The organism is Streptomyces venezuelae, from assembly GCF_008642375.1.
Lineage (GTDB): Bacteria > Actinomycetota > Actinomycetes > Streptomycetales > Streptomycetaceae > Streptomyces > Streptomyces venezuelae_G.
Genome location: NZ_CP029194.1, coordinates 8109100 through 8164551, shown reverse-complemented (window position 1 = coordinate 8164551; position 55452 = coordinate 8109100). Strand labels below are relative to the sequence as shown.

Annotated in this window: 59 protein-coding genes and 4 pseudogenes (2 of these 63 cut by a window edge); 34 read left to right on the top strand and 29 right to left on the bottom strand. The window is 72.4% G+C overall.

The window, feature by feature from the left end; all coding sequences use genetic code 11:
* Positions 1-462: the 3' end of a macrolide-inactivating glycosyltransferase gene (gene mgt, locus DEJ46_RS37140; RefSeq protein ID WP_150273455.1), read on the top strand. The gene continues 750 nt to the left of window position 1, outside the view; 462 of the gene's 1212 nt are visible here — the last part of the coding sequence; its start codon lies off the left edge, out of view; it ends in the stop codon at positions 460-462.
* Positions 463-531: 69 nt separating this feature from the next.
* Here the strand turns inward: mgt and secD are convergent, their stop codons facing one another.
* Together secD and DEJ46_RS37130 are read right to left on the bottom strand one after the other, a co-directional pair.
* Complete coding sequence (gene secD / locus DEJ46_RS37135; RefSeq protein ID WP_150273453.1) at positions 532-2862, bottom strand: protein translocase subunit SecD; 2331 nt, start codon at positions 2860-2862, stop codon at positions 532-534.
* 144 nt (positions 2863-3006) lie between these two features.
* Positions 3007-3477, bottom strand: coding sequence for a hypothetical protein (locus tag DEJ46_RS37130; RefSeq protein WP_150273451.1), 471 nt, complete (start codon positions 3475-3477; stop codon positions 3007-3009).
* Positions 3478-3666: 189 nt separating this feature from the next.
* On the opposite strand from DEJ46_RS37130, the gene DEJ46_RS37125 reads away from it, so the two are divergent.
* Both DEJ46_RS37125 and DEJ46_RS37120 read left to right on the top strand, forming a co-directional pair.
* On the top strand, positions 3667-4467 hold the full coding sequence (locus tag DEJ46_RS37125; protein ID WP_150273449.1) for a maleylpyruvate isomerase family mycothiol-dependent enzyme: 801 nt from the start codon (positions 3667-3669) through the stop codon (positions 4465-4467).
* A gap of 160 nt (positions 4468-4627) precedes the next feature.
* Entirely contained in the window at positions 4628-5371 is a 744-nt protein-coding gene (locus DEJ46_RS37120) for a lysophospholipid acyltransferase family protein (RefSeq protein WP_150273447.1), read from the top strand.
* A gap of 18 nt (positions 5372-5389) precedes the next feature.
* Here the strand turns inward: DEJ46_RS37120 and DEJ46_RS37115 are convergent, their stop codons facing one another.
* A complete protein-coding gene (locus tag DEJ46_RS37115) occupies positions 5390-5806 on the bottom strand; it encodes a DUF4345 domain-containing protein (protein ID WP_150273445.1) in 417 nt (138 codons plus the stop codon).
* Between the two features lie 93 nt (positions 5807-5899).
* Between DEJ46_RS37115 and DEJ46_RS37110 the strand changes: the two genes are divergently transcribed.
* Positions 5900-6508, top strand: coding sequence for a TetR/AcrR family transcriptional regulator (locus DEJ46_RS37110; RefSeq protein WP_150273443.1), 609 nt, complete (start codon positions 5900-5902; stop codon positions 6506-6508).
* 35 nt (positions 6509-6543) lie between these two features.
* Here the strand turns inward: DEJ46_RS37110 and DEJ46_RS37105 are convergent, their stop codons facing one another.
* From DEJ46_RS37105 to DEJ46_RS37085, 5 genes are all read right to left on the bottom strand, one after another.
* Positions 6544-7605 (bottom strand): enoyl-CoA hydratase/isomerase family protein, encoded by a 1062-nt coding sequence (locus tag DEJ46_RS37105; protein WP_411757847.1) that lies wholly within the window; start codon positions 7603-7605, stop codon positions 6544-6546.
* Between the two features lie 334 nt (positions 7606-7939).
* The gene (locus tag DEJ46_RS37100) at positions 7940-8623 is read right to left on the bottom strand and encodes a GNAT family N-acetyltransferase (RefSeq protein WP_150273440.1); all 684 of its coding nucleotides are present in this window, start codon (positions 8621-8623) and stop codon (positions 7940-7942) included.
* A 287-nt stretch (positions 8624-8910) separates the two neighbouring features.
* Positions 8911-9612 carry a ribonuclease H gene (locus DEJ46_RS37095; RefSeq protein WP_150273438.1) on the bottom strand — a complete coding sequence of 234 codons (702 nt, stop codon included), beginning with the start codon at positions 9610-9612 and terminating at the stop codon, positions 8911-8913.
* A gap of 69 nt (positions 9613-9681) precedes the next feature.
* Positions 9682-10599: an AAA family ATPase gene (locus DEJ46_RS37090; RefSeq protein ID WP_223835370.1), complete on the bottom strand. Its 918-nt coding sequence runs from the start codon at positions 10597-10599 to the stop codon at positions 9682-9684.
* A 2-nt stretch (positions 10600-10601) separates the two neighbouring features.
* On the bottom strand, positions 10602-11810 hold the full coding sequence (locus tag DEJ46_RS37085) for an RNA ligase (protein ID WP_150273436.1): 1209 nt from the start codon (positions 11808-11810) through the stop codon (positions 10602-10604).
* 193 nt (positions 11811-12003) lie between these two features.
* Here DEJ46_RS37085 and DEJ46_RS37080 point away from each other — a divergent pair, with 193 nt between their 5' ends.
* The 4 genes from DEJ46_RS37080 to DEJ46_RS37065 all read left to right on the top strand — a co-directional run bounded on the left by DEJ46_RS37080 (position 12004) and on the right by DEJ46_RS37065 (position 15859).
* A complete protein-coding gene (locus DEJ46_RS37080; RefSeq protein WP_150273434.1) occupies positions 12004-12336 on the top strand; it encodes a hypothetical protein in 333 nt (110 codons plus the stop codon).
* Between the two features lie 121 nt (positions 12337-12457).
* Positions 12458-13039 carry a dienelactone hydrolase family protein gene (locus DEJ46_RS37075; protein ID WP_150273432.1) on the top strand — a complete coding sequence of 194 codons (582 nt, stop codon included), beginning with the start codon at positions 12458-12460 and terminating at the stop codon, positions 13037-13039.
* Between the two features lie 166 nt (positions 13040-13205).
* Positions 13206-14381 (top strand): YncE family protein, encoded by a 1176-nt coding sequence (locus DEJ46_RS37070; protein WP_150273430.1) that lies wholly within the window; start codon positions 13206-13208, stop codon positions 14379-14381.
* A gap of 101 nt (positions 14382-14482) precedes the next feature.
* On the top strand, positions 14483-15859 hold the full coding sequence (locus DEJ46_RS37065) for an NAD(P)/FAD-dependent oxidoreductase (protein ID WP_150273428.1): 1377 nt from the start codon (positions 14483-14485) through the stop codon (positions 15857-15859).
* Between the two features lie 91 nt (positions 15860-15950).
* Here the strand turns inward: DEJ46_RS37065 and DEJ46_RS37060 are convergent, their stop codons facing one another.
* Entirely contained in the window at positions 15951-16712 is a 762-nt protein-coding gene (locus DEJ46_RS37060) for a hypothetical protein (protein WP_150273427.1), read from the bottom strand.
* A gap of 155 nt (positions 16713-16867) precedes the next feature.
* Here DEJ46_RS37060 and DEJ46_RS37055 point away from each other — a divergent pair, with 155 nt between their 5' ends.
* The 3 genes from DEJ46_RS37055 (at position 16868) to DEJ46_RS37045 (ending at position 18952) form a co-directional block, all read left to right on the top strand.
* Complete coding sequence (locus DEJ46_RS37055) at positions 16868-17308, top strand: GNAT family N-acetyltransferase (protein WP_150273425.1); 441 nt, start codon at positions 16868-16870, stop codon at positions 17306-17308.
* Between the two features lie 79 nt (positions 17309-17387).
* Complete coding sequence (locus DEJ46_RS37050) at positions 17388-18467, top strand: dihydrodipicolinate reductase (RefSeq protein ID WP_150273423.1); 1080 nt, start codon at positions 17388-17390, stop codon at positions 18465-18467.
* Positions 18464-18952, top strand: coding sequence for a carboxymuconolactone decarboxylase family protein (locus DEJ46_RS37045; RefSeq protein ID WP_150273421.1), 489 nt, complete (start codon positions 18464-18466; stop codon positions 18950-18952). Before DEJ46_RS37050 ends, DEJ46_RS37045 begins: the two co-directional genes overlap by 4 nt.
* Before the next feature lie 70 nt (positions 18953-19022).
* Here the strand turns inward: DEJ46_RS37045 and DEJ46_RS37040 are convergent, their stop codons facing one another.
* From DEJ46_RS37040 to DEJ46_RS37025, 4 genes and pseudogenes are all read right to left on the bottom strand, one after another.
* Positions 19023-20672 carry a GMC oxidoreductase gene (locus DEJ46_RS37040; protein WP_150273419.1) on the bottom strand — a complete coding sequence of 550 codons (1650 nt, stop codon included), beginning with the start codon at positions 20670-20672 and terminating at the stop codon, positions 19023-19025.
* An 82-nt stretch (positions 20673-20754) separates the two neighbouring features.
* Positions 20755-21406 (bottom strand): annotated as a pseudogene (locus DEJ46_RS41010) (aminoglycoside adenylyltransferase domain-containing protein).
* Between the two features lie 186 nt (positions 21407-21592).
* Complete coding sequence (locus DEJ46_RS37030) at positions 21593-23026, bottom strand: aspartate ammonia-lyase (protein WP_150273417.1); 1434 nt, start codon at positions 23024-23026, stop codon at positions 21593-21595.
* Positions 23027-23428: 402 nt separating this feature from the next.
* Positions 23429-24547, bottom strand: coding sequence for an asparaginase (locus tag DEJ46_RS37025; RefSeq protein WP_150273415.1), 1119 nt, complete (start codon positions 24545-24547; stop codon positions 23429-23431).
* Positions 24548-24670: 123 nt separating this feature from the next.
* Between DEJ46_RS37025 and DEJ46_RS37020 the strand changes: the two genes are divergently transcribed.
* The 10 genes from DEJ46_RS37020 (at position 24671) to ehuA (ending at position 32832) form a co-directional block, all read left to right on the top strand.
* Positions 24671-25135, top strand: coding sequence for an Lrp/AsnC family transcriptional regulator (locus DEJ46_RS37020; RefSeq protein ID WP_150273414.1), 465 nt, complete (start codon positions 24671-24673; stop codon positions 25133-25135).
* Between the two features lie 218 nt (positions 25136-25353).
* Positions 25354-26157, top strand: a complete 804-nt coding sequence (locus tag DEJ46_RS37015; RefSeq protein ID WP_150273412.1) for an endonuclease I family protein — start codon at positions 25354-25356, stop codon at positions 26155-26157.
* 366 nt (positions 26158-26523) lie between these two features.
* Positions 26524-27039 (top strand): diaminobutyrate acetyltransferase, encoded by a 516-nt coding sequence (gene ectA / locus DEJ46_RS37010; RefSeq protein ID WP_150273410.1) that lies wholly within the window; start codon positions 26524-26526, stop codon positions 27037-27039.
* A 68-nt stretch (positions 27040-27107) separates the two neighbouring features.
* Positions 27108-28388, top strand: a complete 1281-nt coding sequence (ectB, locus tag DEJ46_RS37005; protein WP_223835544.1) for a diaminobutyrate--2-oxoglutarate transaminase — start codon at positions 27108-27110, stop codon at positions 28386-28388.
* Between the two features lie 60 nt (positions 28389-28448).
* Complete coding sequence (locus DEJ46_RS37000) at positions 28449-28868, top strand: ectoine synthase (protein WP_150273409.1); 420 nt, start codon at positions 28449-28451, stop codon at positions 28866-28868.
* 62 nt (positions 28869-28930) lie between these two features.
* Complete coding sequence (gene thpD / locus DEJ46_RS36995) at positions 28931-29827, top strand: ectoine hydroxylase (protein WP_150273407.1); 897 nt, start codon at positions 28931-28933, stop codon at positions 29825-29827.
* Positions 29824-30741 (top strand): ectoine/hydroxyectoine ABC transporter substrate-binding protein EhuB, encoded by a 918-nt coding sequence (ehuB, locus tag DEJ46_RS36990; RefSeq protein WP_223835369.1) that lies wholly within the window; start codon positions 29824-29826, stop codon positions 30739-30741. The genes thpD and ehuB overlap by 4 nt, the downstream gene beginning before the upstream one ends.
* Positions 30742-30753: 12 nt before the next feature.
* Positions 30754-31428: an ectoine/hydroxyectoine ABC transporter permease subunit EhuC gene (gene ehuC / locus DEJ46_RS36985; RefSeq protein ID WP_150273406.1), complete on the top strand. Its 675-nt coding sequence runs from the start codon at positions 30754-30756 to the stop codon at positions 31426-31428.
* Complete coding sequence (ehuD, locus tag DEJ46_RS36980; RefSeq protein WP_150273404.1) at positions 31428-32063, top strand: ectoine/hydroxyectoine ABC transporter permease subunit EhuD; 636 nt, start codon at positions 31428-31430, stop codon at positions 32061-32063. Before ehuC ends, ehuD begins: the two co-directional genes overlap by 1 nt.
* Entirely contained in the window at positions 32053-32832 is a 780-nt protein-coding gene (gene ehuA / locus DEJ46_RS36975) for an ectoine/hydroxyectoine ABC transporter ATP-binding protein EhuA (RefSeq protein WP_150273402.1), read from the top strand. The genes ehuD and ehuA overlap by 11 nt, the downstream gene beginning before the upstream one ends.
* 23 nt (positions 32833-32855) lie before the next feature.
* Here the strand turns inward: ehuA and DEJ46_RS36970 are convergent, their stop codons facing one another.
* Positions 32856-33728: an RNA polymerase sigma factor SigF gene (locus DEJ46_RS36970; RefSeq protein ID WP_150273400.1), complete on the bottom strand. Its 873-nt coding sequence runs from the start codon at positions 33726-33728 to the stop codon at positions 32856-32858.
* A gap of 189 nt (positions 33729-33917) precedes the next feature.
* On the opposite strand from DEJ46_RS36970, the gene DEJ46_RS36965 reads away from it, so the two are divergent.
* The 7 genes and pseudogenes from DEJ46_RS36965 (at position 33918) to DEJ46_RS36940 (ending at position 40725) form a co-directional block, all read left to right on the top strand.
* Positions 33918-34346 carry an ATP-binding protein gene (locus tag DEJ46_RS36965; protein WP_150273398.1) on the top strand — a complete coding sequence of 143 codons (429 nt, stop codon included), beginning with the start codon at positions 33918-33920 and terminating at the stop codon, positions 34344-34346.
* 70 nt (positions 34347-34416) lie between these two features.
* Positions 34417-35220, top strand: a complete 804-nt coding sequence (locus tag DEJ46_RS36960; protein ID WP_150273396.1) for an N-formylglutamate amidohydrolase — start codon at positions 34417-34419, stop codon at positions 35218-35220.
* Between the two features lie 227 nt (positions 35221-35447).
* Positions 35448-35586: pseudogene (locus tag DEJ46_RS36955) on the top strand (IS5/IS1182 family transposase); the annotation flags it as partial.
* A gap of 120 nt (positions 35587-35706) precedes the next feature.
* Positions 35707-36822, top strand: coding sequence for a terpene synthase family protein (locus DEJ46_RS39410; protein WP_190623361.1), 1116 nt, complete (start codon positions 35707-35709; stop codon positions 36820-36822).
* 8 nt (positions 36823-36830) lie between these two features.
* Positions 36831-38255, top strand: a complete 1425-nt coding sequence (locus DEJ46_RS36950; RefSeq protein WP_150273395.1) for a cytochrome P450 — start codon at positions 36831-36833, stop codon at positions 38253-38255.
* A complete protein-coding gene (locus DEJ46_RS36945) occupies positions 38252-39646 on the top strand; it encodes a cytochrome P450 (protein ID WP_190623078.1) in 1395 nt (464 codons plus the stop codon). Before DEJ46_RS36950 ends, DEJ46_RS36945 begins: the two co-directional genes overlap by 4 nt.
* Entirely contained in the window at positions 39643-40725 is a 1083-nt protein-coding gene (locus DEJ46_RS36940) for a polyprenyl synthetase family protein (RefSeq protein ID WP_150273392.1), read from the top strand. Before DEJ46_RS36945 ends, DEJ46_RS36940 begins: the two co-directional genes overlap by 4 nt.
* Before the next feature lie 78 nt (positions 40726-40803).
* Here DEJ46_RS36940 and DEJ46_RS39405 read toward each other — a convergent pair whose 3' ends face one another.
* Positions 40804-40959 (bottom strand): hypothetical protein, encoded by a 156-nt coding sequence (locus DEJ46_RS39405; protein ID WP_190623076.1) that lies wholly within the window; start codon positions 40957-40959, stop codon positions 40804-40806.
* A 149-nt stretch (positions 40960-41108) separates the two neighbouring features.
* Positions 41109-41330 (bottom strand): annotated as a pseudogene (locus DEJ46_RS41005) (transposase); the annotation flags it as partial.
* Positions 41331-41450: 120 nt separating this feature from the next.
* Here DEJ46_RS41005 and DEJ46_RS36930 point away from each other — a divergent pair.
* Complete coding sequence (locus DEJ46_RS36930) at positions 41451-42167, top strand: flavodoxin family protein (RefSeq protein WP_150273391.1); 717 nt, start codon at positions 41451-41453, stop codon at positions 42165-42167.
* A gap of 252 nt (positions 42168-42419) precedes the next feature.
* Here DEJ46_RS36930 and DEJ46_RS36925 read toward each other — a convergent pair whose 3' ends face one another.
* From DEJ46_RS36925 to DEJ46_RS36905, 5 genes are all read right to left on the bottom strand, one after another.
* Positions 42420-42686, bottom strand: coding sequence for a metal-sensitive transcriptional regulator (locus DEJ46_RS36925; protein WP_071268751.1), 267 nt, complete (start codon positions 42684-42686; stop codon positions 42420-42422).
* A 55-nt stretch (positions 42687-42741) separates the two neighbouring features.
* On the bottom strand, positions 42742-43635 hold the full coding sequence (locus tag DEJ46_RS36920) for a sulfite exporter TauE/SafE family protein (protein ID WP_150273390.1): 894 nt from the start codon (positions 43633-43635) through the stop codon (positions 42742-42744).
* Entirely contained in the window at positions 43632-44216 is a 585-nt protein-coding gene (locus DEJ46_RS36915) for a rhodanese-like domain-containing protein (RefSeq protein WP_150273388.1), read from the bottom strand. Before DEJ46_RS36915 ends, DEJ46_RS36920 begins: the two co-directional genes overlap by 4 nt.
* A 148-nt stretch (positions 44217-44364) precedes the next feature.
* A complete protein-coding gene (locus DEJ46_RS36910) occupies positions 44365-45753 on the bottom strand; it encodes an MBL fold metallo-hydrolase (RefSeq protein ID WP_150273387.1) in 1389 nt (462 codons plus the stop codon).
* A 99-nt stretch (positions 45754-45852) separates the two neighbouring features.
* On the bottom strand, positions 45853-46179 hold the full coding sequence (locus DEJ46_RS36905; protein WP_150273386.1) for a rhodanese-like domain-containing protein: 327 nt from the start codon (positions 46177-46179) through the stop codon (positions 45853-45855).
* A 191-nt stretch (positions 46180-46370) separates the two neighbouring features.
* Between DEJ46_RS36905 and DEJ46_RS36900 the strand changes: the two genes are divergently transcribed.
* The 3 genes from DEJ46_RS36900 to DEJ46_RS36890 all read left to right on the top strand — a co-directional run bounded on the left by DEJ46_RS36900 (position 46371) and on the right by DEJ46_RS36890 (position 47578).
* On the top strand, positions 46371-46751 hold the full coding sequence (locus tag DEJ46_RS36900) for a thioredoxin family protein (RefSeq protein ID WP_150273385.1): 381 nt from the start codon (positions 46371-46373) through the stop codon (positions 46749-46751).
* Between the two features lie 145 nt (positions 46752-46896).
* Positions 46897-47295 carry a DUF302 domain-containing protein gene (locus DEJ46_RS36895; RefSeq protein WP_150273383.1) on the top strand — a complete coding sequence of 133 codons (399 nt, stop codon included), beginning with the start codon at positions 46897-46899 and terminating at the stop codon, positions 47293-47295.
* A 10-nt stretch (positions 47296-47305) separates the two neighbouring features.
* The gene (locus DEJ46_RS36890; protein WP_150273382.1) at positions 47306-47578 is read left to right on the top strand and encodes a hypothetical protein; all 273 of its coding nucleotides are present in this window, start codon (positions 47306-47308) and stop codon (positions 47576-47578) included.
* A gap of 45 nt (positions 47579-47623) precedes the next feature.
* On the opposite strand, the gene DEJ46_RS36885 is transcribed toward DEJ46_RS36890, so the two are convergent.
* The 3 genes from DEJ46_RS36885 to DEJ46_RS36875 form a co-directional block, all read right to left on the bottom strand.
* Complete coding sequence (locus tag DEJ46_RS36885) at positions 47624-48067, bottom strand: DUF2267 domain-containing protein (protein ID WP_150273381.1); 444 nt, start codon at positions 48065-48067, stop codon at positions 47624-47626.
* Positions 48068-48125: 58 nt separating this feature from the next.
* Entirely contained in the window at positions 48126-48521 is a 396-nt protein-coding gene (locus tag DEJ46_RS36880; protein WP_150273380.1) for a DUF2267 domain-containing protein, read from the bottom strand.
* A 104-nt stretch (positions 48522-48625) separates the two neighbouring features.
* Positions 48626-49060, bottom strand: a complete 435-nt coding sequence (locus DEJ46_RS36875; RefSeq protein ID WP_150273378.1) for an Hsp20/alpha crystallin family protein — start codon at positions 49058-49060, stop codon at positions 48626-48628.
* 128 nt (positions 49061-49188) lie between these two features.
* Between DEJ46_RS36875 and DEJ46_RS36870 the strand changes: the two genes are divergently transcribed.
* Positions 49189-49851, top strand: a complete 663-nt coding sequence (locus DEJ46_RS36870; protein ID WP_150273377.1) for an HSP18 transcriptional regulator — start codon at positions 49189-49191, stop codon at positions 49849-49851.
* A 520-nt stretch (positions 49852-50371) separates the two neighbouring features.
* On the opposite strand, the gene DEJ46_RS36860 is transcribed toward DEJ46_RS36870, so the two are convergent.
* The 4 genes from DEJ46_RS36860 to DEJ46_RS36840 all read right to left on the bottom strand — a co-directional run bounded on the left by DEJ46_RS36860 (position 50372) and on the right by DEJ46_RS36840 (position 53605).
* The gene (locus DEJ46_RS36860) at positions 50372-50707 is read right to left on the bottom strand and encodes an ArsR/SmtB family transcription factor (RefSeq protein ID WP_150273376.1); all 336 of its coding nucleotides are present in this window, start codon (positions 50705-50707) and stop codon (positions 50372-50374) included.
* Positions 50708-50881: 174 nt separating this feature from the next.
* Positions 50882-51064, bottom strand: a complete 183-nt coding sequence (locus tag DEJ46_RS39395; RefSeq protein WP_223835368.1) for a PhnA domain-containing protein — start codon at positions 51062-51064, stop codon at positions 50882-50884.
* A 472-nt stretch (positions 51065-51536) separates the two neighbouring features.
* Positions 51537-53189, bottom strand: coding sequence for a SulP family inorganic anion transporter (locus DEJ46_RS36845; protein ID WP_150275095.1), 1653 nt, complete (start codon positions 53187-53189; stop codon positions 51537-51539).
* 74 nt (positions 53190-53263) lie between these two features.
* Positions 53264-53605 (bottom strand): ArsR family transcriptional regulator, encoded by a 342-nt coding sequence (locus DEJ46_RS36840; RefSeq protein WP_150273374.1) that lies wholly within the window; start codon positions 53603-53605, stop codon positions 53264-53266.
* A gap of 466 nt (positions 53606-54071) precedes the next feature.
* Between DEJ46_RS36840 and DEJ46_RS40310 the strand changes: the two are divergent.
* Positions 54072-54290, top strand: a pseudogene (locus DEJ46_RS40310) (hypothetical protein); the annotation flags it as partial.
* Here DEJ46_RS40310 and DEJ46_RS36830 read toward each other — a convergent pair.
* Positions 54245-55452, bottom strand: the 3' portion of a protein-coding gene (locus tag DEJ46_RS36830) for an MFS transporter (RefSeq protein ID WP_150273372.1). The gene runs 49 nt beyond the window's last position; 1208 of the gene's 1257 nt are visible here — the last part of the coding sequence; its start codon lies beyond the right edge, outside the window; the stop codon is at positions 54245-54247. The pseudogene DEJ46_RS40310 and the gene DEJ46_RS36830 overlap by 46 nt on opposite strands.

The following is a 55452-nucleotide window of genomic DNA, read 5'->3' as shown; positions in this document are numbered from 1 at the left end:
TGTGCGGAGGCGTTCCGCACGCTTCCGGACTGGCATGTCGTCCTGCAGATCGGGAGGTTCGTCGACGCCGGCGAGCTCGGCGAGCTGCCGGGGAACGTCGAAGTGCACTCCTGGGTGCCCCAGTTGGCGATCCTGCGGCAGGCCGACGCGTTCGTCACGCACGCGGGCGCGGGCGGCAGCCAGGAAGGTCTGGCCACCGCCACGCCGATGGTCGCCGTCCCGCAGGCCGTCGACCAGTTCGGGAACGCCGAGGTGCTCCAGGCCCTGGGAGTCGCCCGGCACCTGCCGATGGAGGACGTCACCCCCGAACGACTGCGCGAGGCCGTACTCGCCCTCGTCGGCGACCCCGAGGTGGCCCGCCGGGCGGCCAGGATCCAGGAGGACATGGCACACGAGGGCGGCACGCACCGCGCCGCCGACCTGATCGAGTCCGAGCTCGGCCGAGGCCCGCGGCGCGGCTGAGTTCCGGGGGGTCGGCGGCTCGGCTCCCCGAGCTCCCCGAGCTCCCCGAGTTCCCCGGGGTTCGCGGCGTCAGACCACCGCGCCCGTGCGGTCGCGGTCCCGGCCCGTTCCGGTCCGCTGCCGCGGAGCGGTCTCGCCTCGCGGCGCGGGGGCCGGGTGGCGGGACTCCAGAGAGACGGCCAGCGGCATCGCGGTGAAGACGGTGGACGCCATGCCGAACACCACTCCGGCGAGCACGGCCACGGAGAAGTCCGTGAGCGAGTCACCGCCCAGGACGGCCAGGGCCACCAGGACGAAGAGCGCGCCCATGCCGGTGTTGACCGTGCGCGGGAGGGTCTGGGCGACGGCCCTGTCGGCGAGGTCGGGGAGCGGGACGCCGCCGCCCCGGCGCCGCAGTTCGCGCAGCCGGTCGAGGACGACCACGGAGTCGTTGACCGAGTAGCCGACGACGGTCAGCAGCGCGGCGAGGAACACGCTGTCCACGGGCCTGCCCAGCCAGGCGAACAGGCCGACGACCAGCAGGACGTCCTGGGCCATGGCCGCGACCGTGGCCGCCGCGTACGTCCAGCGGAACCGGGCGGTCAGGTAGAGGAGCTGGGCCGCCACCGCGAGACCGAGGGCGATGAGGGCGTGGGTGCGCAGCTCGCCGCCGAGGCTCGGGCCGATCAGGTCGTCGCGCTCCACGGCGACCGGTCCGGCGACACGGCCGAGCGCCTCGCGGATCTCCTGCTGCTCGTCGTCCCCGGTCTCCCGGGTGCGTACCGAGACGGATCCGTCGCCGGTCGTCTGGACGACGGCGTCGGAGAAGCCCGCGCCGACGACGGCCTCGCGTGCCGTGTCGGCGTCCACGGGGCGTTCGGCCGTGTACTGGACGACCCGGCCGCCGGTGAACTCGACACCGAGCTCCAGGCCCCGGACGCCGATCCCGGCCAGAGCCACCATCAGGAGCGCGGCGCAGCCGGTCAGCCAGCTGCGGCGCCGGGCCATCAGCCGGGGCACTCGCCGGTTGAGCCGCTTCCGCAGCCGGCCGATACCGGCGATGCCGGTGATCGCGGGCCGCCGGCGCACTGCGGGCAGCCGCAGGGTCCACTCCGCGAAGAGCCTGGTGATGACCATGGCCGTGAGCATGGAGGCGACGACGCCGATCGCGAGGGTCACGCCGAAGCCCTTGACCGGACCCGAAGCGAAGACGAAGAGCAGGCCGGCCGCGAGCAGGGTGGTGACGTTGGAGTCCGCGACGGCGCTCCACACCTTGCCGAAGGCCGTCGCCACCGGGCGGCGCGGATCGCGCGCGGCGGCGGGGCGGCCCAGGGCCGCGTACTCCTCCCTGGCCCGTTCGAAGACCAGGACGTTGGCGTCGACGGCGATGCCGACGGCCAGGACGAATCCCGCGAGCCCGGGCAGGGTGAGGGTGGCTCCGAGGGCGACGACGGCGGCGTACGAGATCAGCCCGTACAGCAGGAGGGCGAGGGTCGCGAGGAGGCCGAGGAGGCGGTAGACGACGATGACGAAGACGCCGGTGCAGGCGAGGCCGATCACGGCGGCGAGGGCGCTGGCGCGGATGGCGTCGGCGCCGAGCGTCGGTCCCACGGTGCTCTGCTCGACGGTCGTCACGGGCACGGGCAGCGCGCCGCCCTGGACGAGCGCGGCGAGGTCGCGGGCCTCCTCGCCGGAGAAGCCTCCGGTGATCTGCGCGGAGCCGCCGCCGATGCCCGACCCGCACGGCACGCCGGACTGCATGGCGGGGGCGGAGACGATCCGGTCGTCGAGGACGATCGCGACCCTGCGGGCCGGGTCGCCGGGCGCCGCGCAGGCGGCGTCGCCGGTGAGCCGCGCCCAGGCGCCGGCGGCCCGGTCGCGGAAGGAGAGGTCGACGGTCCAGCCGCGGCCGGTCGCGGTGTCGAGGACGGCCTCGGCCTCCTCGACGCCCTCGCCGGTGAGGGCGGGTGCGGCGAGGGCGAGGAAGCGGCCCGGCGCGTCCGGGTCGGCGAGGACGCGCTTGCCGTCGGCGGCGGACGGTCCGGCCGGCCCTTGGGCGGCGCCGGTGACGGCGTGGAGGGTGAGCTGCGCCGTTCGGCCGATGACCTCGGCCGCCTGGCGCGGGTCGCGCAGGCCGGGGAGTTCGACGACGATGCGACGCTCGCCGGAGCGGACGAGCGAGGGTTCGGCGACGCCGAGGCCGTCGACGCGCTTGCGCAGGACCTCCAGGGCGCGGTCGGTGGCCGCAGCGTCGGCGCGGACGGAGGGCGTGTCCCGGGTCTCCAGGACGATGCGGGTCCCGCCGCGGAGGTCGAGTCCGAGACGGGGCGGGGTGGTCAGGGTGATCCAGACGGAGAGCGCGACGACGGCGAGCGCGAGGAGCGCGCGCCAGAGGACGGCACGCGAGGACAAGGAGGACATGGGTGACTCCACGGGCGGCGCACGGTCGGCAGGCCGCCACCTGGTGGGGCCCTGCCGTCCGTGCCGGACGAACGGTCGGATACGCGCCGACGAAGGACCGGTCCGGGACATGCCGATGGCCCGGACGGCGGGCGCGGGAGAACGTCAGCTGTGCCGGGGAGCAGGGGGGCCGCGGGAGTCCCGCGGTTCGTGGCGGTCGCCGGGCGGCGCGCGCTCACGACGGGGATCGCCCGCGAGGAGGCCGCGTGCGGGTACGGAGAGGTCGGGCACCGCGGCGGCCGGCCCGGCGGGCGGCACCGGGAACCGTACGGAGTGCTCGACGGCCGCCGGGAGTTCGGCGACGGTGTCGGACGCGAGTTGCGGATCCGGCGGCGCGATGGGGCGCTTGGCGCCGACGTGCGGGGTGTGGGACACGGAGCCGGTCGACGCCGTGTCGTGCGCCGCTTCGGCCGGCGCCGCGTCATGCGCCGCCTCGGAGCACGCGGATACGGATACGGAGACGCGTGCGGGGGCGGGTGCCGCCTGGGCGCTCGGCGTCTGGAGCAGGAGCAGGGACCACAGGGCGCAGAGGACCACGGTCAGGAGCGCCGTGAGCTGTCGCGCGGCACGTACCACTGGTTCCGCCCCCTCTCCCGTACTCCGCTGTCTCACCGTCACGTGTGTGCCGGGGCCTCAGCGTAGACGAGGCAGCGGCGAGGTGAGCCCGCAAGAGGCCACTTTTTGATCTTGCCGGAGCGGATCGCCCGCCGCGGCGGACGTGAAGATCGCTGTCCGACGGTCGGGTCGCGGCGATAGGGAGTCAGCGTGACTACACCGCTTGAGTTCGCCGTCCTGCTGCGCCTGATCGACGAACGGTCGACCGCCTTCCGCGCCGCGGTCGCCTCCGCGCCCAGCCTCGACGTGCAGGTGCCGACCTGCCCCGAGTGGACGCTCTTCGATCTGGTGCGGCACCTGGGCGAGGGGCGCCGCAAGTGGGCCGGCATCATCGCCCCGGGGCCTGCCGACGCTCCCCCGGCCGGGACCGCTTCGGAGGACGCCCCGGCGGTGCCCCTGGAACGCGAGGCCCTGCTGGCCTGGTCGGCCGAGTCGACGGAGCAGCTGCTGGGCGCCCTGCGAGAGGCCGGGCCTGATCGCGGCTGCTGGACGTGGTGGGGCGGGTCGCAGTCGCCGCAGACCAGCGGCGCCGCCGCCCGCCACCGGCTCCAGGAGATCGCGGTGCACACGTACGACGCCCAGATCACCGTGGGCGCTCCGCAGCCGCTGCCGGTCGAGGCGGCGCTCGACGGTGTCGAGGAGTTCCTGAGCACCTGCTGCGCCACGACGGCCGCCTGGCCGCACAAGCCCGCCGCCGTCGACTTCCACGCCGCCGAGGTCCTCTCCTGGTGCGTCTCACTCTCCGCCGACGGCGCACGGATCAGCCGGCTCCCCACGCCTCGCACGACACCCGTCGCCGGCGAGGGCCGGGACGCGGCCGACGCCTCGGCCAGGGGCACGGCCGGCGATCTGGTCCTCGCCTTCTACGACCGCATCCCGATCGACTCGCTGCAACTCGACGGTGACCCGGGCCTGTTCGAGCTGCTCTGGGCGTGGGAGCCGGAGACGTAGGGCCTCCGGCCCTCTCTGCGCGAGCGCGGCCCCGACCACCGTGCTGTCCCTGGGGTGCCGCGCGCACGGCGGATGAGTACGCGTGCTCATGTCGGCGCCGCGGGGACTCGCGACGATGGTCCTGTTCACCGCTTCGTCCTCGGATCCAGGGGGCCCGCCCGTGCTCAGCCGTCTCGCCGCGAACCTCGTCCCGTTCTTCGGTCGTCTCACCGTCACGACCGACCCCGGGACCCGTCTCGAACCCGGCAGCATCCTCGTCGTCAACCACACCTCGCTCGCCGACCCGGCGCTCGTGCTCGCCGCGCTGCGCGGGCGGCTGGCCGTCGAGCCCGTCCTGCTGGCCGCCGCGGGCCTCTGGCGGATCCCGCTGCTCGGCCGGGCCCTGGCCCGCGAGGGTCACGTGCCGGTCCACCGGAACTCGGCGCGGGCCGCCGCCGCCCTGGACCACGCGGCGGTCGCGCTCGCCTCCGGGCGGCACGTGATGCTGTACGCGGAGGGCCGCATCCCGCCCCGCGGGGACGCCGGGGAGAACCCGCCGGAGCTGTTCCGCACGGGGCTCGCGCGGCTGGCGCGGGCGACCGGGGCGCCGGTCGTCCCGATCGGACAGGCCGGCGCCCGCCGGATCACCTCCGGCGGGCGCACGAAGCAGATCGCCGGGGTCCTCACGGCGCCCGTCCGCCGACCCGGCCTGCACGTGCACATCGGTGCGCCGATCCGGCTGCCCGAGGACGTGGCCGCGGCGACCGCCCTGGCCCACGGCGCGGTGACCGAGGCCTGGCGGACTGCGGCGGGGGCTCTCGGCGAGCCCGCAGCTCTCGGCGAGCCGGCAGCGCCCGGCCACGGGGCTCCTCGCGTCACGCCGTCGCGGCCCGGGTGGCGTCGGTCGGTCCGGCGCCGGGGCTGACGCGCACGCGCCGCCCCGTCAGGCGGTCGCGCTCGGGGCCCGCGGCGCGGGGTTCGCCTTCTCCTCCGCGTCGGCGAGCCAGAACAGCAGCGGGGAGAGGGCGAGTTCGAGGACGGCGAGTGCCACCTGGAACGCGTGGGGCCATCCCTCGACGGCGAGCGAGAGGAGGCGGCCCACGGCTCCGAGCAGGAACACCGCGGTGAGCAGGCGGACGGCGGTGGCGGGGATGGGCCGCTGCCTGGCCGCCCAGAGCCAGGCGAGGCCGTACCCGGCGAAGATCGCGCCGAAGAAGCGGCCCAGACTGTCGATCGTCGGGCCGGCCGACTCGGCGCCCGGGATCGAGGCGTTGCCGAGCAGGACGTGGGCGATCCCGATCGCGAGGCAGGCGTACCCCATGATCAGGACGAGCACGCGAAGGGTCTTGGCTCTGGTCATGTCGACGACCCCCAGTTGGTAGACACGCGTCCAGTAGGTGCGTTCCCGTAGAGTACGGCCGGTTACTAGACACATGTCAAGTAAAGTGGCGGCGTGCCTCCCCGCAGACGCCTCAGCCCCGCCGACCGCCGCGCCCAGCTCCTGGGCGTCGCCGCGCGGCTCTTCGCGGCGCAGCCGTACGACCTGGTCCTGATGGAGGACGTGGCCGAGCAGGCCGGGGTCTCCCGCGCGCTGCTCTACCAGCACTTCCCCAGCAAGCGCGATCTCTTCGCGGCGCTCTACCGCGAGGTCTCCGAGGAGCTGCTCGCCAAGGCGCGGTTCGATCCCGCCGACACACTGGTCGAGCAGCTCGTCGAGGGGCTGGACGCCCACATCGAGTACTTCGCGGAGAACCGCAACACCGTCCTCGCGGCGAACCGCGTCCTGGCCGGTGACCTGCTCGTCCAGACGATCATGTCCGACGAACTCGACGCCCTGCGCGGGCGCCTGCTCGGTGTGCTGCCGCTCGCCGACGAGCGGTCCAGGGATGCCGTGTCGGCCGTGGTGAAGAGCTGGCTGGTCTTCGTCCAGGTGCTGTGCGTCGACTGGCTGACGCACGAGACGTGCACCCGCACCGAACTGCGCGACGTCTGCGTCGGCGCGCTCGTCGGCGCGCTGCGGCCCCTGCTCGACGAGGACCCGGCCCCCGACTGGCCCCGCTGAGGGCCGTCGGGGCCTCACGGCCGGAGAAGCGGGTGTTAGGCGCGCGGGAGGGCGGCCGCCAGGCCGAGGTCGCCGCCGGGCGCGGGCGCGAAGAAGCGGGTGACGTCCGCGTCCGTGACCTCGGGGAGCGTCGCCGGGTTCCAGTGGGGATCGCGGTCCTTGTCCACGACTTGGGCGCGGATGCCCTCGACGAGGTCGGGGGTGGCCAGCGCCGTGCAGGAGACCCGGAACTCCAGGTCAAGGACCTCTTCGAGGGTCGCGAGCGCACGGGAGCGGCGGAGGGTGGCCAGGGTGGCCTTGAGCGCGGTCGGGGACTTCGCGAGGAGGGTGGTGGCGGCCTCCTTGGCGGCCGGGACGCCGGTCTCGAAGAGCTGCTCGACGATCGCCTCGACCGTCCCCGCCCGGTAGCAGGCGTCGATCCAGGTCCGCTGCTCGGCCAGGACGCCGGGCGGAGGCGTCACCGCGTGCCGGGCGACGGCCTCGTCGGCGGGCAGGAGGGTCAGGTCCCGGGCCAGGGCGGGCAGCGCGGCGGAGGGGACGACATGGTCGGCGAGGCCGGCGAGGAGGGCGTCGGCGGCGCCGATGTGGGCGCCGGTGAGGGCGAGATGGGTGCCGAGCTCGCCGGGAGCGCGGCCGAGGAGGTACGTACCTCCGACGTCCGGGACGAGGCCGATGCCGGTCTCCGGCATGGCGACGCGCGAGCGTTCGGTGACGACGCGGACGGAGCCGTGCGCGGAGACGCCGACGCCGCCGCCCATGACGATGCCGTCCATGAAGGCGACGTAGGGCTTCGGGTAGCGGGAGATGCGCGCGTTGAGCCGGTACTCGTCACGCCAGAAGGCCGCCGACGCCGTGCCACCGGCGCGGGCGTCGTCGTGGATGGCGCGGATGTCGCCGCCCGCGCAGAGGCCCCGCTCCCCCGCGCCCTCGATGACGACGGTGGTGACGGCCGGGTCGTGCTCCCACGCGGTGAGGGCCCGGTCGACGGCGAGGACCATGGGGTGGGTGAGCGCGTTGATCGCGCGGGGGCGGTTCAGGGTGATGAACCCGGCCCGGCCCTCCGTCCGGAGGAGTACGTCGGGCGTTCCGGTCGGCACGATCACTCGGCCCTTTCCCTTGGCGGCACGCTTTCCCGATCACCGTACCGGGCCGCCGGGACGCGGCTCGATCCGCATGCCGCACCTGCCGGTCCGGCTGGAGCCGGTCGGGCGTCACGGGTGGGCCGCTGCCCGTGGGGGCAGGCCGAGAGTGATGTGAGGGCGGGAAGGACTCATCCGCTTCTCGCGGATCCTGATTGCACGGTGCACGGCCAGCGATCGACCGCTACCCCGCGTCCTCTGTGGCGAGTCCTTCCCGTCCCTTCCATGGAACCACCGCTCCGGTGGGGGCGCGAGCGCCCGTCGGAGCGGCTTTTCCGGGGTTCGGGGCGGATCAGGCCGGGAGCAGGTCCTGGGGGACGCGCACCTGGCGGGGGGTCGCCATGCGGAGTTCGACGATGTCGCGGACCGTGGGCCATTCCTCGTCGAGGATCGAGTAGAAGGCCGTGTCGCGGACCGCGCCGTCGAGGCCGCGGGAGTGGGCCCGGCGGACACCTTCGCAGGTGGCGCCGAGACGTTCGATCGCGATCCGGGAGCGGGTGTTGCGGGCGTCGGCGCGCAGGGTGATGCGGCGGACGCCCCAGGCCTCGAAGGCGTGCCGGAACATCAGGTACTTGGCCTCGGTGTTGATGCCGGTGCCCCGGGCGTCGCCGGCGATCCAGGTGTTCCCGATCTCGGCCGCGTCCGGGACGGCGGTCAGCGGATCGCCGTGGGGCAGGCCGGGAACGGGGGGCCAGATCAAGGGTCCCCGCCAGTAGTCGAGTTCGAGGAAGCGGGTCGAGCCGATGACTCGTTCGTCGGCCGTACTGACCAGGGCGAAGGGCAGGCACCGGCCTGCCGCCTGATCCGCGAGGGCGCGGGCGATGTAGTCGAGGGCCGATTCCAGGCCGTCGGGCACGGGGGTGAAGGCGTAGGCCGATCGGTCCGCCCCGCCGGCCCGGGCGAGGGCGTCGGCGTGCCGCATCGCCAGCGGCTCCAGGCGCACGGTGCGCCCGGTCAGGAGAACAGGTACTGGCACGGAACCTCGGGTCTTTCACGGGCAGGGGAAGCTCCCGCCGCGGGTGGGCCGCGGCGGCAGCATGGAGGGAGGTTCTCGCCGGGTGCCGATCACGTCAAGCGAGCGACAAACGAGCAGGTAAAACGGTTCGTCACCGGTGCGAGGAGGACAGTATGCAGCCACAATCGCTCGGAGAACAGAACCCGGAACGAACCCGGATCCACGGCTGGGTGAAGCCTCGCGGACACCCGGGTTCGCCGGTCTCACGGGGCGGACGGAGCCGCCCGCCAGTCGGACGCCGAAGGCGCTCAGACGCAGGTGGGATGGCCCCAGCCCTCGGAGTTCTTGGCGATCGTCTCGCCCTTGTCGTACGCCTTCCCGCAGCGGCAGCGGCCGGAGAATCGGGCCTTGAGCGTGCCGCCGTTCGGGCGACCCTTGCGGGCCGCGGAGGAGCCGGACGAGCTGGACGATCCGGAGGGCGCGGAGGAGCGCGAGCGGGGCGCTGAGGAGCGCGTCGCCGGTTCGGGCGGGGGCAGCGGGGCGCCGGCGTCGGAGGCGAGGGGCTCCTGCGTACGGGCGCTGTGGCTGGCCGCGCGGTCGGCGGCGTCGTTCAGGGGGTCTCCGTCGACCTGGTGCGCGGGGACGTACACGAAGTCGACGTCCCGCCCGGTGAGCAGCGCGTCGATCCGGACGACGAGGTCCTTGTTGGCGACGGGGGTGCCCGCCGCCGTCTTCCAGCCCTTGCGCCGCCAGCCCGGGAGCCAGGTCGTGACGGCCTTCATGGCGTACTGCGAGTCCATGCGGACCTCGGCGGGCACTGCCGGGTCGAGGGTTTCGAGCAGTCGTTCCAGGGCCGTGAGTTCGGCGACGTTGTTCGTCGCCCTGCCGAGGGGGCCCGCCTCCCAGCGGTCGACCGAACCGTCGGAACCGCCGATGACCCAGGCCCAGGCCGCGGGGCCGGGGTTTCCCTTGGACGCGCCGTCGCACGCCGCGATGATCTTTTCCACCATCCCACGATCCTGACACGGCGCCGGGGGCGGGCGGGTCCGCCCCCGGTGCTCGGCCGGTCGGTGGGCCGGTCAGAAGTTGCCGTAGTTGACCTGCCAGGTGGGCAGGCCCATGCGGCGCCAGAGGGCGACGACGCGGTCGCGGTCGTCCAGGGAGACGCGGACGGCGTAGCGGTGGCGCACATGGGCGTCGAAGAGCTCCGCCTTCACGATGTCGTCGCCGCGGCCGTCGCCGGAGGCGCGCATCCACAGCTCGTCGTAGGGCACCCCGTGGCGGGCGAGCCAGGCCTCGGTGATCTCGCGGTGGTCCTCGCTGCGCCCCGACAGCAGGACGATCCGGTCGCTCTCGGCGGCCCGGAAGGCGCGCAGGGCGTCGCGCACGGAGATGTTGAGCAGGTCGAGGTCGCAGCGCGTGAAGTCGTACGGGCCGCGGTCGCCGCGCAGCGCGAGGGTGCCGTCGATGTCGCACATCACGGCCGACGGAAGGGCCGGGTCGGCGACGTACGGCGTGCCCGCGGGCTTGTCGCCGAGCCACTCGGCGGTGAGGCGCCAGCCGCCGCGGGCGGCCTTGGCGTGCTTGTCGGCGAGGATCCGGATGATCTCCTCGCCGACGGGCCGCTCGCGGGCGGCGTCCCGTCGGACGCACTCGTCGACGGGGACGTCGGTGAAGTCGTGCACGACGAAGGTGACCTGCCGGCCGGTGACGGCGGCCTTGAGACGCTTCGGGATGTGCGGGGTCAGGTGGGTGTTGTCGACGACGACGTCGAAGCCGTCGTCGACGGCGGACCGGACGGCGGCGTCCTGGATGTCGAGGACCGTCCGCTCGTGGGCGTGCGAGCGGCCCCGCTCGGGGGCCGGCACGTCGAGCATGGTCCGGAGGTCGTCCAGATTGACGCGGCGCACGCGGCCCTCGGCCTCGGCCTGGAGGGCTCGGGCGGCCGTCGTCTTCCCGGAGGCCGGGAGGCCGGTCATGACATGGACCACAGGCACGGTCAGTTCTCCTCGTCGTGAGTGAAGGGGTCGGTGGCCTCGGGGCGCAGCTGGCGCCAGACGAGGAGGTCGGTGGGGCGTCCGTCGAGGCGCAGGAAGAGCAGGGCGCGCAGGGCCCGGTCGGGGACGCCCGCCGCGGCGCGGGCGAAGGCGGCTCGGTCGCCCGCGAGGTGGGCGAGCTCGGCGTACGCCTCGTCGAGGGCACGCTCGCGGCTCGCGGCGGCCGCTTCGAGGCGGGCGATCACCTCGCGGACCCAGGCGTCGAACTCGTCGGGGACCTGCTCCAGGAGGGCGTCGAGCGGCTTGCCGCCGGAGGCCTCGACCTCGGCGACGGAGCAGCCGATGCCCTTGGCCAGCTGTCCGGCGGGCAGGGCGGCGAAGCGCTGGATGCCGTGGCCGCGCCAGATGTCCCGCTCGGTGACGCCGGTGAGCACCTTGTGGAGGCGTACGTACTCGGCGATCTTGGCCTTGGCGCGGACGCCGGAGGCGAAGCGGAGCACGAAGCCCTCGGCGTCGGTGCCGGTGGCGGGGGTGCCGCCCGGCAGGGTGTTGGACTCGGTCAGGGCGACGAGCTCGGCGACGGTCATGGCGGGCCAGACGCGGACGACGGAGCCGATGGGGCCCCAGGGGCCCGCGGCCTCGGCGAGGGGCGTCTCGGTGCCGTCCGGGCCGAAGGCGGCGAGCAGGACGAGGTCGCGGCGGTCGCCGTAGTTCACGACGATGCGGTTCTGCGGGTAGAGGATCTCCGCGAGGTACGTCACGCCGGGGGTCAGGCCCGAGGTGTCGGTGCCGTCGAGCCGGCGCTGCGCCCAGGTGGCCTGGGTGCTCGTGAAGGAGCCCTTGGAGGCGGCGCGCCAGCGGCCGTCGTAGTGGAAGACGACGGCGAGGCTGCCGTCGACCTTGTCGTACACCTCGAAGGGCTCGTCGGGCAGCGGCGGCGCGTAGGGGCGGCCCGAGGCGTGTTCGGAGACGTTGAAGAACTTGGGGAGGGGCAGCGCGACGATCCGTCCGGTGGCGTCGTCGGCGACGAGACCCCGGCAGCGGGTGGTGGCGCGGTTCCAGCGCTGTTCGTACTGGCACGCGCGCGTGTACGTGTAGATCGACAGCGGCAGCTCGGGGTGGCTCCTGCGGGCGATGTGCCCGGCCGCGAGGGCTTCGTCGAGCTCCTCGGGCGCCATCAGGTCGTGCAGAGTCAGGGTCGCCTGGCTCATGGGGTCCCTCCCGTTGGTCCGGTGATCCATTCTCCTGGCGAGGCGGCCCGGAGGACAGCGAATATTCCCCTGTGGGGGCCGGGATCGGGCAGGACGGCGGACTCCCCGAGCCCGGGCGTGTCGGTGGTGCCCCGTAGACTCGCCGTCGCCCCCGCCGGTGACGGAACCGGCGCAGTCGAAGGAAGCGAGCCCCATGAACCACGCGGACGGCACGGCACCGATCTACGCCGAGCTCATACGGGAGCGGGGGGATGTTCCGGCCGACGTCCGTCAGGTCGCCGAGGAGGTGCTGCGTGACCTCAGCCGGGTGATCCAGGTGCCGCCGCAGGGGGTTCCTGGACCGCAGGGCGGCGTCGCGCACGCCGGTGTCGGGGCGCAGCTGGCCGTCGCCGGGCACGCGGGTCAGATGGGGCACGGCGGTCAGATGGGGCAGGGCGGCCCGATGGGCCAGGGGGGTCCGATGGGCCAGGGCGCCGCCATGATGCAGGCCGGCGCCGCCGTCGTTCCGCACCGGCCGATGCGCTAGAGACTTGCGCCCGGCCTCGGTGGTCCGAGGCCAGGGCATTGTCGGTGCCGTGGGTCACCATGTCTCCCGTAAGGCCCGTGCCGGTCGGACGGGCCCCGTACGGAGAACAGGGGATGACCACATGGCCGAGGTTCTGCTCTTCCATCACGCGCTCGGGCTGACGGAGGGGGTCGTCGCGTTCGCCGACGAGCTGCGGCGGGCGGGGCACACGGTGCACGTGCCCGACCTTTACGAAGGGCGGACGTTCGACGACCTGGAGGCCGGGGCCGCGTACGCGCAGGAGGTCGGGTTCGGCGTCCTCACGGAGCGCGGCGAGCGGGCGGCCGAGGCGCTGCCGGCGGAGCTGGTGTACGCCGGGTTCTCGCTCGGCGTGCTGCCCGCGCAGAAGCTGGCGCAGTCCCGGCCCGGGGCGCTGGGTGCCCTGCTGCTGAGCGCCTGTGTGACGGAGAGCGCGTTCGGCCATGTCTGGCCGGCGGGCCTCCCGGTGCAGGTGCACGCGATGGAGCAGGACCCGTTCTTCGTCGACGACGGCGACCTGGCGGCGGCGCGCGAGCTGGTCGCTGACGCCGAGGACCGGGAGCTGTTCCTGTACCCGGGGAGTGCGCACCTGTTCGCGGAACGCGGTGCCGCGTCCTTCGTCCCGGAGGCGGCCGACGTGTGCGTCGGGCGTGTCCTCGGCTTCCTGGCCGGCCTCAAGGCGTAGGGCCGGGGTCAGCCGATCGGTCGACCCCGGGGTCGTCCGTCCGGCCGCCGGTCCGGGGCCGGGCGGCGGACCGTGCGGGGCCCCGCGCGGGCGGAGGATCGGGGCAGGCGCGGAGACCGCTCCCGGGTGGTGCAGTCCGCGTGTGTCCCGTACCGAGGAGTCCTCCATGACGAAGTTCCGCCGTGCGTCCCGCTCCGCCCGGGTCCTCGTGCCCGGCGCGGTGGCCGTCGCCCTGCTCGCGGGCTGCGCGCAGGGGTCGGGGGCTGCGGAGAGCGCCTCTCCCGCCACCGGCGGCACGTCCTCCGCGGGCGCGGCCGGTGCCGTCACACCGGCGCCCTCCGCCTCTGTGCCCGTGCCCGGCTCCTCGGCCGCGCCGGGCACCCTGCTCGTGACCGACTTCGGCTCGGACACCGTCACCTTCATCGACCCCGACCGCGGGGCCACGGGCTCCGTGAAGGTCGGCACCGCTCCGTACGGTGTCGCCCTCGGCCCCGACGGCCGGGCCTGGGTGGCGACCGCCGAGGGGGTGGCGGTCGTGGACACGGAGCGCCGGGAGCGCCTGGCACTCGTCCCGTACCGGACGGACAGCGGTCCCGCGACCACGGGCGAGTACCGGGGCGGCGGCATGGGCATCGCGCTCGCGCCCGACGGACGGCGGGTGTACGTCGGGGTCAACGTGCCCGATGGGAACGGCACGCTGGAGGTCCTCGACACGACGGCCTTGCGGTTCACGGACACGGTGCCGGTGGGGCGGCGCCCCTTCGACGTCGACGTGTCGCGGGACGGCGCGGAGGTGTACGTGACGAACCACGACTCCTTCGACGTCACAGTCGTCGCCGCCGGCTCCCTGAGCCACCGGCGCGTGGAGGTCGCCCCGTACGGGACGGAGGGCGGGCTCGGTTCGTGGCTCAAGCCGCACTACGCGTCCGTGCGCCCCTCGGACGGCAAGCTGCTGATGCCCTTCGAGGGCGAGCGGCTGGCGGTCGTCGATCCCCGGACGGGCCGGACGACGATCGAGCCGATGACGGCCGACACGCACCAGCACGGCACCGCGGTGACCGCCGACGGGACGCTCCTGACGGTGGGCACGGGCCCGATCGACCCGGACGTGGACAAGGGGCCCTCGCTCACCGTGCGGAAGCCCGACGGAACCGAGCGGGTGTACCCGCTGGAGGGCCCCCACGAGAGCGTGGCCGTCTCCGGGGACGGGCGCACGGCCTATGTGACCGGCGGATTCACCCGGGACGGTTACTGGGACGGACTGACCGTCATCGATCTCGGCTCGGGTGACACCCGACGGCTCCCGGCGGGCTCGCGGCCCCTGGGGATCGTCGTCCTCTGACCCTCGGGGAGGGCCGCGAAGCGGACCCGGCCGAAGAGCGATACCACCGCAATGGGGATAAAAAGGGTGGAGCACGGACAGTCGGCGAAAGGGCGGACAGCGTGACTCGACCGAGGATTCTCGTGGTGGGCGCCGGGTTCGCCGGAGTGGCCTGCGTGCGGCGGCTCGAACGGCGGCTGACGGACCGGGAGGCGCTGATCACGCTCCTCTCGCCGTTCTCGTACCAGCTGTACCTGCCCCTGCTCCCCCAGGTCGCCTCGGGGGTGCTCACCCCCCAGTCGGTGGCACTGTCGCTGCGGCGCAGCGAGCGGCACCGCACGCGGATCGTGCCCGGCGGGGCGGTCGGGGTGGACACGGCGGCGAAGGCGGTCGTGGTGCGGACGATCTCCGGCGAGTTCATGACGGAGCCGTACGACCACCTCGTCCTCGCTCCCGGCAGCGTGACCCGGAGCTTCGACATTCCCGGTCTCGCGGAGCACGCGCGCGGCATGAAGACGCTCGCGGAGGCCGTGTACATCCGGGACCACGTCATCGCCCAGCTGGACCTCGCGGACGCGAGCAACGACGAGGCCGAGCGGGCCGCGCGGCTGTGTTTCGTGGTGGTCGGCGGCGGCTACGCGGGCACGGAGACGGCTGCCTGCCTCCAGCTGCTCACCCACAACGCGGTCAAGCGCTATCCGAGGATCGACCCTCGGCTGATCAAGTGGCATCTGGTGGACATCGCGCCGAAGCTCATGCCCGAGCTGGGCGACAAGCTGGGCACCGCCGCGACGGACATCCTGACCCGCCGGGGCATCGAGGTGTCGCTCGGCGTGTCGGTGGCCTCGGTCGACGAGGAGGCGGTGACCCTCACGGACGGGCGCGTCCTGCCCACCAGGACGCTGATCTGGACGGCCGGGGTCGCGGCGAGCCCGCTGATCGGGACGCTGGGCGCGGAGACCCTCCGGGGCCGGCTCGTCGTCACCTCCGACATGGCCGTACCGGGTCTGGCCGGGGTGTGGGGGCTCGGCGACGCGGCGGCGGTTCCCGATCTCGCCAAGGGCGAGGAGGGGGCGATCTGTCCGCCGACGGCGCAGCACGCGATGCGGCAGGGCAAGGCGCTCGCCGACAACGTGGTGGCGACACTGCGCGGCGAGAAGACCCAGCCGTACCTCCACAAGGACCTGGGCCTGGTGGTCGACCTCGGCGGGATGGACGGGGTGTCGAAGCCGCTCGGCGTGGAGCTGCACGGGATGCCGGCGCAGGCCGTGGCCCGCGCCTACCACTGGTCCGCGCTGCGGACGAACGTGGCCAAGACCCGGGTCATGACGAACTGGCTGCTCAACGCCGTCGCCGGGGACGACTTCGTACGGACCGGGTTCCTGGCGGCGAAGGCGGGGACGCTGCGGGACTTCGAGTACACGGACGCCTATCTGACACCGGAGCAGGTACGGCTCCACACGTCCTCGTTCCGCGGCGGGGCGGTGGGGGCGGGCTGACCGCGCCCGGGCGCCCGACGACGAGATGCCCAGACCCCGGGGGCTCCGGCGACACGCGCGCCGGAGCCTTCGGGGTCGCGCGCGGCCGGCCTCAGCGTGCGATCTCGGGGGCCGGGCCCATGACGACGACGGGTTCGCGGGCGGGGTCGAGGGCGACGAGGAGCTCGCGCAGTGTGCCGCGCTCCAGGGCGACGCAGGCCTGTGTGGGGCCGCCGTGGTCGACGTGGATCCAGACGCCGCCGCCCTTCTCGGGGCCGAGCGGCCGCTCCTTGTCGAGGGGGGTGCGACCGGGCACGCGGTTGTAGTCGATGGCGATGACGTGGTCGAAGGAGCCTTCGAGTGACTCGCCGGAGAAGCCGGTGCCGCTGATGGCGAACTCCTCGTCCTGGTCGTACGGCAGTCGGGCACCCGGGTCGGGGAGCCGCCCGCCCGCGTCGCCGATCCTGAAGACGCCGATGGGCGTGCGCAGGTCCCCCGCGTTGTGGTCGGCGGTCCAGCCGCGGAGCGCGTTGTGGGCGGCCCACGGTCCCGCGGCCTCGGTCCACCGGCCGGCCGCGTTCCGCTCGTAGAGCACGGCCGTGGCGGTGTTGCTGTCCGCCGTGGCTCCGGTGACGACGAAGGCCTGGGTGGTGCCGTCGGGGATGCGGGCCTGGGTGAGCGGGCCGACGCCGGGGATCCGGGGGGCGCGTTCGGGGCGGGCGTCGCCGGCGGCGGGGGCTGGGGTGGCTGCCGGGGGCTTGGGAGTGGACGGTGCGGGGGCGGGCGGGGCGGTGCGCGCGCAGCCGGCGAGCAGCAGGGCCGCGCACAGCGTGCCGGCGTATCGCAGCGCGGGGGCGCCCTTGCGGACGGGCATGGGACGGCATCCTCCTGGCCGGGGGCAGTGCAGCGATCCGTACCCGTTCGGCGGTCGGTGCTGCGGCCGGAATCGCGCCCCCACCCGTTCGGAGTACAACCGGTCGCGAAGAGAAGGAGGTTGACCGGCCGCGCCCGGCGGGGTTTCCTGCCCGGATGAACGATCTTCGTATCGAGCGGGCGCGGAGCGAGGGACAGCTCGCGGACTGGCGGACCGTCCACAACACGATCATCCCCACGGCCGTCCTCTCCCTCGACGAGGTGCGGGAGCGGGCGGGGCGGAACCGGCTGGACGTCGCCTATCTCGGGGAGGTGGCGGTCGGCTGCTCGACGGTGCGCCCGCCGGACGAGGAGACGGCGGCGGCGACCGTCATCGCCCGGACGCTGCCCGGCTTCCGGGAGCGGGGATTCGGGACCGCGCTGTACGAGCGGGGGCTCGCGCACGCCCGGACGCTGAGCGACGAGGGGATCGAGACGGTGGTGCTCGCCTCGAACGAGGAGGGCCTGCGGTTCGCGCTGGCGCGCGGCTTCATGGAGGTGGAGCGGTACGTCCTGCCGGGCGACACGGTGCCCTTTGTGACGATGTGCCTGCCCTGAGAACCCGCGGCCTGACGATTCGTCAGGTCATCTCGTCACGGGTATGGGAACCTTCGCGGCCCGACGCTACCCTCCGCGCATGATTCGGACAGTGGTGTGGGGTACCGGAAATGTCGGGCGCGCGGCCATCCGAGCCGTGGACGCCCACCCGGGTCTCGAACTCGCGGCCGTCCTCGTGTCCGACCCGGCGAAGGTCGGCCGCGACGCGGGCCGGCTCGCCGGGCTCGACCGCGATCTCGGGGTGGTGGCCGACGACGACGTCGGCGCGGTGCTGGGCGGGCGGCCGGGGGCGGTGGTGTACGCGGGCTCCGGCGACACGCGGCCCGACGGGGCGCTCGCGGACGTGGCACGGGCGGTGGCGTCGGGCGCGGTGGTGGTCACGCCGGCCCTGTATCCGCTCTACGACCAGCGCAACGCGCCGCCCGAGTTCCGGGATCCGGTGCTCGCGGCGGTCGCCGAGGGCGGCGGTTCGCTCTTCGTCTCGGGCGTGGACCCGGGCTGGGGAAACGACGTGCTGCCGCTGCTCGTGAGCGGACTCGCCGCCACGGTGGACGTGATCCGCTGCCAGGAGATCTTCGACTACTCGACGTACGAGCAGGAGGAGTCGGTCCGGGAGCTGGTGGGGATGGGCCGGCCGATGGAGTACGAGCCGCCGATGCTGTGGCCGTCGGTGCCGACCATGATCTGGGGCGGGCAGGTGCGGCTGATGGCCCGCGCGCTCGGCGCCGAACTCGACGAGATCCGCGAGACGATGGAACGACGGCCGCTGGAGACCTCGGTGAAGACGCGGACGATGGGCGTCTTCGAGGCGGGTACGCAGGGCGCGATCCGCTTCGAGGTGCAGGGGATCGTCGGCGGGGAGCCCCGGATCGTCATCGAGCACGTCACCCGCATCCATCCTTCGTGCGCGCCGGACTGGCCGGTGCCGCCGGACGGGGCGGGGGCGCACCGGGTGATCGTCGAGGGCAGTCCGCGGATCGAGGTGACCGTGGCGGCTACCGACGAGGGCGAGAACCGCTCGGCGGGCGGCAATGCCACGGCGGTGGGCCGGCTCGTCGGGGCGATCGACTGGCTGGCGGCGGCGGAGCCGGGACTGTACGACGCGTTGGACGTACCGCTGAGGCCGGCGGTCGGGAAGCTCGGAAGGGGACCGCGATGATCATCGACATTCCCGAGGGCCAGGAGCCGATCGGGTACGTGTGGGGCGACATGGTCCCGGAGATCGGGACGGCGGCGGCGAACTTCTCGCTGTCGGTGTACGCCCATACGACCCTGGGGCTGCGCGAGTTCGAGGCGGCGCGGCTGCGGATCGCGCAGATCAACGGCTGCGGGTTCTGCCTGGACTGGCGCACCGACCGGGACGGCGAGAAGGTCGAGGACGGCTTCGACGAGGTGGTCGCGGCCTGGCGGGAGACGGAGGTCTCGGAGAGCTTCGACGAGCGGACACGGCTCGCGGCCGAGTACGCGGAGCGGTACGCGCTGGACCACCACGGCCTCGACGAGGAGTTCTGGGCACGGATGACGGCCCGGTACAGCCAGGCGGAGATCGTGGAGCTGACGATGAGCCTGGGCTCGTGGCTGGCGTTCGGGCGGCTCAACCGGGTCCTCGGTCTCGACACGGTGTGCGTGCTGCCGACGCACTGAGCGGTACGGAGAGGGGCCGGCCGGTGTTCCGGCCGGCCCCTCGGGCTGTTCTGGAGGGCTGTTCGCGAGCTCAGAAGTCCTCGGCGACGATCCGTTCGATGTTGCGTTCGGCGAGGGCCGTGATCGTGACGAACGGGTTGACGCTGGTGTTGCCGGGGATCAGGGATCCGTCGATGGCGTAGAGGCCGGGGTGGCCGTGGAGCCGGCCGTAGTTGTCGGTCGCCCTGCCCAGGACCGCGCCGCCCAGCGGGTGGTACGTGAGGTGGTCGCCCCAGATCTTGTACGCGCCGAAGAGGTCGGTGCGGTAGATCGTCCCCTCCTTGCTGTTGATCTTGTCGAAGATGGACTTGGCCATGTCGATGGACGTCTGCTTCCAGGCCCGGTCCCAGCTCAGGTCGACCTTGCCGGTGGCCGGGTTCCAGCTGAACTCGGCGCGGCGCGGGGTGCGGGTGATGGAGAGGTAGAAGGAGGCGTAGGTCTCGATGCCGGTGGGCAGCGGGGCGACCTCCGCGAAGGCGCCGCCGGCGTTCCAGTTGTCGATGCCCGCGGTGGGCATGGAGGACTGCAGTTTGCCCGTGGGGTCCCACATGTGGTTGGCGCGGCCGCACATGACGTTGCCGTTGTCGCCCCAGCCCTTGCCGATGTGCTCGTTGAGCGACGGCAGGGCACCGGTCGCCTTGAGGCGGGTGAGGAGCTTGCTCGTTCCGACGCTGCCTGCGGCGAAGAAGACCCGGTCGGCACGGACGGTCTTGGTGACGAGGGTCGCGCCGGTGGTGTCGATCTGGTCGATGACCACGGTGTAGCCGCCGGCGGCGGCCGGGCTGACGGAGGTCACCCGGTGCAGCGGGGAGACGCTCACCCGGCCTGTGGCGGCGGCCTGGGCGAGGTACGTCTTCTGGAGGCTCTTCTTGCCGGCGTTGTTGCCGTAGATGACCTCGCCCGCCAGGGCGGACTTCTGGACGGACCCGGCGGCCTCCTGCTTCATGTAGTCCCAGTCGTAGACGTTGGGCACGAAGACGAAGGGGAATCCCGAGCGTTGGGCGTGCTTGCGGCCGACGCGGGCGTACTGGTAACAGTCCGCGTTCTCCCACCAGTTGACGTCCACCGAGGTGACGCCGAGGCCCGCGTTGGCGCGCGGGTAGTAGGTGGAGTACATCTCGGCCGGGTCGACGGTGGGGAGGATCTCCGGGAAGCGCTCCCGGAGCGGGGTGACGGCCATCCCGCCGTTGACGAGGGAGCCGCCGCCGACGCCGCGCCCCTGGTAGACGGTGATGCCGGCGAAGTCCTCGGCGTCGAGGATGCCGGTGTGGATGGGCACGTCCTTGTCGAGCGGGAAGCCGAGGAACTGGCTCAGCGGCTGCCTGGTGCGGGTGCGCAGCCAGAAGGAGCGGTAGTCCGGGGTGGTGGTGTTGGCGAAGATCTTGCCGTCGGGGCCCGGGGTGTCCCAGGCCATGCCCATCTCGATCATGTGGACGTCCACGCCCGCGCGGGCGAGCCGCAGGGCGGCGACGGAGCCGCCGTAGCCGGTGCCGATGACGAGGGCGCGCACCTGGGAACCGTCGGTGATGGGGGTGCAGTTCAGGCCGGGGACCTCGGCGCGGGCGGGGGTGGTGATCGTGCCGGCGAGGGCGGCGGCGCCGAGAACAGAACCTGTTCCCGCGAGAAAGCTGCGGCGGCTGACGCGGTGGTTTCCCTGGACGGACAGGGGGTGTTCACTCATGTGATCTTCCTCACTCGCGAGTGAATGGAAACACGTTCTACGACCGCCCGCCGAGGAAGTCACGAGAAACTGCCGGGTAACTTCAGGCCGGACATGCCCTCTTGATCTCCTCTGCTACGTACGCGGCGTGGGTCCGCGCCGCGGGCAGCAGCTCCGCCCGGTCCCCGTACTCCCCCGCCAGGTACTGGTCCCGCGCGGCGGCCGGCACCGGCCGGTGCTCCTCGGGAAGTTCGCCGAGCACGTGCTGCGCCGCCCCGTCCTTCGACCGGATCCGGCCGGTGCGCAGGGTGGTGAGGATCCGGGCCAGGGTCAGCAGCACGTTGCGGGTGTCGCCGTCGAGTCCGGCGGGAGAGGTCCCCGGCGCGGGCCATGGTGAGGAGCGGGGCGAGGTCGGGGCAGGGCCCGGGGGCGTGGACGAGGCCGCGCTCGAAGTCGTCGCGGAGCCATTCCCCGTACAGGTGCTCGCAGACGGGCGGGTAGCGCCAGGGCCGGACGTCGGTGTGGACGACCAGACTCAGTTCGACGGGCCGCGCGGGACCCTCGTACGCCCTGCTGCCCGAGACGGCGAGCAGGGCCTCGGTGAGGGCGCGGCGCTCCCGCTCGGTGGTGCGCCGGGCCAGGGCGACGAGGACGTCCACGTCGCTGGTGGGCCGCAGCCCTCCGAGGACGGCGGAGCCGTGGAGACAGGCCGCGAGGACGGCATCCTCACCGAGGGTCTCGCGGACGATGCGCACGACGCGGCGGGCGGCCGCGTGGTCGGCACCGTCGGGGGCGGCGGGAGTGGCGCTTTGGGGGTCGGTGCTTTCGGGGGCGGTGCTTTCGGGGCGGTGCTTTCGGGGGCGTGGGTGGGCATGCGGCGGCTCCTGGCGGGTGACGGGCGCGGAGGCCCGTCACCGTACCGGAGGCCACGGAGCGGGTGATCAGGCGAGCGACGGGCCCGGAGCGCCCGTGAGCCGCTCGGGCGTGAGCAGTTCGGCGAGCCGGTGCGCGGGCAGCAGCCCCTTCTCCAGGGTGAGTTCGGCGACCCCCCGGCCGGTGGCGAGCGCCTCCTGGGCGATGGCCGTGGCGGCGGTGTAGCCGAGGTGCGGGTTGAGGGCGGTGGCGAGGCCGATGGAGTTCTCCACGGCCGCGCGGAGGGCCTCGGTGTTGGCCGTGATGCCGTCGACACACCGCTCGGCGAGGGTGAGGCAGGCGGCCCGGAGCGAGAGGAGGCTCTTCGAGAGGGCGTGGAAGATGACGGGCTCGAAGGCGTTGAGCTGGAGCTGTCCGCCCTCCGCGGCCATGGTGATCGTGATGTCGTTGCCGATCACCTCGAAGGCGACCTGGTTGACGACCTCGGGGATCACGGGGTTGACCTTGCCGGGCATGATGCTCGAACCCGCCTGGACGGCCGGCAGGTTGATCTCGCCGAGGCCCGCGCGCGGCCCGGAGGACAGCAGGCGCAGGTCGTTGCAGGTCTTGGAGAGCTTGACCGCGATGCGTTTGAGTACCCCGGAGAGCTGGACGAAGGCGCCGCAGTCCTGGGTGGCCTCGATGAGGTTGACGGAGGTGACGAGGGGCAGGCCGGTCAGCTCGGCGAGATTGCGGCGGGCGGTCTCCGCGTAGCCGGGGGCGGCGTTGAGACCGGTGCCGATGGCGGTGGCGCCGAGGTTGATCTCGTGGATGAGCTCGACGGCCTCGGCGAGACGGCCGCGGTCCTCCTCCAGCATCACGGCGTACGTGGAGAACTCCTGGCCCAGCGTCATGGGCACCGCGTCCTGGAGCTGGGTGCGGCCCATCTTCACGACCTCGCGGAACTCCAGCGCCTTGGCGGCGAAGGCGTCCTGGAGCACGGCCATGGCGAGCAGCAGCTCGCGGGCCGCGCCGATCGCAGCGATGCGGATGGCGGTCGGGTAGACGTCGTTGGTCGACTGGCCGAGGTTGACGTCCTCGTTGGGGTGGAGGCGGGCGTAGTCGCCCTTGGCGTGGCCGAGGAGCTCCAGGGCGCGGTTGGCGACGACCTCGTTGGCGTTCATGTTGGTCGACGTGCCGGCGCCGCCCTGCACGACGTCGACGACGAACTGGTCGTGGAGCTGCCCGGACCGGATCTCCCTGCAGGCACCGGCGATGGCGTCGGCCTTGTCGGCCGGGAGGAGACCGAGCTCCTCGTTGGCTCGGGCCGCCGCCTCCTTCACGGCGGCGAGCGCGTCGATCAGCAGGGGGTAGACGGAGATCGGCGTCCCGGTGATGGCGAAGTTCTCGGTGGCGCGCAGCGTGTGCACGCCCCAGTAGGCGTCGGCCGGCACGTCCCGGTCGCCGAGCAGGTCGTGCTCGCTGCGGACGGGGGTGGAGTGCGGGGCGGGTGCGGGAACCATGGGTGCGGTCCTAGGGGTGCTTGGCGCGCCCAGGGGGCAGCGGGGTTTCGGCGGGATGGGGTGTCGCCCGTGATGGCTGGGCGAAGGGGCATTCGGAAGCAGTGAGGCGTTGGGCCGTTCGCGGAGGGGGACGTCGCGAACGGCCATGGGCGTCGGGGCGGGGGCACGGCGGAGGCGGCCGGGTACACGCGGCCACGTACGGGCGCCGGTGTCCACGCACGGGGTGAGGAAGCACGGCCGGGCTCGGGGCCGTACGGCAGCAGGGAGTGGGGCGGGAGGGTGGCTCCGGCTCGCGGGCGGGTGGGGAACACTCCGTCCGCGAGCCGGGGTTTCGGGGCCCGCTCAGGGGCCTGTGGGTCGGGGCGGCGGTCGAACGGTCCGGCCCCCGCGTCACCGTCCGGGTCAGGCTCGCGTGGCGACGGCCGAGGCCGACCGGGAGCCGCCGGTGGCGAGCGCGGGCTCCACGCGGACGGGTCCCTCCAGGAGGCGGCGCAGGAGAGCGGAGCGGCGCGCGGGGTCCGTGGCGCCGTCGCCCTCCGCGAGCAGCGCGGCGAGGACGGCGATCCGCGCCTGGGAGGCCCGGAGCGTGCCGGTGAGCAGCGCTCCGGCGGCGACGAGGTCGACCGCTCCGCCGCCGGTGTAGATCTCGGCGAGCGGGCCTGCGGGGACGCGGGTGCTCACGGCGACGAGGACGCCCTGGGCGACCGCGTCCGCGACGGCGGCGACGATCTCGGGGGTGGCGTTGCCCGCACCGGTCGCTTCGAGGACGATGCCCCGGGCGCCGGCGGCCAGGGCCGCCCGGATGAAGAGCGGGTCGCCGTCGGCGTGGTGCGTGACGATGTCGACCCGCGGCGGCGTGGTCGTACCGGGGCCGGTGGCGCCGGGGTTCGCGGTCAGCGCGGCGTCGGGGAGCGGCAGGGGGGCGGGGCGCTCCGGGAGGCGCTCGACGTCGACGCGGGAGAAGCCGACGCGTCCGAGGCGCTCTGCGGAGGGGTCGGAGAAGGCGTCCGCGGCGATGGTCTGGGTCTTGACGGTGCCGCGGGCCGCGTGGACGCGTCCGTCGAAGACGACGAGGACGCCCAGCTCGCGGACGGAGGCGGCGACCTGGAGGGCGTCGTAGAGGTTCCCGGGGCCGTCGCCGTCGCCCGTACCGAAGGGGCGCTGGGCGCCGGTCAGGACGACCGGGCGGGCGTCGCTGTGGTGGAGGTCGAGGAGGAAGGCGGTCTCCTCCAGGGTGTCGGTGCCGTGGGTGACCACGATGCCGTCGACGCCGGGGTCGGCGAACGTCTCGTGGACGGTCCGCAGGAGGGCGAGCTGGTGGGCCGAGGTCATGCGCGAGCTGTTCACGTTGAACAGGTCGACGACCTCGACGGTGACGCCCTCGGGGAGGGGCGCGGTGGCCAGGACGTCGCTGCCGGAGGCGTCGGCCGCGTAGCCCGTGCCCTGCCAGCGGCTGGCGATCGTGCCACCGGTGCTGATGACGACGATCCGGCGCGGTCCTCCGTCGTTCGTCCGCATCATTGCCTGCCGTCCTTACTGGTCACGAACCGAAATCACCCTGCTCCGCAACGATAGGGCAGGGAGCGCGCAAGGCGATTGCGAAGTCAGCCGCCGGATCGTTTCACCGTGGTAGATAATTGCGCCATGGACCGAATCGATCTCCACATCTTGCGCGAGCTCCAGAGCGACGGCCGGCTGAGCAACCAGGAGCTGGCCCAGCGGGTCGGGCTCAGCCCCTCCCCCTGCCTGCGCCGGGTGCGCCAGCTGGAGCAGGACGGGGTGATCCAGGGCTACCGGGCGATCATCGACCCGGAGGCGGTGGGGCGGGGCTTCGAGGTGCTCGTCTCGGTGGAGGTGCGCCGGGACCGCGAGACGGTGGAGGCCTTCGAGGAGGCGCTCCAGGACGTGCCGGACGTCATCGAGGCGTACCGGCTGTTCGGCAGCCCCGGCTGCCTGCTGCGCATCGCGGTGGCCGACCTCGCGGCGTACGAGCGGCTGTGGATCGAGCGGCTGACGACGCTGGCCGGGGTCACCGAGGTCAACTCGCAGATCATCATGAAACGGATCAAGGAGCCGAAGGGGATGCCGGTGGACGTCCGGGGCGCCTGAGGACACGGGGACACCTGAGACCACCAAGGGCCCGACTCTTCGGCGGCGTTCGGGTTTCCCTATACGAGAACGTCACTGAACAGCCTCTTTCCCGTTACATGACAGGTACCTGACCTGTGCCACCCTCCCGGTGACACGAAGTCAACACGCGTAGACAGCGGGAGCCTTGAGCCGGTTCCCGCCGCCCCGCGCGCACCGTCCCCGGGAAAGGGCCCCCCATGTCCGTTGTGCGGATCGGCAGATGGAAGGCGTGGGCAGCGGCCCTCGCTGCCACCCTCGTCAGCGTCACCCTCCCCGCGATCACCGCGACGCCCGCCAGTGCCACGACGACCGCGTACGACAGCACGTACTACAAGAACGCCGTCGGCAAGACCGGCACGAGCCTCAAGTCCGCGCTGCACACGATCATCAGCAGCCAGACGAAGATCTCGTACGACGCCGTCTGGAACGCGCTGAAGGTCACCGACCAGGATCCCGCCAACACCAACAACGTGACCCTGCTGTACAGCGGCATCTCGCGCAGCAAGTCGCTCAACGGCGGCGACGTGGGCGACTGGAACCGCGAGCACGTGTGGGCGCAGTCCCACGGCAACTTCGGCACCTCGGCCGGCCCCGGCACCGACCTGCACCACCTGCGGGCGTGCGACGTCCAGGTGAACAGCACCCGTGGGAACAAGGACTGGGACAACGGCGGCAGCGCGGTCAGCGGCGCCCCCGGCAGCTACACGGACTCCAACTCCTTCGAGCCGCGCAACGCCGACAAGGGCGACGTGGCCCGCATGATCCTCTACATGGCCGTCCGCTACGAGGGTGACGACGCCTGGGCCGACCTGGAGCCCAACGAGTCGACCTCCAACGGCAGTGTCCCCTGGCACGGCCGCCTCTCGATCCTGAAGCAGTGGAACGAGCAGGACCCGCCGAGCGCCTTCGAGGAGCGCCGTAACAACATCATCTACGGCACCTACCAGGGCAACCGCAACCCGTTCATCGACCACCCCGAGTGGGTCGAGGCGATCTGGTAGGTCCAGCGCGACCGCACGAACGGAGCCGGGCCGGGCTCGCCACACCCCGGCCCGGCTCCGGCGCGTTCCGGGACGGTTCCGTACGGCGACGCACGCGGGCCGACCCGTACGCCTGACCGCTCCAGGCGGCTTCAAACGCGAAATCCCGGATCTTCTCACGCTCTTCGCGCATGCGTCAGGGGTGCACAAGAGGCGTTACCCATCCGTTATAAACGGTGATTTTGCCCCGATACGGACCCGCTTTCCGCGTGCCGAAGCATGCATTCGCGCCACATCGACCATCGGCGCACCTATCACGATCCCTCGGCCCCGAACAAGGCCTCCGGACCAGGAAGTTCCGAGATCCACTGGGTAGCTTCGGCGCCCATGACCACTGCCACTGCCACTGCCCGTACGACACCCCCGACGATCGCGGACGGCGCCGAACTCTGGCGGATCGCCCACGGCTCGGGCGAACTGGACCTCAACTCGCCGTACAGCTACCTGCTGTGGTGCCGCGACTTCGCCGACACGACCGCCGTCGCCCGTGACGCCTCCGGACGCCCGATCGGATTCGTCACCGGCTATCTGCGGCCCGACGCGCCGGAGACCCTCTTCGTCTGGCAGATCGCCGTCGAGGGTTCGCACCGCGGAAGCGGGGTAGCCGGAACCCTGCTGGACGCCCTGTCCGCTCGGGTCACGGCCGAGCACGGAATCAACCGGGTCGAGGCGACGGTCACCCCGGGGAACGTGGCGTCCGACCGCCTGTTCCGTTCCTACGCGCGCCGCCAGGGCGCGGACGTGACGCAGGAGGTCCTCTTCCCCTCGGCCGCCTTCCCGGCGGCGGGACACGACTCCGAGGTGCTGTACCGCATCGGCCCGGTCGGCCCGCCGGCCTCCTGAACCGCTGCCGCCGCCCGCGTACGCCCCACCACGTTCCGCCCCCCATCTGGAGACGAGACCTCGTGACCCTGACCGACTTCGCCACGACCGACATCGCCGCCCCCTCCGTCTTCGAGACCCTCGAATCGGAGGTCCGCAGCTACTGCCGCGCCTGGCCCGTCGTCTTCGCGCGCGCGACCGGGAGCCGGCTGTACGACGAGCAGGGGCGCCCCTACCTCGACTTCTTCGCCGGCGCCGGCTCCCTGAACTACGGCCACAACAATCCGGCGCTCAAGCGGGCCCTCCTCGACTACCTCGCCGACGACGGGATCACCCACGGCCTCGACATGTCGACGACCGCCAAACGGGACTTCCTGGAGACCTTCCGCAGCGCGGTCCTGGAGCCCCGCGGACTGCCCTACAAGGTGATGTTCCCCGGCCCCACGGGCACCAACGCCGTGGAGGCCGCGCTGAAACTCGCGCGGAAGGTCACCGGGCGGCAGACGGTCGTCTCCTTCACCAACGCCTTCCACGGGATGTCGCTCGGTTCTCTCGCCCTTACCGGCAACGCGGCCAAGCGCGCCGGCGCCGGCGTCCCGCTCAACCACGCGATCCGCATGCCCTTCGACGACTACCTCGACGGACACCTCCCCGACTTCCTCTGGCTCGAGCGGCTCCTGGACGACGCCGGCTCCGGCCTCGACCACCCGGCGGCCGTGATCGTCGAGACGGTCCAGGGGGAAGGCGGCATCAACGTCGCCCGGGCCGAGTGGCTGCGCGCGCTCGCGGAGCTCTGCCGCCGGCACGACATGCTGCTCATCGCCGACGACATCCAGATGGGCTGCGGACGCACCGGCGACTTCTTCTCCTTCGAGGAGGCGGGCATCACGCCCGACATCGTCACCCTGTCCAAGTCCATCAGCGGCTACGGCCTGCCCATGGCCCTCTGCCTCTTCCGCCCCGAGCTCGACGTGTGGCAGCCCGGCGAGCACAACGGCACCTTCCGCGGCAACAACCCCGCCTTCGTCACCGCCACGGCCGCCCTCGACGCCTACTGGCGCGACGGCGCGCTGCGCGAGCGCACCCTGAGCCGGGCGGACCGGGTCGAGCGCGCCCTCCTCGACCTGTGCGCGGGCGACGGGCGCACCGGCCTCGCGGTCCGCGGCCGCGGGCTGGTGTGGGGCCTGGAGTTCGCCGACGGGGAGCGCGCCGACGCGGTGTGCCGCCGCGCCTTCGAGACCGGCCTGCTCGTGGAGACCTCGGGGCCGCGCGGCGAGGTGGTCAAGCTGCTGCCGCCGCTGACCGCGACGGACGACGAACTCGACGAGGGCCTCGGCATCCTGGCCCGCTCCGTCCGTCACACCGCCTGACCCCCGCCGCCCATCCCCGGCAGTACGTATCCAGAACACGTATCCGAAAGGCGACACCCCATGATCGTCCGTACCTTCGACGAGCTGGAGAACACCGAGCGGCACGTGAGGGCCGCGTCCGGCACCTGGGAGAGCAAGCGCATCGTCCTGGCCCGCGAGCGGGTCGGCTTCTCCCTCCACGAGACGGTGCTGTACGCCGGCACCGAGACCTCCATGTGGTACGCGCACCACGTCGAGGCCGTCGTCTGCACGGCCGGCGAGGCCGAGCTCACCGACCTGGAGACGGGCCGCTCCTACACGATCGTGCCCGGAACGATGTACCTGCTCGACGGCCACGAACGCCACACCCTCAGGGTCAAGCGGGACTTCCGCTGCCTGTGCGTCTTCAACCCGCCCGTCACGGGCCGCGAGGACCACGACGAGAACGGCGTCTACCCCCTGCTCACCGAACCCGGCGTGACCGCCGGGGACGACGCCTGAGCCCCGGCACGACACCGGACGAAACGGAAAAGATCCCTCCGAGAAAGGCGGCACGCTTCCTCATGCCCTCCGCACCCACCCGCCCCGTCGACCTCTACCCCACCCGTGGCCCCAAGGAGGAGCTGATCGGCCGCAAGGACCCCGTCGTGTGGTCCGAGCCCGGCACGGCGGGCCCCTTCTGGGCCCGCGAACTCGCGGAGTACGACCGCGACGGCTTCGTCACGGTGGACGAGCTCGTCACGCCTGCCGAGGTCGACGAGCTCCGGGCCGAGCTGGACCGGCTCGTCTCCGACCCCGCCGTGCGGGCGGACGAGCGCGCGATCGTCGAGCCCCGCTCCCAGGAGATCCGCTCCGTCTTCGAGGTGCACCGGATCAGCAAGGTCTTCGGCCGGCTGGCCGAGGACCCCCGGGTCGTCGGGCGCGCCCGCCAGATCCTCGGCTCCGAGGTCTACGTCCACCAGTCGCGGGTCAACGTGAAGCCCGGCTTCGGTGCCAGCGGCTTCTACTGGCACTCCGACTTCGAGACCTGGCACGCGGAGGACGGCCTCCCGAGGATGCGGACCGTCTCGGTGTCGATCGCGCTCACCCCGAACCACACCACCAACGGCAGCCTGATGATCATGCCGGGCTCGCACCGCACGTTCCTGGGCTGCGCCGGTGCCACACCCCAGGACAACTACAAGCAGTCGCTCCGGATGCAGGACGCCGGTACGCCGTCCCACGAGGCACTGACCACCTTCGCCGACGCCTGCGGCATCCGGCACTTCACCGGTCCTGCGGGCTCGGCCACCTGGTTCGACTGCAACGCCCTGCACGGCTCGGGCGACAACATCACCCCGTACCCGCGCAGCAATGTGTTCCTCGTCTTCAACAGCGTCGAGAACCCGCCGGAGGCCCCCTTCGCCGCCCCGGTCCGGCGGCCCTCCTTCGTCGCCGCGCGCCCCGGGGACCGGTCGTGACCGGCCCCGCGCCCCTCGACCGCCGCCGCTTCCTCGGCAGAACGGCGCTCCTGGGCGGACTCGCCCTGACGCCCGGCCTGCTGGCCGCGTGCACCCGCACCCAGGCCGGGACGGGGGCGCCCGAGGACGACGGCGCGCTCCTGGCGAAGCTGCGGAAGCAGGGCTTCGTGCGGGTCGGGTTCGCCGGCGAGGCACCGTACGGCTTCCAGGACGGCGCCGAGCTCGCCGGCGAGGCCCCGACGCTCCACCGCGAGATCTTCACGGCCCTCGGCGTACGCGAACTGCGGCCCACGCTGACCGAGTTCGGGGCACTGATCCCCGGGCTCCTGGCCGACCGGTTCGACGTGGTGAGCGCGGGCATGTCGATCACGCCCGAGCGCTGCGCCAAGGTGATCTTCTCCGAGCCGGAGTTCGTCTCCCCCACCGCGCTGATGGTCCGAAAGGGCAACCCGAAGGGGCTGAGCGACCTCGCGTCCTGCGCGGCGAAGGGCGCCACCGTCGGTGTGCTGACCGCCGCGGTGGAGGCGTCCTTCGCGAAGGCGGCGGGGGTTCCGGAAGGGTCGGTGAAGACGCTGGCCAAGCAGCAGGACGGGCTCGACGCCCTCCTCGCCGGCCGGATCGACGCCTTCGCGCTGACCGCGATATCCCTGCGCTGGCTCGCGCGGACGAACCGAGGCGCCTCGGTCGAGGTGGCCGAGCCGTTCGTCCCGGTGGTCGACGGCGTGCGGCAACTCGGCGCGGGCGGGGCCGTGTTCCGCCCGGGGGCGACCGGCTTGCGGGACGCCTTCGACACCGAGCTCCGGAAGATCACCGGCGCCCCCGACCGGTTCGTGGAGCTGATCGGACGCTACGGCTTCACCACGCGCGAGGTGCCGCCCCGTTCCCTGCGGACCGCCGACCTGTGCACCGGGTGAGGGGCGGCCGGCATGGCTGACTTCCTCCCCGAGCTCAGCCGCGCAGTGCCGCGGCTCGCCGACGGGCTGCTCGTCACGGTCGAGGCCACGGTGCTCGGCGCCGCGCTCGCCCTGGTCCTCGCCTACGCCCTCGGCCTGCTGTCCCGGTCAGCGCGGCCACCGGTGCGCGCGGCGGCGCGGCTCGTCGTCGAGTTCTTCCGCGGCACCTCGCTGTACGTGCAGCTCTTCTGGCTGTTCTTCGCGCTTCCGATGCTCGGTTTCCGGCTGGAGCCGCTGGCCTGCGGCGTGCTCGCGCTCGGCCTCAACTTCGGGGCGTACGGCTCCGAGGTGGTGCGGGGCGCGGTGGCCGCGGTGCCCCGCGCCCAGACCGAGGCGGCGATCGCGCTGGGCATGGGCCCGGCGCTGCGGCTGCGGCGGGTCGTGCTGCCCCAGGCGCACGCTCTGATGGTCGCGCCGTTCAAGAACCTGCTCGTCCAGCTGCTGAAGGCGACGCCACTGCTCTCGCTGGTCACGGTCCCTGATCTGACCTTCCAGATCGACCAGTTGCGCTCGTCGACGGGGGCGACGGCCGCCTCGTACCTGCTGCTCCTGGGGCTCTACTTCGGCCTGGCCGTCGTACTGAGCCTCGGCATGAACGCCCTGGAGCGGGCCGCGAAGGCCCGTGCCGGGCAGGAAGGAGGCGTGTGATGTGGGACGGGGAGGCGGCCGTGGCCGCTCTGCCGGCCGTACTCGAAGGGTTCGGCGTCACCCTGGTCGCGACCGTGCTGGGCTTCGCCGTCGCGGCGGTCCTGGGTCTCGTGCTCGCGCTCGTCCAGCGTGCGGGTCCCGTGTGGCTGGCGCTGCCGGTGCGCGGGGCGGCCGGGTTCGTCCGCTCGACTCCGCTCCTGGTGCAGCTGTTCGCGGCCTGGGTGCTGGTCCCGGGGCTCGACGCGCCGGTGCTCGGCGTCCTGGTCCTGGGCGTGCACTACGCCACGTACCTCTCCGAGGTGTACCGGACGGGCATCGACGCCGTGCCGAAGGGGCAGTGGGAGGCCTGTACGGCCCTGTCGCTGCCGCGCCGGCGGGTGTGGGCGGCGGTGGTGCTGCCGCAGGCCGTGCGCAATGTCCTGCCGCCGCTGGGGAACTACGCGGTGTCCATGTTCAAGGAGACGCCGCTGCTGTCGGTGATCACGGTGCACGAGATGGTCCACGAGGCGAACACCTACGGCAGCACCCACTTCGCCTATCTGGAGAGCTTCACCCTGGCCGCCGCGGTGTTCCTGCTCGCGAGCTGGCCGACGTCCGTACTGGTACGACGACTGGAGGCACGCCTTGCCCACTGAGGACCTGGCAGTCCGCTTCGACCGGGTCACGAAGCGGTACGGCGACCACACCGTGCTCGACGGGCTCGACCTGGAGGTCGCCCGCGGGGAGCGGGTGACCCTCATCGGCCCGAGCGGCTCCGGGAAGACCACGATCCTCCGGCTGCTCATGACACTGGAGCGGGTCACCGACGGGGTCATCCACGTGGCCGGAGAGCCCTTCTCCCACATGCCGGGCCGGACCCCCGGGAAGCTGGTGCCGGCGAGCGAACGTCATCTGGCCGGGCGACGGCGGCGGATCGGCATGGTCTTCCAGCAGTTCAACCTCTTCCCGCACATGAGCGTCCTCGACAACGTCGTGGAGGCGCCCGTGCACGTCCTCGGCGAGAGCAGGGACGAGGCCGCGCGGCGGGCGCGGGACCTGCTCGACCTGGTCGGGCTCGCCGACAAGGTCGACGCGCGGCCGACCCGGCTCTCCGGCGGCCAGCAGCAGCGGGTGGCCATCGCCCGCGCGCTCGCGATGCGCCCGGAGATCCTGCTCCTGGACGAGGTGACGTCCGCGCTGGACCCGGAGCTGGTGGCGGAGGTGCTCGACGTGCTGCGGGACGTCGCCCACCGCACCGACATCACCCTGCTGTGCGTGACGCACGAGATGGGGTTCGCCCGGGACGTCTCGGACCGGATCCTGATGTTCGACGGCGGCCGGATCGTCGAGTCGGGACCGGCGGACGAGCTCCTGGACGCGCCGGCGGAGGAGCGCACCCGCGCGTTCCTGAGCTCGGTCCACTGAGACCACCGGCCCCGGGCCGCCCCTCAGGCCTCACCGCCCTGCACGGTCATGCCGTCCCGCAGCCGGTCGAGGCTCCGTGCGAGCAGCCGTGAGACGTGCATCTGGGAGACGCCGAGCCGCTCGCCGATCTGCGTCTGGGTGAGTTCCTCCACGAAGCGGAGGTGCAGCAGCAGCCGGTCGCGGGGCGGGAGGGCCTCCACGAGCGGGGCGAGGGTGTGGAACTCCTCGAAGAGGGCGAGCGCCGGGTCCTCCTGGCCGATGAGGTCGGCCAGGGCCGCGTCCTCGTCCTCGCTGTCGCCTCCGGCGAACGTGGCGTCCAGGGACGTGGAGTGGTAGCCGTTGGCGGCGACCTGGGCCTCGATCACCTCCTCCTCGGACAGGTCCATGGCCGGCGCCAGCTCCGCGATGCGCGGGGCCCGGCCGAGCCGTGAGCTCAGCTCGTCGGTCGCCTTGGCCAGCTCGACCCGCGCCTCCTGGAGGCGGCGCGGGACGTGCACGGCCCATGTGGTGTCGCGGAAGAAGCGCTTGATCTCACCCACGATGTACGGCACGGCGAAGGTGGCGAACTCCACCTCGCGCGACAGGTCGAAGCGGTCGATCGCCTTGATGAGACCGACCATCCCGACCTGGAGGATGTCCTCCCGCTCGGGACCGCCCGTCCGGAACCGTTCCGCCGCGTACACCACCAGTGACATGTTCATCTCGATGAGCGTGTTCCGGACGTACTGGTGCCCCGCGGTGCCCTCCTCCCGCGCCGCCAGTTCGCGGAAGAACACCTTCGACAGGGCGCGCGCGTCCCGGGGTGGAACCTCGTGCGGCACCTCGGGAAAGGGCAGGTCCTCGCCCACGCCGTTCGTCGCGTACGTCGTCGTCGCCTCGGCCGGATCGGTCCGCACGGGACAACCTCCTCTGGCTCGCGGTCCGTTCAGCGGTCCCGGTTCTCGTACCCCCGCTTCCTCAAGGCACTCCTCGTCCGTTCCCGACCGATTCCGACCGGAAAGAACACATCACCCCGGATCGAACGGGCAGACGAAACTCAACACCTGCCGAGGAACCGGCCAGGAACAGGAAGAAAGGGATCCGTGATGAAGACCTGGAGCGACACCCGGTCCCGGGCCCCCGGGACGGACCCGCGCGGCGCCGGGAACGCCGGCACGTCCCCGGTCCGTACCCCGGCCCAGGCGCGGCAGCTCGTCCGGCACACCCTCGCGGCGCTCGGCCCCCTGTGGCCCTCCCAGGTCGAGGACCTGCTGCTCGTCACCTCGGAGCTGGTCACGAACGCGCTCCGGCACGCGGGCGGTGTCACGGGCTTCGGGATCGGGGTCGGACGCGACCGGGTGACGGTGTCCGTGTCCGACGCCAGCGGGAAGGTCCCGCTGCACCAGCCCAGCCAGGGGCTGCGCCCCGGGGGCTACGGCTGGCCGATCGTGCTCCGTCTGTGCCGAGACGTGACCGTGGACGCGGGCCCGGGCGGGAAGACCGTCCACGCGACGGTGGCGGTCGACCGCCGGTGACCGGCGCCGCGCCGACGGGCGAGCGCGGGGCGCACGCCAGGGCGGGCACGGGCTGTGCAAGGGTGAGCCGATGACCTCACGTTCGTACGACGTCCTCGCCGGCGCCCCGGACTCCCCCGTCCTCCTCCATGTCCCGCACTCCTCGCGGGTGATACCCCCTGACGTGCGCGAGGGCCTCCTGCTCGGCGACGGGGAACTGGACCGCGAGCTGGACCACATCACCGACGCCCACACCGCGGAGATCGCGGCCGTGGCCGCGGCGACCGCCGGCGTGACCCCCTGGCGGTTCGTCAACCGCCTGTCACGCCTGGTCGTCGACCCCGAGCGGTTCCCCGACGAGCGCGAGGAGATGCTGGCCGTCGGGATGGGCGCGGTGTACACGCGGACCACGCACCGCGCCGCGCTCCGCCCCGCCGGCTTCGACCCGGCGCCGCTGATCGACCGGTACTTCACGCCGTACGCCGAGGGCATGGCCGCCGCCGTGGCGGGGCGCCTGGAGGCGACGGGGCGGGCCGTGATCGTCGACGTCCACTCGTACCCGACCGGGCCGCTGCCGTACGAGCTGCACGGCGAGGGCCCCCGTCCGCCGGTCTGCCTCGGAACCGACGCCTTCCACACGCCGCCGGCCCTGCTGGACGCGGCACGGGAGGCGTTCGGCGGGTTCGGGGGCCTGGCGAAGGACACGCCCTTCGCCGGGACGTACGTACCGCTGTCGTACTACGGCAAGGACCCGCGGGTCGGCGCGCTCATGATCGAGATTCGCCGTGACGTCTACATGACCGAGCCGGGCGGCCCGGCGGGGCCTGGAGCGCAGGCGCTCGGGGAGGCCCTGGCGGCGCTCGTCGACGCGGTGCCGCCGCACCCGTCGGCGTAGCGGCGCCGGCACGGTCCCGGCTGCCTCCTCGGGCGTTCGGTCACGGCCGAGGCCCGGGGGCGAGGGCGTGCGCGGGCTGGGGGTGGGGCCGCCCCCAGCAGCGAGAGTCCTGCCGCCCGTCTCATCCGTTGCTTGGCCTGGAACGCCGTCTGACGCAGAGCTGGCGCAGAACCTTCCCGTTGCCGGCGGAACGACATCTTCCGGCACGTACATGCTCACGCCGTGCCGTGAACGAGCGCAAGCCGTACCCCAGCGGCCTGCCCGACACCCCGATGGGCCCTGATCGAGCCGACGTCGACGGCCTGGCGGAATGCCCGGCTCGAACGTGGACCCACGGGCCGGCCGGCCAAGGCTGAGTTGCGCGATGCCTTGGCCCGGCCTCGGGCGCACCCGCGCCGTCGGCTCTCAAGTGACTCTTTAGCGGGCGGTCCCACTGTGGGGGGTCAGCAACGCCTCCGCCCGCCTCCGCCGATCTGGAGATCCAAGGTGATCACCGACACCGACCTCACCCGTCGCCTCCTGCCCGGTGACGGGCCGGGAGAGTTCTTCCTGCCGCCGCTGCCGCGGCTGCTGCCCGCTGGTTACCACCCCGACGCCGCCCGCATCGAGATCGCCTCCAACGGCTGGGTGCGGCGGATGCTGGCGGACTGCTTCGACTCCGAGGAGTCGCTGCTGTTCTTCCTGCGTCAGCGCAACGGGATCTACGGGCCTCTGACGGTGCCGTACGCCGAGGCGGGCAGGGCCCAGAACATCGCCGACTGGTACCAGTTCGTCACGGTGATCGACAGCTTCGTCTCCGACGAGGCGGCACTGGGCGCCGACCACGCGGCGGCCGCCGAGACCTTCGCCGCCGTCGTCGCCGACCTGCGCGAAGGCGGGGTCGGCGGCCCCGCCGCGAGCCTGTACGGCCGCGCCGCCCAGGACCTGTGGCGGCGCATCGCGGCCGGGATGAGCGCACGGCAGGTCGATCGGCTCGTCGCGGCCCTCGAGGCGTTCCTGCGCGGGTGCGCGGAGGAGATCCGCAGCAAACTCGACAGGCGGGTTCCGCAGTTCGAGGCGTGCATGCGGGTGCGGGTCGACAGCTTCGGGTGCGAGTTCCTTGAACTGCTCACCGAGTACGCGGCCGAGGTCGACATGAGCCGGGCCGCCGCAGAGGGCCTGTTCGACGAGGTCCACCACCACGGCATGCGGCAGTTGATCCTCGTCAACGACCTGCTCTCGTGGCGCAAGGAGTACGCCCAGCGGGACACCATGACGACCGTCCGCGTGCTGTGCGAGGTCGAAGGGCTTGAGCTGCAGGACGCCGTCGACCGGCTGTGCGCCCTCGTGGAGCACCACGAACGCGCCTACATCGCGGCACGTGACGCGGTGCTGGCCGGCCCCCACGGGCACGACGAGGACGTCCGCGCCTATCTGTCGGGGCTCGACCATCTGATCGGCGGAAGCCAGGAGTTCGAGTATCTGACGCCGCGCTACTTCGGCGACGGCTCGGTGTGGGACGGCTCGACCTCCGGCTGGATCAGTCTCACCGCGTCGGTGGCCCGCTTCCGTGACGCACCCGCTGCCCCGCCGAGCGCCCGACCCACCCGACCGCTGGTTTGAGGAGCGCCGTGACCACCGTCTCGCCACCGCCCCGCACGATGTCCTACGCGCTCGCGCCCGGCGCCCTGCCCCTGCTCGGCCACGCCGTGCCGCTGGCCCGCCGGCCGCTGGAGTTCCTGACCGGGTTGCCCCGGCACGGGGACCTGGTGGAGGTCCGGCTGGGGCGCCGCCCCGCCGTCATGGTCTGCCACCCCGAGTTGATCAAGCGGGTGCTGCTGGAGCCGCGGACCTTCGACAAGGGCGGGCCGCTGTTCGAGAAGGCCGAGCAACTCGTCGGCAGCGGGCTGTTCGCGGCGACCTGGGAGCCGCACCGCAGGCAGCGGCGGATGATGCAGCCGGGCTTCCACAAGTCGCGGATGCCCGGGTACGTGGCGGTGATGCGGCAGGAGATCGCGGCGCTGCTCGACGACTGGGCCGACGGCCAGGAACGCGACGTACGCGATGAGATGCACACGGTGACGCTCCGCATCGCCTCGCGCACCATGTTCACCAACCCGATGAGCGGGCGCGCCGCGGCCGAGGTGCAGGAGTGCATGCCGATCATCAACCGCGGCGTCTACAAGCGGATGGTGGCGCCGACCTCGCTGCTGGAGAAGCTGCCCACCCGGGAGAACCGCGAGTTCCAGCTCGCGCACGAGCGGATGGAGCAGGTCGTCGACGAGACGATCGAGCAGTACCGCAGTGCGGGCGTCGACCACGGCGACCTGATGTCGATCCTGATCGGCGCGGTCGACGAGGGCTCCGGGCAGAACATGTCCGAGACGGAGATCCACAAGCAGGTCATGACGCTGCTGGCCGGCGGCATGGAGACGACGGCGAACGCGATCTGCTCGGCCCTGCACCTGATCACCGAGCACCCCGAGGTCGAACGGCGACTGTGCGCGGAGCTCGACGAGGTGCTGGCCGGCAGGCCGCCGGCGTTCGAGGACCTCCCCCGCCTGCCGTACCTGTACCGGGTGCTGTACGAGACCCTGCGGATCCGTCCGCCGGTGTGGCTGCTGACCCGGATGACCACGTGCGACACCGAGCTGGGCGGCCACCGCATCGGCCGGGACTCCATCGTGCTGCTCAGCCCCTATCTGCTGCACCACAACCCGGATCTGTTCGCGCGGCCCGAGACGTTCGACCCGGACCGGTGGCTGCCGGAGCGCGTGGACGACATCACCGAGGCCGCCATGCAGCCCTTCATCATGGGCAACCGCAAGTGCATCGGTGACAAGTTCGCGCTGAACGAGGCGATGATCGTCATCGCGACGATCCTGTCGGGCTGGTCGCTGCGGATGGTCCCGGACGCCGAGCGGGTCCCGCTGCCCGAGGCGACGCTCGGCCCCGGCCCGATGCCGATGGTGCTGCACCGCCGCGCCGCCGCTCATCACACCCCGGCGCCCTCGGCCCGACCGGCCGAATGCCCCTACCAGGGCGGGCGTTCATGACCCGGGCCGCTGCGGCACCGGCCCAGGCCCCGCACGGGCTGCCGGTCGTGGGCCATGCCGTGCAGTTGTGGCGGCGCCCGCTGCCCTTCCTGCGTGAGCTGTACGGGCGCGGGGACCTCGTGACGCTGCGCCTGGGCCGCCACCGCGCCTATCTGGCGTGCGGCATCGACGCGGTGCGCACCGTGCTGCACGATCCGCGGACGTTCGACAAGGGCGGCCCGCTGTTCGAGAAGGCCCGGCTGCTGGTGGGTGACGGTCTGGTCAGTTCGGACTTCGCCACGCACCGCAGGCAGCGCCTGCTGATGCAGCCCGCGTTCGGCACCTCGCGGCTTCCCGGCTACACCGGGCTGATGGCCGAGCAGATCGACACGGCACTGAACCGGTGGCAGCACGGCCGGACACTGGACGTGGGCCGGGAGATGCACACGCTGGCCCTCGAGGTCGCGGCACGGACGATGTTCGGTGCCCAGCTGGGCGAGCGGGCCGTCACCGAGGTCGTCGCGTGCATGCCGCTGGTCATGCGGGGCGTCTACCGGCGCATGCTCGTCCCGGCCGACTGGGTGCACCGCCTGCCGCTGCCCGCCAACCGCCGCTTCGACCGGGCCCGGGCCACGATGCACCGCGTCATCGCCGACACCGTGCGCTCCTACCGCGACGCCGGGAAGGACCACGGCGACGTCCTGTCGATCCTGGTGAGCTCCCGCGACGAGCACGGTACGTCACTGAGCGACGCCGAGATCCACGACCAGGTCATGACGCTGCTCATCGGGGCGACGGAGCCGCCGGGCTCCGCGCTGACCTGGGTGTTCCAGCTGCTGTCGGGGCATCCCGAGGCCGAGCGCGCCCTGCAGGCCGAGGCCGACGACGTGCTGCGCGGCAGGCCGGCCCGCGCCCTGAGCGCGGCGGACCTGGCGCGCCTGGAGCACACGCGGCACATCGTGCTCGAGGCACTGCGGCTCTACCCGCCGGCGTGGCTGCTCAGCCGCGTCGCCACCAAGGACACCGACCTTCTGGGCCATCCGGTGCCCAAGGGTGCCACGGTGCTGTTCAGCCCGTACCAACTCCACCACGACCAGGACGTGTTCCCGCATCCGTCGCGCTTCGACCCGGGCCGCTGGCGCTCCCCCTCCCCCGCCGCCCGCGCCGCACTGCTGCCCTTCGGGGCCGGCAACCGCAAGTGCATCGGCGACGAAGTGGCCCTGACGGAACTGTCCCTCGCGGTCGCCGCCGTGGCGTCCCGGTTCAGGCTGCGGGCCGTTCCCGGTACGACGGCACGGCCCCTGGTCCGTGCTTCGCTCGGTGCCGAGCACGTGGTGCTGAGAGTCGAAGCACGTACCCCCCACGCGGCCACCGGCGGCGCGCCGGTCGGGTCCCGGGCGGTGGCGTCATGACCCAGACGACACTGCCGGCCGGGCTCGTGGACGCCCCCCTCCTGCGCCCGCCCGTCGAGGGCATGCGGCCCACCGCGGCGTACGGTGTGCTGGCCGGGCGACTGGGAGCCGCCACCGTGCACGCGGACCTGCGGGCCTGCCTGGAGGGCATCGACACCGTCGTCCGCGCCGCGCCGCTGGTCATCCCGCCGGCCATGGCCGACGTCTTCTCGGGCGGCAAACGGCTGCGTCCGCTGCTGGTCCTGGCCGGCGCGCACGCCGCCGGCCCGCCGTCGGCGAGCACGCGCGGCCGCGCCGTCAGCGGTGCCCGCGCCGTGGAACTGCTGCATCTGGCAAGTCTCGTCCACGACGACATCATGGACGAGGCGGTGACCCGGCACGGGGTCGCGACCATCAGCGCACGGGCCGGCAACAGCCGCGCCCTGCTCGCCGGCGACTACCTCATCGGCCACGCGTACACCGCCGCTTCCGGCCTCGGCGCCGAGGCCGGAACCCTCCTGGGCCACACCCTGGTGCGCCTGTGCGAGGGCCAGGCCGAGGAAGCCTCCACACTCTTCGACGCCGACCGCAGTGAACAGTCGTACTTCAGGTCGATCGGCGGGAAGACCGGTGCCCTGATCGACGCGGCGTGCCGCACAGGCGCGCTCGCCGCAGGACTGGACGCCGCCACGACCCGGGCCCTGGGACGCTTCGGCCACCATCTCGGCGTGGGGTTCCAACTCCTCGACGACATGCTCGACCTCACGGCGAGTCACGCCTCCACGGGCAAGCCGGTGGGGCACGACATCGCCAACGGCATCTACACCTACCCCACGCTCTGGGCGCTGCGCCGCGACCCCGGGCTGCGGCGGCTGCTGGAGGAACTCGCCCGGTGCGAAGGGCCCCGCACCGGGCCGGCCGGCGAGGCGGCACACCGGGTCCGCACCTCGGGTGCGCTCGCCGCGACCCGGTGGGCGATCGCCCACCGGCGTGAACGCTGCCTGGGAATCCTGGACGAGGCGGTCGACGGCATCGGCCCCGACGGCGTCGGCCTGCTGGCCGATCTCGCCATCGCCGTCCTGAGCCACCGCGGCGGATGACTGCGGAACAGGGGGCGGTGAGGGTCCGAGACCCCGCCGCCTCCACCGTGCTTCCCGCTCCCGCTTCTCTCCCCGTCTTCACATGCCGATGCCGGCCTGCCGCGCCGGACCCGCGCAGGCGTGGGCGTGGACGAAGCAGGAGAGTTCCGCGGCCGTCCCGCCGGCGTCCACCGCGGCGGGTGGCCGTCCCGCCGGCGGTTCGCCGAACGCGCCGTGGGCGTGCGCGTCGGACACGATGCGCAGCAGACGCGTCCCAGCCGTGCCGCGGGTGCGAGGGCGCCGGCGGGCGGGGTGTATCCGGGGGCCGGCCGTAGACCAGCACGTACGCGTGCGGGTGGCGAAGGGCCCAGGTGCGCGCCGCCCGGCACAGCGCGGTCCACCGGTCCATCGCGGGCGCGCCCGCCGAACGCGCGGCGGTCTCGTTTCCACGAGCCGAGGTACTCGGGGAGGTCCATCCACGGTGTCCCGGTGCGGTACCTGAACGCGATCGCGTCGATCACCTGCCGGTGACAGCTGATTCGGGGATACATGTCATCGGTGCGGGGCCATGCGGGTGATCGGGGAGCCGGCTCCGCGACCGATGGCGCGGCGACCGGCTCTTCCACCCGACGAGGCGAGACAGTGGACCGGATCTTCGGCCGGACCAAGCGGGGGCACTGTCGACGTCGGCAGCCGGGTGTGCTTGACCGGCTGACCACCCAGCTCGTCCGCAAGGGGACACATCGATGACCGACTCCGGCGCTTCCTACAGGGACCTTCGCGCCCTGGTGATCAACTGCACGCTCAAGCGTTCTCCGGAGCGCAGCCACACGCAGGGGCTGATCGACATCAGCACCGGGATCATGGAGCGCCAGGGCGTCGAGGTTGAGGTGCTGCGCGCGGTGGATCTCGACCTCGCCACCGGTGTGTGGCCCGACATGACCGAGCACGGGTGGGAGACCGACGAGTGGCCGGTCATCTACTCGAAGGTCATGGCCGCGGACATCCTTACCTTGGCTGGACCCGTATGGCTGGGAGACAACTCCTCAGTCATGAAGAAGGTGATCGAGCGGCTGTACGCCTGCTCGTCGATCCTCAACGAGCGTGGCCAGTACGCCTACTACGGTCGTGTAGGCGGCTGCCTGATCACCGGCAACGAGGACGGCGCCAAGCACTGCGCGATGAACGTCCTCTACAGCCTCCAGCACCTCGGGTACGTCATTCCGCCGCAGGCGGACGCGGGCTGGGTCGGCCCGGCGGGCCCGGGCCCGTCGTACCTCGACCCCGGCTCCGGCGGTCCGGAGAACGACTTCACCAACCGCAACACGACCTTCATGACCTGGAACCAGCTCCACCTGGCGAGGATGCTCAAGGACACCGGCGGCATCCCCGCCCACGGAAACCAGCGCTCCGAGTGGGACGCCGGCTGCCGGTTCGACTTCGAGAACCCCGAACACCGTTGAGCGATGAGCGCGGACCTGGGGAATGCGGCTGAGGAGGACCCGGCTTGGGGTGCCGATCGGTGACGCGGTCCGAGCTGCGGTGCGGCAGCTGTCGTCCTGCACCGGCCTTGTGGTGACGGCCAGGCAGGTCAGTTGTCGGTTTGGTCGTGGGCAGGGAACCGGTGACCGACCGTCGCGAGCTGGGCGCGCACACGCCTGCCCACGGCGCGAAGCGACGACGGCCGGCGGATGTCCACCGGTCGCCGTCGTGTGTCACGCGAGCGTGAGGAAGAGCTTCTCCAGTTCCTGCTCGCTCATCGGGGGTGCGCCGTCCTCGCTCTCGGCCAGGCACTGGCGCATACCGCTCGCGACGATCTTGAAGCCCGCCCGGTCGAGGGCGCGGGAGACGGCGGCGAGCTGGGTGACAACGTCCTTGCAGTCGCGGCCGGCCTCGATCATGGCGATGACGCCCGCGAGCTGCCCTTGAGCGCGCCGCAGCCGGTTGAGGACCGCGGTCGCCGCCTCTTCTTCCACCTTCACCGGGTTCCTCCTTCTCACCGACCCTGGAATCAAGAATACCCCTTGGGGTATAACGCTAGGGGTGTGCGGCCGATTCCCGGGAACCTACCTGGGGCGCGTCCGTGGCGGGTGGGCGGCGTGCCCGCACTGTGCCCCAGGTCACTGCGGTCGCCACCGCGAGGCCGATACCGGTCCAGGCGAGCGGGCTGACCCAGATTCCGGTGGGCAGTTGCCGGCCGAGGACGAAGACGCCCATGACGACGACGAACCAGCCGAACGCCTTGCGCAGGGTGTCCTGGGGGATGCGTCCGGCGAAGCGGCTGCCGACGAGGCTGCCGACGACGGCCGCGGCGGTGACCATCAGGGCGAGGTTCCAGTCGATCTGTATGTCGGCGAGGTGGCCGGCAAGTCCGGAGAAGGACTTCATCGCGATGACCAACAGCGAGGTGCCGACGGCGACGCTCATGGGCAGTCCGCCGAGCAGGGCGAGGGCGGGGACGACGAGGAATCCGCCGCCGGAGCCGACCAGGCCGGTGACCGCGCCGACGACGAGGCCCTCGACGATCACGTGCTTGACGGGCAGTTCGGCGTGGGCGGGCTTGGCCGCCTTCGCCTTGCGGGACTTGCGGAGCATGGCGGCGGCGGTGGCGAGCATCATGAGCGCGAAGGTCACAAGCAGGACAGTGCCGGGGATGTACTCGGCGAGGCGCCCGCCGCCGTAGGCGCCGATCATGCTGACCGCGCCGAAGATCAGGCCGGTGCGCCAGCGCACCCGGCCGGCCCGGGCGTGCGGGACGAGCCCGACCAGGCTGGTCACGCCGACGACGAACAGGGAGGTCGCGATGGCCTCCTTGGTGTCCTGACCGGCCAGGTAGACCAGGATCGGCACGGTCAGGATGGAACCACCGCCGCCCAGGATGCCGAGACTGACGCCGATGAGGACGGACGCTACGAGGACGAGGGTGATCACGAGCGGTCCCGCAGGGAGGCGATCACGGTACGGATGTCGGTGCGCGGACCACGGTTGTAGGGCAGCTTCGAGAGCAGGACGCCCATCATGCAGGAATTGCTGAGCGCCGCGTACGTCAGGCCCGCGCCGATCGCCGTACCGATCAGATGCACACCGGGCACCAAAACACCGACGAGGCCGGTGGCCAGGACGACCGAGCCGGCGACCAGACGGACCTGGCGCTCCATGTCCCAGCGCGCCTCGCCCCGGTTGACCGGGGCCCCGGCGGCCTCCCAGGTCATCATGCCGCCGTCCAGGACGCGCAGGTTGGGCAGGCCGGCCTCGGCGAGGGCCTGCTCGGCCTGGGCGGCACGGGCCCCAGAGCGGCAGACGAGGACCACGTCCTCGTCGAGGTGGGTCAGGAGTTCGGCCCGGTGCTCACGCAGGGTGTCCAGCGGGACGTTGTAGGAGCCGGGGATGTGGACCGTCCGGAACTCGCCCGGGGTGCGCACGTCCAGTACACGGGGTCCGCGTCCGTGCTTGATCAGCTGCTGGAGGGTGGCGGGGGTGAGGCCGGTGGCGCGGGAGGCGTCGGTCGTCATGAAAACTCCGTCGTGGTGAAGTGACCCACCCTGGACAGGAATACGGGGCGGGGTATACGTGGGGGTAGGGGGGCCGGCGTTCCCGGCGGTACCCGTCAGGGCGGCGAGGGCCCCGTCGCGGGTGCGCCGGCTGCTGCGGCCTGCCGGATCAGACGGCGGCGGGGACTTCCGTCAGGGCCCAGGCGGCGTAGCCGCCGAGGATGTCGGAGACGTCGGCGAAGCCGTGGTGGCGCAGCAGGCTCGCGGCGATCGAGGAGCGGTGGCCGCCCGCGCAGTGGAGGACCAGGGGCCGATCCCTGGGAATCTCGTCCAGGCGGTGCGGCAGTTCGCCGAGCGCGATGTGCAGGGCGCCGTCCATGAAGCCGCTGTCTCCGCGCTCGCCGCAGTTGCGGACGTCGATGACGACCGGCGGGTTGGCGCCCGTGAGGGCGGCGCGGACCTGAGCGGCGGTGAGGCGGCTGGCCGGGGTGACCTCGTCGGCCAGTGCGGTCAGGGCGTCGTCCGGGGAGCGCAGGTAGCCGGCCACGCGGTCGAAGCCGATCCGGGCCAGGCGCGTGACGATCTCCTCCTCGCGGTTCTGGGGGGCGACGACCAGCAGGTCGGCGTCGGCGGGCAGGATGGTGCCGGCCTGCTCGGCGAACCGTCCGTCGGCCGGAACGTTCACCGCGCCGCGCAGGTGTCCGGCGGCGAACTCCTGCGGGTCTCGGGCGTCGACGACCACGGCGCCGGAGGCACGGAGGCCGGTGAAGTCCTCGACGCTCAGCGGCCTGGGCGCGGAGGCCGGGTCGAACAGCGGACGCTCACTGCGGTTGAGGATCGCGTCGTAGGCGAAGTAGCCGGGGGCGGCGGACTGACCGGCCGTCACGAGGGCCACGAAGTCGTCCTGCGCCATGGGCGCGCAGGCGTAGTTGGTGGCTCGCTGCTCGCCGATGGTGGACTGCCTCTCGGTCGAGAGGTTCTTGCCGCAGGCGGACCCGGCGCCGTGCGCGGGGAAGACCCTCACCTCGTCCGGCAGGCCCATCAGCTTGTTCTGCACGCTGTCGTGGAGCATGGCGCCGAGTTCGTCGGCGGAGACGCCGATGGAGGCGAGCAGGTCGGGGCGGCCCACGTCGCCGATGAACAGCGCGTCGCCGGTGAGCACCCCGTACGGGACGGTGTCCTCGCCGTGCTCGTGGACCAGCACGCTGATCGACTCCGGGGTGTGCCCGGGCGTCTCCATGATCTCCAGAGTGACGTCGCCCAGGCTGATCATCTCGCCGTCGGCGAGCTTGCGGATGGGGTACTCGGTCTCGGCTCGCCGGCCGTAACCGATCCACGCACCGGTCTCGGCCGCCATCTCCAGGTGGCCGGCGACGAAGTCCGCGTGGAAGTGGGTGTTGATGACGCCGATCACGCTGAAGCCGCGGGCCTCGGCGTCCGCCAGGTACTCGGAGATGTCCCGGCGGGGGTCGACGACCACGGCCCGACCGGTCGTCTCGTCGGCGATCATGTACGACGCCTGGGAGAGGCAGTCGAGGTAGTACTGGGCGAAGAACACGGAAGCCTCCGTAAGCGGTGACTCAAATACCCTGGGGGGTATTTGAGAGGTCAAAAAGCGGCCCACTCCCCGAAGGGCGGGCGCAGGAACAGGGAAGAGTCAGACCGCCCCGGGGGCGGACCCCGTCACGACCGGGCGGCCCGCGCCGGCCCAGCCCCGGGTCCCACCGGCGACAGAAAGGGCATCCATCCCGGCGGCGGCAAGGCGGTCCGCGACCCACTGGCTGCGGTTGCCGCTCGCACAGATCACATACACCGTTCGCCCTTCGGGCACGCGGGGCGGCGCGGCGCCCAGCGTCGAGAGTGGGGCGAGGTGCGCACCGGGCACGTGCGCCGCCCGATACTCCTCCGGCTCCCGCACGTCGAGAACGACGGCGCCGGCACTCCAGGCGGCGGCGAAGGTATCCAGGTCCACTTCACGAGCCATGAGCGAGATCCACCTCCAGATACCCCCCTGGGTATTACATCGTCGACGGTAAGCGCCTCCCGCCGGCGATGTCAAATACCCCCCCAGGTATACGAGAGGCAATGGAGCGCGAGGGCATGGAACACACCCACCCCTACGCCCGTTGAACCTGTCGTATACCCCACCGGGTATACGGGAGGAGAGTGGAACCCATGCCGACCATCGAGCTGACCAAGGAAGACTTCGAGGACACCGTCACGGGCTCGGAGATCGTGCTGATCGACTTCTGGGCCGGATGGTGCGGACCGTGCCGCATGTTCGGTCCCGTCTATGAGCGGGCGGCCCAGCGCCACCCGGACATCGTCTTCGGCAAGGTCGACACCGAGGCGCAGCCGGAACTCGCCGATGCCTTCCGGATCTCCTCCGTCCCCACCCTGATGGCCGTCCGCGACCGGACCGTGCTCTACGCACAGCCCGGCGCACTGGCGCCACAGGCCCTGGAGGAACTGATCACCGGGATCCGGTCCATCGACATGGACGACGTCCACAGGCAGGCTGCCTCCCGCACGGCCGAACCGAAGGACTTGGGATAGTCCCTCAGCGCCTGTCGTCCACCTCTGGGCGGTACGTCAGGACATCATGCTGTTCGCGGCCTTGCCCCGGGCCGACCGCCAGCAGCACGACGACCGCGGCGGTGGCACGCCGAGGCGGTCGCCATCCGAACAGCGAGGTGAAGACATGCACTACGACCGCACCATCAGAGTCGCCGGAGCCTTCGACGAGACGGTGGAGACCGTCCGGCGTGCCCTCGCCGGCCAGGGCTTCGGCATCCTGACCGAGATCGACGTACAGGCCACGCTCAAGGCGAAACTCGGCCACGACATGGAGCCCTACCTGATCCTCGGAGCATGCAACCCCCCACTCGCCCGTCAGGCCCTGGACGCCGACCGCTCGGTCGGACTGCTGCTGCCCTGCAACGTCGTGGTCCGCACCGAAGGCGACGAGGTGATCGTGCAGGCGATCGACCCCGTCACCATGGTCACTCTCACCGGCGTCGAAGCCATGGCCCCCGTCTCGGACGAGGCGGCACGCCGCCTCGACGCCGCACTCGCCACCGTTGTGGAAGGCAGTACGTGAGCCTGTCGGAATGCCGCGCAGAGCTGACCCACCGGCCGTCCCCGAGGCCGCCGTACGGTGCGCCCAGCGGATCCCGCGTAGCGGCGTCTCGTACGCCGTCTCTGCCCATGCTCGCCGCTTCTGGCAGCTGCCGACGGAAGCGGAGCTGGACCACGCCTCCATCGACGACGCCGAAACCCCCGCCGGACACATCCCAGGCGCCGCCACCACCGCACCCGCATGGGGCTCCGCAGGGCGGCCCTACGCAACGCCGGAGTTCGCCTTGCGGCACCTCCGGCCTTGAGAGCCTGCCCGGGGTGCCGGCCTGGGTATTGCTGCAACTACCGCGTCACGCTGCGGGCTGTGGCTGGCGAAGTTCGGGCTGACCGAAGAGGAGTGCGTAGCCGGTGGGGAGTTGGTGGAGGATGCGGGTGAGGAGGTCGGGGCCGGTGAGGCGGGTGACGACGGCGAGTACGGCGCCGGTGTCCCAGCGGGCGATGGCCGGGCTGGTGCCGGTGCGGGCGGCGATGTCCTTGACGAAGTTCCAGCCGGTGAGCCGTTCGGTGGCGGGGATCTGGGCGGTCAGGGCGAGGGCGGCTTCGACGGGCAGGGCCTGGGCGAGGTCGACGCGTTCGTCGCCGACGAGCTGTCGGCCGAGGGCGGCCAGGACGGTGCGGACGGCTTCCTCGGCGCGTTCGCGGGTGGGGTAGGCGCCTTCGTAGCGCACGCGTTCCAGCATCCGTTCGAACGTCATGGCAGGCTGTGCCTGGTGCGGTCGAGGCTGGTCGTACATGGTGCTGCGGTTGCCTTTCTCGTCGCTGGTTCGGTGTCCGGCCGGTGGCGCCGGCCGGTCAGGTGGGCCGGGGGTGGCCGAAGAGGAGGTCGTAGCCGGGCGGGAGCTGGAGCAGGGCTTCGCGGGTGAGGACGTCTCCGGCTGCGGCGGCCACGGTGGACAGGACCGCGCCGATGTCCCACAGGGCCGTCTTCTCGGTGGCGCCTTCGATCCAGGCCGCGGTGGCCCGGACGAAGCGTTCGGGAGAGAGCGGCTCCGCGGCCTGCAGGGGGTTGAGGAGGATCAGGGCGTAGGTCTCGGGGAGCCGGGCGGCGAGCTCGGCCCGCACGGTGCCGATCAGATGTGCGCCCAGCAGGGCCAGGACGACGCGGGCCGCGCGTTCGGCTTCCTCCTGGGTCTGGTACTCGCCGCGTTCCTGGACATGGGCCAGGAACGACTCCCGGCGCATCGACATCTCACGTCACCTCCGTGGGCGGGGCGAAGGGGGCGAGGCATGCGGAGGACGGGGTACCGGAGGGGGATCGTGTTCCCCGTCCTCCGGGCGCTGATACCGGCCTGTCAGCCGGAGATCTGCTTGCGGCCAGCCTCGCCGCCGATGGCGATCTTCCGCGGCTTGGCGCGCTCGGCGATCGGGATCCGCAGGGTGAGGACACCGGCGTCGTAGTCGGCTTCGATGTGCTCGGTGTCGAGAGTGTCGGCCAGCATGATCTGGCGGGTGAAGACACCGAGGGGCCGCTCGGACAGCTCCATCTGCACGCCGTCGGACGTCCCCGCGGGCCGGCGCTCGGCCTTCACGGTCAGCATGTTCCGCTCGACGTCGATGTCGATCGCCTCCGTGCTGACACCGGGGAGGTCGAAGGCGATCACGTACACATCGCCGTCGCGGTAGGCGTCCATCGGAATCACGGACGGCTTCGACCACGTGCCTGACGCACCCGAAAGCTGCTGAATGATCCGGTCCATCTCGCGGAACGGGTCGGTGCGCATCAACATCGCGAAACACCTCCAGTTGGTTCAGGCAGGAACTGCCAATGCGCTTCAACGTGCTTCCGTTGTAACATGTCATCGAAACGATGACAAGCAAGAAGTCATCTGGAGGATGACAGACCACGGAGACAGTCATGACCGAGGCCGCAGAGCCGACCGTGCCCGTTACCTTCCTGGCCGCAGCCGCGGCACTGGAGACCATCAACCAGGCCGTCAAGGACGCGCAGCAAGCCTCCACGAGCACGTCGGCAGCGGCGCCGGCACCGGCCGCGGGCCCGCACCCGGCCCTGGCCTCACTGCTGATGCTGCGCGAGGTCCGCGAGCAGCTCGCCGGCTGGGAAACCGGCCTGATCGAAACCGCCCGCAGCGAGGGCGCCAGTTGGGCCGACCTCGCAGGCCCCCTCGGAGTCGCCAGCCGCCAGGCCGCCGAACGCCGCTACCTGCGTCTGCGGCCGGGGAAGGCAGGAAGCACGGGCGAGGAACGCGTCCAGGCCACCCGCGACACCCGCGCCGCCGACCGCAGCGTGGACGCCTGGGCCCGCGACAACGCCGCCGACCTGCGACGTCTCGCCGGCCAGATCACCGCCCTGGCCGGCCTGCCCGCCGACGCCGAGGGCGCCATCGGCGACCTGAACCAGGCCCTCGCCGACAACGACACCGCCCGCCTCGTGCGCCCGCTCGCCGACACCCGGCCCCACCTTCGGCCCGAGGACGCCGAGCTCGCCGAACGCATCGACGCCCTCACCCGCCACACCGACCAGCTTCGCCGGGACACCCACGACCAGCGCAGCACATGATCCGCGATCGATACGGCGTGGCCCCGGCCCGGACGTGAAGTCACCGCCCACTCTCCGGGCGCCTGCTCTGCCCTTGCACGACGGGGGCAAGGAGCGCAGCACGGTGGTCCTGGACGTGCGGGGCATGATCCGGTCCACTCAGCAGAACACTGTCGCTGCTGTGCTGGCAGCACGGGCCGGAGGGTGGGGGCCGTCACCCGACGAGGAGGCGGGCCACGGTGGCCATGCGGGGATGTCGATGGCAGCCATGGTGGCCGACATGCGCAACCGCTTCCTCGTCGCGGTGGTCCCCTCCGTCCCGATTGTGGTCCGGTCCCCGATCGGGACGGAGGTCTTCGGCTGGCACGCACCCGTGCCGTTCGGACTCCGGCAGGACGTGTGGGCGCTCCTGCTGAGCCTGCCGGTGGTCTTCTGCTCGTGCGGTCGCAAGAGTGAGCGCGCCGCCCACGAGGGAGACGAGGACCAGCCAGAACGCGGCCCGGCCGACGAGCGGGGGCGGGCCCCGCAGGGCCAGCACCGTTCAGGCGTGGCGGCTGGCCTTGAGGTCGGCCAGGAGTTCGGCCTGACCTTCCAGGACGCCGGAGAGGATGCCGCGGGCGACCCGCAGGAGCTCGGCGATCTGGGGGTGGCTGAGGCTGTAGTACACGTTCGAGCCCTCCCGGCGGGTGATCACCAGGTTGGCCTTGCGCAGGACGGCGAGCTGCTGGGAAAGGCTCGCGGCCTCCACCCCGACCTCGGGCAGCATCTCGGCGACCGCGTGCTCGCGCTCGGCCAGGAGTTCCAGGACGCGGATGCGGACCGGGTGCCCCAGCGTCTTGAAGAACTCCGCCTTCAGCTGGTACAGCGGTGTGCTCACCTGGGTACCTCTCTCATGACTGCCCATCTCATCCACCCGGAACCGTTCCTTCGTAGAGGCATCCGTTCGCCCCTCTTCACACCTTGCGACCTCCACAATTGCAGATCCTTGCAACTCGCGGACCCGGCGGGGCACCTTCGTGACGTTCGCCTACCGCCGTAGGACCTTCGCCGGTCAGGCCTTCTTGAGGAACTCGGTCCTCAGGACCAGGCCCTTGACCTTCCTCGTGTTGCACTCGACCTCGCCCGGGCGGGAGGTGAGGCGGATGTTCTTGCGTCGCCTCGGGGGCTGCGGAGTGGGACGGTCATCGGTGGTCCACTGCATGACCGTCCCGTGGGCTCCGCGTTCCCTCGTCATTTCGACCACCATGGCCAGGCCGCCGCCCGGGGCGGTGGCGAGCGCCCCGGGCAGGCGGGCTGGTAGGGGTGGCGGTCGTGGACGGCGAACGCGAATGCACCCGGCCCGTGTGCGTAGTGGCCGTGATGATCGGGTACAGGACTGCGGCATGGCGGACGGCGTCGGTGACCGGTTCGGCCGGGATCAGCAGCGCCGGGCCGACGCTCGGGCGGCGAAGGTCCACCCCGCATTTCGACGCGGACGAGTGCGGTGGTCTCGCGGGCGATGCGCACGGCGGCCCCATGGCCGGCACGTCCAGCACGTGCCGGTAGGGCATCGCCTCGACCTGGACGCTCACCGGCCCGCCCCGTTCACCATGCGGGCCAGGCGGAACCCGGACGGGGACTGCGGGTGCAGACGCAGCAGGGTGTAGTGGGGGCCGTGGGCCCAGCCGGGCAGGGTGCGCCGGTGGTGGGCGGCCTCGTCGGGGCGGTCATCGTGCGGCCTTCCGGATGCGGTGCGGTCGGTGATGCGTACGGGGCAGCAGGCCCGCCTGCTCCAGGTGTTTGCGGGCGCCGACGATCGCCTCAGGGGTGGTGGCGTACTCGCGGCCTTCCAGGCGCAACAGGTCCAGGACGCCGACGGCGTCCAGGGCCTGGCGCTGACCGGGCCGGATGCCGGAGGTCATGACGGCGATGCCGCGCCGGTGCAGCTTCTCGACGGCGTCCTTCAGGACGAGGGCACCGGTGGCGTCCAGGGTGGTCACCCTCGCCATGCGCAGGATCACCACCTTCACGTCGGCGACCTCGGAGAGTTCGAGGAGGAAGCGGTGGGCTCCGGCGAAGAAGAGGGGGCCGTCGATGCGGTAGGCCACGATGTGCTCGGCCAGCAGCGCGTGCTCCTCCTCGCTGTGCTCTCCGGGCAGGTCCGGGCGGAAGTCGACCTGCTCCATCCGCGCCTGCCCCGCCACCGCCTTCAAGGCGAGGGCTCCCGCGACGACGAGGCCGATGATCACCGCGTACACGAGGTCGAGGATCAGGGTGGCCGTGGCGGTCAGGACGAGCACGACGGCGTCCGAGCGGGTCGCCTTGGCCATCGCGCGCAGCGAGCCGACCTCGACCATGCGGATGGCCGTCGCCAGCAGCACGCCGGCCAGCGCGGCGAGAGGGATCTTCGACACCAAGGGGGCCGCCGCGAACACGATCACCGCGAGCACCGCGGCGTGGGTGAGCGCGGCTAGCCGGGAGCAGGCCCCGGTGCGGACGTTGACCGCCGTGCGGGCGATCGCGGCGGTGGCCGGCACCCCGCCGAACAGCGGGGCCGCGAGGTTGGCGACGCCCTGCCCGAAGAGCTCCTTGTCCGGATCGTGCTGCTGCCCCACCGTCATCCCGTCCGCCACGGTCGCCGACAGCAGGGACTCCAGCGCGGCGAGCGCCGCGACCGCGACCGCCGGGGCCAGCAGCGACCCGAACGCGGAAGCGTCGAGGAAGGCCAGGGACGGAGCGGGGAACCCGGTGGGAAGGTCACCGATCGGGGCCGCGTCAAGACGGAAGACCTGCGCGATCACGGTCGCGACGATGACTGCGACGATCGAGAACGGGACCGTCGGCTTCCACCGGGCCCCGGCCAGCATCACCGCAGCGACACCCACCGAGAGTCCGATCGCCGTCCAGTTCGGGAAGGCGACGGACTCCACGAGCGCCCGCCACGCCACGAGCAGGACCTTCTCCCCCTCCGGCTTGGCGACCCCGAGGGCATTGGGTATCTGCTGGAGGCCGATCACGCACGCGATCCCCAGGGTGAAGCCCTCCACCACCGGTGCCGGCACGTACCGCATGTACTGCCCGGCCCGCAGCAGGGCGAGACCGATCAGAAGGACACCGGCCATCAGACCCACGGCGAGGACGCCGCCGGGTCCGTGCCGGGCGACGATCGGCACCAGGACCACGGTCATCGCACCGGTCGGCCCGGACACCTGGAGATTCGACCCGCCGAACAGGGCGGCGAGCGCGCCCGCGACCACGGCGGTGACCAGCCCCGACTCCGCGCCCAGCCCGGAGGAGACCCCGAACCCGAGGGCGAGGGGAAGGGCGACGATCGCCACGGTGAGGCCGGCCAGCAGGTCCCGGCGAGGACTGCGGGCCATGACCGCATAGTCCGCCCGGGCGGGCAGGACGGAGCGAAACCGGCCCAGCACGGCCGTCACCGCAGTGTTCACGCTCACGAGGCCGCAACCTCGTACCCGCGCAGTGCCTCCAGCAGCGCGCTCTGACCCGTCAGGACCTCGGTCAGGATCCGCCGCGCCGCCGGCATCAGCTGCGCCCCATCCCCGTCCGCCAGCTCGTGGACGACCGTCGCGCTGTCACGGGGCGATGTGACGATCCCCGATCGACGCAAGACCGCGAGCTGCCGGGAAAGAGCGGAGGGCTCGACCTCGATCGCGGCCAGCAAGTCCCGCACCGGCATCCGCCCGTCCTGCGGCAGCTCCAGAACCCTTGTCCGCACCGGGTGTTCGAGCATCCGGAGCAACTCTTCCTTCGCCTGATACAGCGGAACCGGCACGGTAAGGCACCCTTCTCACCACCCCGGACGGGGCAAACGCCTGGCGCTGTGCCCGCGGCTACCTACGGGCACAGCAACCACAGCATCTATGAAATTGCAGATTTCTGCAATTTCATAGATGCTGTGATCCCTTGCCCGCCTCGGGCGCACTGCACGGAGGGGACCTCGCCGCACCGCCCGGCGGCGAGGTCCCTTCCGGCACCCGCGGACACGCCCGTGAGATTCAGGCCAGGGACGCGGCGGCCCGACGAGCGGGCGTTCTGGCCCCCGGTAAACGGACGGCCAGGAGATGGCGCGGGATACGACGGTGCCGCCCGTCCAGTGCCGATCCCTCCCGCAGCTCCCGGCCCCTCCTCGCCGGGCGACCGCTTGGACGAAGATCCGGACGAATCCCGGCCAGCCCACACCCAAGAGCCTTGCGAAGCATCATTTTCCCAGGTCAGCATAGGTGTAGCTGCTGCATTGCCACGTCATTCCGCCGCAGGCGGACGCGGGCCGGGTCGGCCCGGCGGGCCCGGGCCCGTACCTCGACCCCGGCTCGGGCGGTCCGGAGAACGACTTCACGCACCGCAACACGACCTTGGCCCGTGGGCTTCTGGGCGTACCGCCGCCGGCTGACGGTGTCGTGGCGCCAGGGCGTCAGATGAGGTCGCGGTGGCGGCCCACCTTGGTGGAGAAGAGGTAGAGCGGGGGCAGGAGGGCGGCGGCGCAGACGGTCCAGAGCGCGGTACGGGCGCCGAAGTGGGTGGCGAGGAGGCCGGCGGTGAGCGCGCCGAGCGGCATCGCGCCCCAGGAGACGAAGCGGACCGTGGCCATCACGCGGGACAGCAGTTCCGGGGGCGACTGCGTCTGCCGGTAGGTGCGGGTGGTGATCGAGCCGATGACGGTGCCGAAGGCGAAGCCGGCGTTGCCCAGGGCGAACCAGTACGCGTCCCCCGCCGACGTGGTCAGCGGGGCGAGCAGGAGCAGCGCGCCGCCGGCCAGATCGGCCACGATGACGCCCCGCGCGGTGCCCAGGCGCGTGGTCACGCGGACCGCGACGGCGGCGCCGGCGAGCGCGCCGACCCCGTCCATGGCAAGGACGAGACCGAGCTGTACGGAGTCGAGGCCGGCTCCGCGGACCAGGTAGAGGGGGGTGAGGGCGACGAGGGCCGCGTTGAGGAAGTTGGCGGCGGTCGCCCAGATCATGCAGGGGCGCATGACCGGGTGTTTGGTGACGTACCGCCATCCCGCGCGCATCAGCCGCAGCGCGCTCTCGCCGGTGCGGGGCACGGGGCGGCTCTCGGGGAGGGTCCGCAGGAGCACGGCGGAGGCCAGGTAGCTGGCGGCGTCCACGACGAGCGCGCCGACCGGGCCTGTCGCGCCGATCAGGACGCCGCCGAGGGAGGGCCCGCCGGTGTCGGTGACGGCGTGCGTGCCCGACATGACGCTGTTGCGGGCGGCCAGCCGATGGGCCGGGACGACGGCGGGCAGGAAGGTCGAGTTGCCGATGTCGAACAGCACGGTCGCCGAGCCGGTGACGAGCGCCGCGAACAGCAGGTGCGAATAGGTGAGCGTGCCGATCCACCAGGCGAGCGGCAGCGATCCGAGCGCCGCGAACCGTACGAGGTCGAGCGTGACCTGGAGTCGGCGCAGCGGCACGCGCTGCGCGAGGACGCCCGCCGGGAGGCTGAGCAGCAGCCAGGAGACCTGCCCGGCGGCGGCGAGCAGGGCGACCTGGAGAGCGGTGGCGTCCAGAACGGTGAGGGCGACGAGCGGCAGGGCGAGGGCGGTGACGGCGGTGCCCGCGCCGCTGACCGTGGCGGCGGCCCAAAAGCGCCAGAAGACGCCCGGCGATGAGGTCTCTC

Coding starts and splice junctions, on each gene's coding strand:
- secD (WP_150273453.1), bottom strand. CDS start 2,862: ATGTCCTCCTTGTCCTCGCGTGCCGTCCTCTGGCGCGCGCTCCTCGCG.
- DEJ46_RS37115 (WP_150273445.1), bottom strand. CDS start 5,806: ATGACCAGAGCCAAGACCCTTCGCGTGCTCGTCCTGATCATGGGGTAC.
- DEJ46_RS37095 (WP_150273438.1), bottom strand. CDS start 9,612: ATGGTGGAAAAGATCATCGCGGCGTGCGACGGCGCGTCCAAGGGAAAC.
- DEJ46_RS37085 (WP_150273436.1), bottom strand. CDS start 11,810: ATGAGCCAGGCGACCCTGACTCTGCACGACCTGATGGCGCCCGAGGAG.
- DEJ46_RS37080 (WP_150273434.1), top strand. CDS start 12,004: ATGAACCACGCGGACGGCACGGCACCGATCTACGCCGAGCTCATACGG.
- DEJ46_RS37075 (WP_150273432.1), top strand. CDS start 12,458: ATGGCCGAGGTTCTGCTCTTCCATCACGCGCTCGGGCTGACGGAGGGG.
- DEJ46_RS37070 (WP_150273430.1), top strand. CDS start 13,206: ATGACGAAGTTCCGCCGTGCGTCCCGCTCCGCCCGGGTCCTCGTGCCC.
- DEJ46_RS37060 (WP_150273427.1), bottom strand. CDS start 16,712: ATGCCCGTCCGCAAGGGCGCCCCCGCGCTGCGATACGCCGGCACGCTG.
- DEJ46_RS37055 (WP_150273425.1), top strand. CDS start 16,868: ATGAACGATCTTCGTATCGAGCGGGCGCGGAGCGAGGGACAGCTCGCG.
- DEJ46_RS37050 (WP_150273423.1), top strand. CDS start 17,388: ATGATTCGGACAGTGGTGTGGGGTACCGGAAATGTCGGGCGCGCGGCC.
- DEJ46_RS37045 (WP_150273421.1), top strand. CDS start 18,464: ATGATCATCGACATTCCCGAGGGCCAGGAGCCGATCGGGTACGTGTGG.
- DEJ46_RS37040 (WP_150273419.1), bottom strand. CDS start 20,672: ATGAGTGAACACCCCCTGTCCGTCCAGGGAAACCACCGCGTCAGCCGC.
- DEJ46_RS37030 (WP_150273417.1), bottom strand. CDS start 23,026: ATGGTTCCCGCACCCGCCCCGCACTCCACCCCCGTCCGCAGCGAGCAC.
- DEJ46_RS37025 (WP_150273415.1), bottom strand. CDS start 24,547: ATGATGCGGACGAACGACGGAGGACCGCGCCGGATCGTCGTCATCAGC.
- DEJ46_RS37020 (WP_150273414.1), top strand. CDS start 24,671: ATGGACCGAATCGATCTCCACATCTTGCGCGAGCTCCAGAGCGACGGC.
- DEJ46_RS37015 (WP_150273412.1), top strand. CDS start 25,354: ATGTCCGTTGTGCGGATCGGCAGATGGAAGGCGTGGGCAGCGGCCCTC.
- ectA (WP_150273410.1), top strand. CDS start 26,524: ATGACCACTGCCACTGCCACTGCCCGTACGACACCCCCGACGATCGCG.
- DEJ46_RS37000 (WP_150273409.1), top strand. CDS start 28,449: ATGATCGTCCGTACCTTCGACGAGCTGGAGAACACCGAGCGGCACGTG.
- thpD (WP_150273407.1), top strand. CDS start 28,931: ATGCCCTCCGCACCCACCCGCCCCGTCGACCTCTACCCCACCCGTGGC.
- ehuC (WP_150273406.1), top strand. CDS start 30,754: ATGGCTGACTTCCTCCCCGAGCTCAGCCGCGCAGTGCCGCGGCTCGCC.
- ehuD (WP_150273404.1), top strand. CDS start 31,428: ATGTGGGACGGGGAGGCGGCCGTGGCCGCTCTGCCGGCCGTACTCGAA.
- DEJ46_RS36965 (WP_150273398.1), top strand. CDS start 33,918: ATGAAGACCTGGAGCGACACCCGGTCCCGGGCCCCCGGGACGGACCCG.
- DEJ46_RS36960 (WP_150273396.1), top strand. CDS start 34,417: ATGACCTCACGTTCGTACGACGTCCTCGCCGGCGCCCCGGACTCCCCC.
- DEJ46_RS36945 (WP_190623078.1), top strand. CDS start 38,252: ATGACCCGGGCCGCTGCGGCACCGGCCCAGGCCCCGCACGGGCTGCCG.
- DEJ46_RS36940 (WP_150273392.1), top strand. CDS start 39,643: ATGACCCAGACGACACTGCCGGCCGGGCTCGTGGACGCCCCCCTCCTG.
- DEJ46_RS36930 (WP_150273391.1), top strand. CDS start 41,451: ATGACCGACTCCGGCGCTTCCTACAGGGACCTTCGCGCCCTGGTGATC.
- DEJ46_RS36915 (WP_150273388.1), bottom strand. CDS start 44,216: ATGACGACCGACGCCTCCCGCGCCACCGGCCTCACCCCCGCCACCCTC.
- DEJ46_RS36905 (WP_150273386.1), bottom strand. CDS start 46,179: ATGGCTCGTGAAGTGGACCTGGATACCTTCGCCGCCGCCTGGAGTGCC.
- DEJ46_RS36900 (WP_150273385.1), top strand. CDS start 46,371: ATGCCGACCATCGAGCTGACCAAGGAAGACTTCGAGGACACCGTCACG.
- DEJ46_RS36895 (WP_150273383.1), top strand. CDS start 46,897: ATGCACTACGACCGCACCATCAGAGTCGCCGGAGCCTTCGACGAGACG.
- DEJ46_RS36890 (WP_150273382.1), top strand. CDS start 47,306: ATGCCGCGCAGAGCTGACCCACCGGCCGTCCCCGAGGCCGCCGTACGG.
- DEJ46_RS36885 (WP_150273381.1), bottom strand. CDS start 48,067: ATGTACGACCAGCCTCGACCGCACCAGGCACAGCCTGCCATGACGTTC.
- DEJ46_RS36880 (WP_150273380.1), bottom strand. CDS start 48,521: ATGTCGATGCGCCGGGAGTCGTTCCTGGCCCATGTCCAGGAACGCGGC.
- DEJ46_RS36875 (WP_150273378.1), bottom strand. CDS start 49,060: ATGTTGATGCGCACCGACCCGTTCCGCGAGATGGACCGGATCATTCAG.
- DEJ46_RS36870 (WP_150273377.1), top strand. CDS start 49,189: ATGACCGAGGCCGCAGAGCCGACCGTGCCCGTTACCTTCCTGGCCGCA.
- DEJ46_RS39395 (WP_223835368.1), bottom strand. CDS start 51,064: ATGACGAGGGAACGCGGAGCCCACGGGACGGTCATGCAGTGGACCACC.
- DEJ46_RS36845 (WP_150275095.1), bottom strand. CDS start 53,189: ATGGCCCGCAGTCCTCGCCGGGACCTGCTGGCCGGCCTCACCGTGGCG.